General features: G+C 63.8%; 54 protein-coding genes (1 of these 54 running past the window's edge). 26 read left to right on the top strand and 28 right to left on the bottom strand.

Features of this window, described 5'->3' with window-relative positions:
• Together V6657_RS00270 and V6657_RS00265 are read right to left on the bottom strand one after the other, a co-directional pair.
• Positions 1–83, bottom strand: the beginning of a protein-coding gene (locus tag V6657_RS00270) for a dihydroneopterin aldolase (protein WP_048934466.1). Its footprint begins 310 nt before the window's first position; only the first 83 of its 393 coding nucleotides appear in the window; it begins with the start codon at positions 81–83; the stop codon falls past the left edge of the window.
• A 21-nt stretch (positions 84–104) separates the two neighbouring features.
• The gene (locus tag V6657_RS00265; protein ID WP_048934465.1) at positions 105–920 is read right to left on the bottom strand and encodes an SDR family oxidoreductase; all 816 of its coding nucleotides are present in this window, start codon (positions 918–920) and stop codon (positions 105–107) included.
• A gap of 16 nt (positions 921–936) precedes the next feature.
• Here V6657_RS00265 and V6657_RS00260 point away from each other — a divergent pair, with 16 nt between their 5' ends.
• On the top strand, positions 937–2,130 hold the full coding sequence (locus V6657_RS00260; RefSeq protein WP_048934464.1) for a class I SAM-dependent methyltransferase: 1,194 nt from the start codon (positions 937–939) through the stop codon (positions 2,128–2,130).
• Positions 2,131–2,134: 4 nt separating this feature from the next.
• Here V6657_RS00260 and V6657_RS00255 read toward each other — a convergent pair whose 3' ends face one another.
• Positions 2,135–3,424 (bottom strand): muropeptide transporter, encoded by a 1,290-nt coding sequence (locus V6657_RS00255; RefSeq protein ID WP_048934463.1) that lies wholly within the window; start codon positions 3,422–3,424, stop codon positions 2,135–2,137.
• Between the two features lie 92 nt (positions 3,425–3,516).
• Between V6657_RS00255 and V6657_RS00250 the strand changes: the two genes are divergently transcribed.
• Entirely contained in the window at positions 3,517–4,461 is a 945-nt protein-coding gene (locus V6657_RS00250; protein WP_048934462.1) for a M48 family metallopeptidase, read from the top strand.
• A 320-nt stretch (positions 4,462–4,781) separates the two neighbouring features.
• Positions 4,782–5,801 carry a hypothetical protein gene (locus tag V6657_RS00245; RefSeq protein WP_048934461.1) on the top strand — a complete coding sequence of 340 codons (1,020 nt, stop codon included), beginning with the start codon at positions 4,782–4,784 and terminating at the stop codon, positions 5,799–5,801.
• Between the two features lie 15 nt (positions 5,802–5,816).
• On the opposite strand, the gene V6657_RS00240 is transcribed toward V6657_RS00245, so the two are convergent.
• Positions 5,817–6,734: an EamA family transporter gene (locus V6657_RS00240; protein WP_048934460.1), complete on the bottom strand. Its 918-nt coding sequence runs from the start codon at positions 6,732–6,734 to the stop codon at positions 5,817–5,819.
• A 52-nt stretch (positions 6,735–6,786) separates the two neighbouring features.
• Entirely contained in the window at positions 6,787–7,374 is a 588-nt protein-coding gene (locus V6657_RS00235; protein ID WP_048934459.1) for a nitroreductase family protein, read from the bottom strand.
• 121 nt (positions 7,375–7,495) lie between these two features.
• Here V6657_RS00235 and V6657_RS00230 point away from each other — a divergent pair, with 121 nt between their 5' ends.
• The 8 genes from V6657_RS00230 to V6657_RS00195 all read left to right on the top strand — a co-directional run bounded on the left by V6657_RS00230 (position 7,496) and on the right by V6657_RS00195 (position 14,596).
• Positions 7,496–8,005: a MarR family transcriptional regulator gene (locus tag V6657_RS00230; RefSeq protein ID WP_048934458.1), complete on the top strand. Its 510-nt coding sequence runs from the start codon at positions 7,496–7,498 to the stop codon at positions 8,003–8,005.
• 147 nt (positions 8,006–8,152) lie between these two features.
• Positions 8,153–8,647 carry a hypothetical protein gene (locus V6657_RS00225; protein WP_048934457.1) on the top strand — a complete coding sequence of 165 codons (495 nt, stop codon included), beginning with the start codon at positions 8,153–8,155 and terminating at the stop codon, positions 8,645–8,647.
• A 76-nt stretch (positions 8,648–8,723) separates the two neighbouring features.
• Positions 8,724–9,464, top strand: coding sequence for a PspA/IM30 family protein (locus V6657_RS00220; RefSeq protein WP_048934456.1), 741 nt, complete (start codon positions 8,724–8,726; stop codon positions 9,462–9,464).
• Positions 9,457–10,113: an OB-fold-containig protein gene (locus tag V6657_RS00215; protein WP_048934455.1), complete on the top strand. Its 657-nt coding sequence runs from the start codon at positions 9,457–9,459 to the stop codon at positions 10,111–10,113. Before V6657_RS00220 ends, V6657_RS00215 begins: the two co-directional genes overlap by 8 nt.
• Before the next feature lie 80 nt (positions 10,114–10,193).
• Complete coding sequence (locus V6657_RS00210; RefSeq protein ID WP_082170226.1) at positions 10,194–11,972, top strand: flotillin family protein; 1,779 nt, start codon at positions 10,194–10,196, stop codon at positions 11,970–11,972.
• A gap of 172 nt (positions 11,973–12,144) precedes the next feature.
• Entirely contained in the window at positions 12,145–12,510 is a 366-nt protein-coding gene (locus V6657_RS00205; RefSeq protein ID WP_048934454.1) for a hypothetical protein, read from the top strand.
• Positions 12,511–12,601: 91 nt separating this feature from the next.
• Positions 12,602–13,369, top strand: coding sequence for a YdcF family protein (locus V6657_RS00200; protein WP_048934453.1), 768 nt, complete (start codon positions 12,602–12,604; stop codon positions 13,367–13,369).
• A gap of 318 nt (positions 13,370–13,687) precedes the next feature.
• The gene (locus V6657_RS00195; RefSeq protein ID WP_048934452.1) at positions 13,688–14,596 is read left to right on the top strand and encodes a prohibitin family protein; all 909 of its coding nucleotides are present in this window, start codon (positions 13,688–13,690) and stop codon (positions 14,594–14,596) included.
• A gap of 61 nt (positions 14,597–14,657) precedes the next feature.
• Here the strand turns inward: V6657_RS00195 and argC are convergent, their stop codons facing one another.
• The gene (argC, locus tag V6657_RS00190) at positions 14,658–15,671 is read right to left on the bottom strand and encodes an N-acetyl-gamma-glutamyl-phosphate reductase (RefSeq protein WP_048934451.1); all 1,014 of its coding nucleotides are present in this window, start codon (positions 15,669–15,671) and stop codon (positions 14,658–14,660) included.
• Positions 15,672–15,782: 111 nt separating this feature from the next.
• The gene (locus tag V6657_RS00185) at positions 15,783–16,568 is read right to left on the bottom strand and encodes an exodeoxyribonuclease III (protein WP_048934450.1); all 786 of its coding nucleotides are present in this window, start codon (positions 16,566–16,568) and stop codon (positions 15,783–15,785) included.
• 32 nt (positions 16,569–16,600) lie between these two features.
• On the opposite strand from V6657_RS00185, the gene pyrE reads away from it, so the two are divergent.
• On the top strand, positions 16,601–17,278 hold the full coding sequence (pyrE, locus tag V6657_RS00180; RefSeq protein WP_048934449.1) for an orotate phosphoribosyltransferase: 678 nt from the start codon (positions 16,601–16,603) through the stop codon (positions 17,276–17,278).
• A 65-nt stretch (positions 17,279–17,343) separates the two neighbouring features.
• Here the strand turns inward: pyrE and V6657_RS00175 are convergent, their stop codons facing one another.
• The 4 genes from V6657_RS00175 to V6657_RS00160 all read right to left on the bottom strand — a co-directional run bounded on the left by V6657_RS00175 (position 17,344) and on the right by V6657_RS00160 (position 20,940).
• Positions 17,344–18,171, bottom strand: coding sequence for a polyphosphate kinase 2 family protein (locus V6657_RS00175; RefSeq protein ID WP_048934448.1), 828 nt, complete (start codon positions 18,169–18,171; stop codon positions 17,344–17,346).
• Between the two features lie 41 nt (positions 18,172–18,212).
• Entirely contained in the window at positions 18,213–19,091 is an 879-nt protein-coding gene (dapF, locus tag V6657_RS00170) for a diaminopimelate epimerase (RefSeq protein WP_048934447.1), read from the bottom strand.
• Positions 19,092–19,180: 89 nt separating this feature from the next.
• A complete protein-coding gene (locus V6657_RS00165; RefSeq protein ID WP_048934446.1) occupies positions 19,181–20,074 on the bottom strand; it encodes a lipid A biosynthesis lauroyl acyltransferase in 894 nt (297 codons plus the stop codon).
• A gap of 17 nt (positions 20,075–20,091) precedes the next feature.
• On the bottom strand, positions 20,092–20,940 hold the full coding sequence (locus V6657_RS00160; RefSeq protein WP_048934445.1) for a lysophospholipid acyltransferase family protein: 849 nt from the start codon (positions 20,938–20,940) through the stop codon (positions 20,092–20,094).
• 247 nt (positions 20,941–21,187) lie between these two features.
• Between V6657_RS00160 and metK the strand changes: the two genes are divergently transcribed.
• Complete coding sequence (metK, locus tag V6657_RS00155) at positions 21,188–22,378, top strand: methionine adenosyltransferase (RefSeq protein ID WP_048934487.1); 1,191 nt, start codon at positions 21,188–21,190, stop codon at positions 22,376–22,378.
• Between the two features lie 70 nt (positions 22,379–22,448).
• On the opposite strand, the gene V6657_RS00150 is transcribed toward metK, so the two are convergent.
• Entirely contained in the window at positions 22,449–22,742 is a 294-nt protein-coding gene (locus V6657_RS00150; protein ID WP_048934444.1) for a GYD domain-containing protein, read from the bottom strand.
• Positions 22,743–23,059: 317 nt separating this feature from the next.
• On the opposite strand from V6657_RS00150, the gene V6657_RS00145 reads away from it, so the two are divergent.
• Positions 23,060–23,899, top strand: a complete 840-nt coding sequence (locus V6657_RS00145) for an AraC family transcriptional regulator (protein WP_082170228.1) — start codon at positions 23,060–23,062, stop codon at positions 23,897–23,899.
• Between the two features lie 4 nt (positions 23,900–23,903).
• Here V6657_RS00145 and V6657_RS00140 read toward each other — a convergent pair whose 3' ends face one another.
• Positions 23,904–25,889 carry a phosphatase PAP2 family protein gene (locus V6657_RS00140; RefSeq protein ID WP_048934442.1) on the bottom strand — a complete coding sequence of 662 codons (1,986 nt, stop codon included), beginning with the start codon at positions 25,887–25,889 and terminating at the stop codon, positions 23,904–23,906.
• Positions 25,890–26,138: 249 nt separating this feature from the next.
• Between V6657_RS00140 and V6657_RS00135 the strand changes: the two genes are divergently transcribed.
• Positions 26,139–27,290: an HPP family protein gene (locus tag V6657_RS00135; RefSeq protein WP_048934441.1), complete on the top strand. Its 1,152-nt coding sequence runs from the start codon at positions 26,139–26,141 to the stop codon at positions 27,288–27,290.
• Between the two features lie 25 nt (positions 27,291–27,315).
• Here the strand turns inward: V6657_RS00135 and V6657_RS00130 are convergent, their stop codons facing one another.
• Entirely contained in the window at positions 27,316–27,930 is a 615-nt protein-coding gene (locus V6657_RS00130) for a glutathione S-transferase (RefSeq protein WP_048934440.1), read from the bottom strand.
• Between the two features lie 146 nt (positions 27,931–28,076).
• On the opposite strand from V6657_RS00130, the gene V6657_RS00125 reads away from it, so the two are divergent.
• The 3 genes from V6657_RS00125 to V6657_RS00115 all read left to right on the top strand — a co-directional run bounded on the left by V6657_RS00125 (position 28,077) and on the right by V6657_RS00115 (position 30,120).
• Positions 28,077–28,547 (top strand): Lrp/AsnC family transcriptional regulator, encoded by a 471-nt coding sequence (locus V6657_RS00125; protein WP_048934439.1) that lies wholly within the window; start codon positions 28,077–28,079, stop codon positions 28,545–28,547.
• A 71-nt stretch (positions 28,548–28,618) separates the two neighbouring features.
• Positions 28,619–29,524, top strand: a complete 906-nt coding sequence (locus V6657_RS00120; RefSeq protein ID WP_048934438.1) for an RNA polymerase sigma-70 factor — start codon at positions 28,619–28,621, stop codon at positions 29,522–29,524.
• 125 nt (positions 29,525–29,649) lie between these two features.
• Entirely contained in the window at positions 29,650–30,120 is a 471-nt protein-coding gene (locus V6657_RS00115; RefSeq protein ID WP_048934437.1) for a carboxymuconolactone decarboxylase family protein, read from the top strand.
• A 51-nt stretch (positions 30,121–30,171) separates the two neighbouring features.
• Here V6657_RS00115 and V6657_RS00110 read toward each other — a convergent pair whose 3' ends face one another.
• Positions 30,172–30,693: a GNAT family N-acetyltransferase gene (locus V6657_RS00110; protein WP_048934436.1), complete on the bottom strand. Its 522-nt coding sequence runs from the start codon at positions 30,691–30,693 to the stop codon at positions 30,172–30,174.
• A gap of 196 nt (positions 30,694–30,889) precedes the next feature.
• Here V6657_RS00110 and V6657_RS00105 point away from each other — a divergent pair, with 196 nt between their 5' ends.
• Positions 30,890–32,449 carry a beta-propeller fold lactonase family protein gene (locus tag V6657_RS00105; protein WP_048934435.1) on the top strand — a complete coding sequence of 520 codons (1,560 nt, stop codon included), beginning with the start codon at positions 30,890–30,892 and terminating at the stop codon, positions 32,447–32,449.
• Between the two features lie 76 nt (positions 32,450–32,525).
• Here the strand turns inward: V6657_RS00105 and V6657_RS00100 are convergent, their stop codons facing one another.
• Entirely contained in the window at positions 32,526–34,160 is a 1,635-nt protein-coding gene (locus V6657_RS00100; RefSeq protein WP_048934434.1) for an acyl-CoA synthetase, read from the bottom strand.
• A 182-nt stretch (positions 34,161–34,342) separates the two neighbouring features.
• Here V6657_RS00100 and V6657_RS00095 point away from each other — a divergent pair, with 182 nt between their 5' ends.
• Positions 34,343–35,041, top strand: coding sequence for a Crp/Fnr family transcriptional regulator (locus V6657_RS00095; protein ID WP_048934433.1), 699 nt, complete (start codon positions 34,343–34,345; stop codon positions 35,039–35,041).
• 130 nt (positions 35,042–35,171) lie between these two features.
• Positions 35,172–35,843, top strand: coding sequence for a hypothetical protein (locus V6657_RS00090; RefSeq protein WP_048934432.1), 672 nt, complete (start codon positions 35,172–35,174; stop codon positions 35,841–35,843).
• A gap of 33 nt (positions 35,844–35,876) precedes the next feature.
• On the opposite strand, the gene V6657_RS00085 is transcribed toward V6657_RS00090, so the two are convergent.
• The 7 genes from V6657_RS00085 to V6657_RS00055 all read right to left on the bottom strand — a co-directional run bounded on the left by V6657_RS00085 (position 35,877) and on the right by V6657_RS00055 (position 42,327).
• Complete coding sequence (locus V6657_RS00085) at positions 35,877–36,845, bottom strand: bestrophin family ion channel (RefSeq protein ID WP_048934431.1); 969 nt, start codon at positions 36,843–36,845, stop codon at positions 35,877–35,879.
• A gap of 168 nt (positions 36,846–37,013) precedes the next feature.
• Complete coding sequence (locus V6657_RS00080) at positions 37,014–37,751, bottom strand: amino acid ABC transporter ATP-binding protein (RefSeq protein ID WP_048934430.1); 738 nt, start codon at positions 37,749–37,751, stop codon at positions 37,014–37,016.
• A complete protein-coding gene (locus V6657_RS00075) occupies positions 37,738–38,391 on the bottom strand; it encodes an amino acid ABC transporter permease (protein WP_048934429.1) in 654 nt (217 codons plus the stop codon). Before V6657_RS00075 ends, V6657_RS00080 begins: the two co-directional genes overlap by 14 nt.
• Positions 38,388–39,113, bottom strand: coding sequence for an amino acid ABC transporter permease (locus tag V6657_RS00070; RefSeq protein ID WP_048934428.1), 726 nt, complete (start codon positions 39,111–39,113; stop codon positions 38,388–38,390). Before V6657_RS00070 ends, V6657_RS00075 begins: the two co-directional genes overlap by 4 nt.
• 84 nt (positions 39,114–39,197) lie before the next feature.
• On the bottom strand, positions 39,198–40,025 hold the full coding sequence (locus V6657_RS00065; protein ID WP_048934427.1) for a transporter substrate-binding domain-containing protein: 828 nt from the start codon (positions 40,023–40,025) through the stop codon (positions 39,198–39,200).
• Positions 40,022–40,798 carry an FCD domain-containing protein gene (locus tag V6657_RS00060; protein WP_048934426.1) on the bottom strand — a complete coding sequence of 259 codons (777 nt, stop codon included), beginning with the start codon at positions 40,796–40,798 and terminating at the stop codon, positions 40,022–40,024. Before V6657_RS00060 ends, V6657_RS00065 begins: the two co-directional genes overlap by 4 nt.
• 329 nt (positions 40,799–41,127) lie before the next feature.
• Entirely contained in the window at positions 41,128–42,327 is a 1,200-nt protein-coding gene (locus V6657_RS00055; protein WP_048934425.1) for a DUF2252 family protein, read from the bottom strand.
• Positions 42,328–42,612: 285 nt separating this feature from the next.
• On the opposite strand from V6657_RS00055, the gene V6657_RS00050 reads away from it, so the two are divergent.
• On the top strand, positions 42,613–42,981 hold the full coding sequence (locus tag V6657_RS00050) for a 5-carboxymethyl-2-hydroxymuconate Delta-isomerase (RefSeq protein WP_048934486.1): 369 nt from the start codon (positions 42,613–42,615) through the stop codon (positions 42,979–42,981).
• 43 nt (positions 42,982–43,024) lie between these two features.
• On the opposite strand, the gene V6657_RS00045 is transcribed toward V6657_RS00050, so the two are convergent.
• Entirely contained in the window at positions 43,025–43,300 is a 276-nt protein-coding gene (locus V6657_RS00045) for a hypothetical protein (protein ID WP_048934424.1), read from the bottom strand.
• Positions 43,301–44,146: 846 nt separating this feature from the next.
• Here V6657_RS00045 and V6657_RS00040 point away from each other — a divergent pair.
• The 4 genes from V6657_RS00040 to V6657_RS00025 all read left to right on the top strand — a co-directional run bounded on the left by V6657_RS00040 (position 44,147) and on the right by V6657_RS00025 (position 49,512).
• On the top strand, positions 44,147–45,265 hold the full coding sequence (locus V6657_RS00040; RefSeq protein WP_048934423.1) for a DNA cytosine methyltransferase: 1,119 nt from the start codon (positions 44,147–44,149) through the stop codon (positions 45,263–45,265).
• A gap of 117 nt (positions 45,266–45,382) precedes the next feature.
• Positions 45,383–47,014: an ATP-binding protein gene (locus V6657_RS00035; RefSeq protein WP_082170224.1), complete on the top strand. Its 1,632-nt coding sequence runs from the start codon at positions 45,383–45,385 to the stop codon at positions 47,012–47,014.
• Entirely contained in the window at positions 47,011–49,092 is a 2,082-nt protein-coding gene (locus tag V6657_RS00030; RefSeq protein WP_048934421.1) for a hypothetical protein, read from the top strand. The genes V6657_RS00035 and V6657_RS00030 overlap by 4 nt, the downstream gene beginning before the upstream one ends.
• 12 nt (positions 49,093–49,104) lie before the next feature.
• Positions 49,105–49,512 (top strand): very short patch repair endonuclease, encoded by a 408-nt coding sequence (locus V6657_RS00025; RefSeq protein ID WP_048934420.1) that lies wholly within the window; start codon positions 49,105–49,107, stop codon positions 49,510–49,512.
• 261 nt (positions 49,513–49,773) lie between these two features.
• Here V6657_RS00025 and V6657_RS00020 read toward each other — a convergent pair whose 3' ends face one another.
• The 4 genes from V6657_RS00020 to dnaA form a co-directional block, all read right to left on the bottom strand.
• Positions 49,774–50,655 (bottom strand): DUF3800 domain-containing protein, encoded by an 882-nt coding sequence (locus V6657_RS00020; RefSeq protein ID WP_338754740.1) that lies wholly within the window; start codon positions 50,653–50,655, stop codon positions 49,774–49,776.
• A gap of 8 nt (positions 50,656–50,663) precedes the next feature.
• Entirely contained in the window at positions 50,664–53,201 is a 2,538-nt protein-coding gene (gyrB, locus tag V6657_RS00015; protein ID WP_048934418.1) for a DNA topoisomerase (ATP-hydrolyzing) subunit B, read from the bottom strand.
• Between the two features lie 149 nt (positions 53,202–53,350).
• Complete coding sequence (gene dnaN, locus V6657_RS00010; protein ID WP_048934417.1) at positions 53,351–54,466, bottom strand: DNA polymerase III subunit beta; 1,116 nt, start codon at positions 54,464–54,466, stop codon at positions 53,351–53,353.
• 286 nt (positions 54,467–54,752) lie between these two features.
• On the bottom strand, positions 54,753–56,354 hold the full coding sequence (gene dnaA, locus V6657_RS00005) for a chromosomal replication initiator protein DnaA (protein ID WP_048934416.1): 1,602 nt from the start codon (positions 56,352–56,354) through the stop codon (positions 54,753–54,755).
• Positions 56,355–56,384: the final 30 nt, after the last annotated feature.

Here is a 56,384-nt window from a genome sequence, read left to right as displayed (position 1 = left end):
CCAATGTTGATCTGCACCTCGTAGTTGCGCAAAAACATGCGGCGGCAGTTCGACAGGCGCGGGTGGGATAGCAGGGAAAGCATGAGAGGCGTCCGGGGGAAAAATTATTCAGTGAGGAACATCACGTCGCGGGCCAGCGGCATCAGGTGCTGGCCTCCGTCGACGAACAGCGTGGTGCCGGTCACGGCACGTGCGGTGGCGAGGTAGCACACCGCCTCGGCAATGTCTTCCGGCGTGGACGACTGGCCCAGCGGCGTCATCTGATGCGCGCGCGCAAACCCACCTTGCGATTGGTCGCCCGACACCATGGTGATGCCGGGGGCCACGCCCACCACGCGCAGCGCGGGGGCCAGCGCTTGCGCCAACTGCATCGTCGCGGTGGACAACGCCGCCTTCGATAGCGTGTACGACAGGAAATCCGGGTTCAGATTGTCGAGCTTCTGATCGAGCAGGTTGATGACCACGCCACGCACGGCGGTGCTGTCGGGCTGCTCGGCAACCAGCGCCCGATGCAACTCGCGCGACAGCAGCAGCGGCGCTGCCACATTGGTGCGCATGTGCGTATCGAGCGATGCGTAGCTGAAGCTGGTCGCCACGTCGTACTGGAACAGCGACGCGTTGTTGACCAGGCACGTGGGCGTACCCAGTGCAGCGATGCAGTCGCCAATCAGGCGGCCGGCAGCGACCTCATCCGACAGGTCGGCCTGCAGCACGGCGGCACGGCGGCCCATGGCGGTGATCTCGGCGGCCACGGCATCGGCCTCGGCGCGCGAGCGGTGGCAATGCACAGCCACATCCCAGCCGTGGCGGGCCAGGGCCAGGGCAATCACGCGGCCCACGCGGCGGGCGGCGCCCGTCACCAGCGCAATGCGGGCTGGTGCGGTTGATGCGGCATTCGATTGAGTCGGCGTCTGCGCCATTGTTTACAATCCGGCAATGAGCAAAACCATGAGTTTACCGCTTCCCAACGAGGCGGCGCAGGCGCAATCCGCGCACCTGTTCGCCCTGATCGCCGACGCCATTGCGGCCGCCGGCGGCTGGCTGGCATTCGATCGCTACATGGAACTGGCGCTCTACGCGCCGGGCCTGGGCTACTACAGCGGCGGCGCGGCCAAGTTCGGCCGCCGCGTGGAAGACGGCGGAGACTTCATCACCGCGCCCGAACTGACGCCGTTCTTCGGCCGCACTGTCGCACATCAGATCGCACAGGTGCTCGAAACGCTGCCCGAGGGCCAGCGCCACGTGCTGGAATTTGGTGCCGGCACCGGCAAGCTGGCCGCCGACATCCTCACCGAACTCGATGCGCTGGGTATGCGCCCCGACAGCTACGGCATCGTCGAACTGTCCGGCGAGTTGCGCCAGCGCCAGCAGGAACGGCTGGCCGCGTTGGGGCCGGAACTGGGCGCCCTCGCGCAGTGGCACGACACGCTGCCCGCGCCGTTTACCGGCGCGATGGTCGGCAACGAAGTGCTCGATGCGATGCCCGTGTCGCTGTGGGCGCGGCGTAGTGGCGTGTGGCACCAGCGCGGTGTGGTGCTCGACGCCGAAAACGGCCTGCAGTGGGAAGACCGTCTCGCCGATCCGTCTGAGGTGCCCGCCAAGCTCGCCGCCCTGCCCGGCACGGACGACGTCATCACCGAATCGCACGAAGCCGCCGAGGGCTTCATCCGCAGCACGGGCACGGCGCTCGCGCGCGGCTTGCTGCTGCTGATCGACTACGGCTTCCCCGCAGCCGAGTACTACCACGCACATCGCGCCAACGGCACGCTCATGTGCCACTACCGTCAGCACGCACACGACGACCCATTCTGGTTGCCGGGCCTGCAGGACATTACTGCGCACGTCGATTTTTCGGGGATTGCCCAAGCGGGGCACGAGGCTGGGCTGGAACTGCTCGGCTACACGAGCCAGGCGCGCTTCCTGTTGAGCGCGGGTGTGGGGGAGCTGTTGATGACGCTCGACCCATCCGATCCGATGCAATTTCTGCCGGCCGCAAATGCCGTGCAGAAGCTGCTCTCGGAAGCGGAGATGGGCGAGCTGTTCAAGGCCATCGCGCTGGGCAAGGGCATCGATGCGGCGCTGCCGCTGGCCGGCTTTGCGGATGCCGACCGCTCGAACCGCCTAGGCTAGCCAATCAGGCGGACGCTGCCTTGGCGGCCTTGGCTTCCAACGCGCGTTCGTTCTGCTCGGCCTCGTAGCGGCCGATCGTGCCGCGCATCCACCACAGCAGCGCCACGCCTGGAAAGGCCAGCGCCACCGACATCAGATAGAAGGTCGGCCAGCCGTAGGCTGCCACGAGGTAGCCTGCGGTTGGCCCGACGTACACACGGCCGATGGAGGCCAGCGCCGACAGCAACGCGTACTGCGTCGCCGAGAACGACCGGTTACACAGCGCCATCAGCAGCGCCACAAACGCCGCCGTGCCCATGCCGCCGCAGAGGTTTTCAATGCCGACGGCCAGCGCCATGCTCCACAGGTGCTTGGGGCTGACCGACAGCGCCCAGTAGGCAAGGTTGGACACCCCTTGCAGCACGCCGAACAGCAGCAGCGACCTCACCAGCCCAAGGCGCACCATGAGCGTGCCGCCGTAGAGCGCGCCGACAATGGTGGCCGCCAGCCCCAGCGTCTTGTTCACGATACCGACCTCGCCGGCCGAAAAACCGACGGCGCGAATCAGGAAGGTCGTCGACAGGCTGAGCGCAAATGCATCGCCCAGCTTATAGAGCACGATCAGCGCCAGCAGCGCCCAGGCGCCACGGCGCGAGAAGAAATCCCTCAGCGGGCCGAGCACCGCTTCCTGCAGGCTGCGCGGCGGGCGCGCCGACACCTCCGGCTCGGGCGACCACAGCGTGGTGAAGATGCCCAGCGCCATCAGCCCGGCCATCAGCAAATACATGTTGCTCCAGCCCATCACACGATCAGCCAGATACAGCGCCAGGCCGCCTGACACGAGCATCGCCAGCCGGTAACCGAGCACCTTCACGGCCGCGCCGACACCGCGCTCGCTGGCATGCAGCACATCGGTGCTGTACGCGTCGAAGACGATGTCCTGCGACGCCGACAGGAACGCCACCAGCACCGCCAGCCCGGCCAGCGCCCACAGCGCGGCATGCGGCGGGGTGAAGGCCATGGCGGCAATCGACACCACCAGCCCGGCTTGCGTGAGCACCAGCCAGCCGCGCCGCCGGCCCATGAGCGGCGGCGTGAAGCGATCCATCAGCGGCGCCCACAGAAACTTGAAGATGTACGCCTGCCCCACCAGCGAGAACAGCCCGATGGTGCGGATATCCAGCCCCTCCACCGTCATCCACGCCTGCAGCGTGCCCGAGGTGAGCGCCAGCGGCAGGCCGGAAGCAAAGCCCAGCATCAGCATCGCGCCGATGCGGCGGTTGCGGAAAATGTCGAGGTAATCGTGGAAGGTCATGCGGCGGGCGGAGATGCGATGCGGGTTGCCACGTAGCGTGGGCGGGTGCGTTGGCCGATATTATGTCTCAGTCGATTCCGCTCACTGCTTCCATGCCACGTGTCTCACGCGCCCTGCTGACAATCGCCGGCTTCACCCTGGCCACATGGGCCACCGCCATGGACGGCCCGTTGCCGGTGCCTGCCGACGGCGTGAAGCTGGAAGCGCCGACCACCACCTCGCCCAACGTCCGCCTCGTCATTCCGGCCGAGGAAATCGAGAAACGTGCGCAGGCCGAATACAAGGGCATCATCGGCAACGCTGCGCACGAAGGGGCGCTTGCCCCAGACAACGTGCCGGACCTGATCCGCATCCGCGCCATCGTCAAGCGGCTCACGCCGCAGGCACCGCGCTGGAACCCCGACGCTGCCCACTGGCAGTGGGAGGTCAACCTGATCGGCGCCTCCCAGGTGAATGCGTTCTGCATGCCGGGCGGCAAGATCGCCGTGTTCTCCGGGCTGGTGGAACAGTTCAAGCTGACCGATGACGAACTCGCCATGGCGCTCGGGCACGAGATCGCCCATGCGCTGCGCGAACACGCCCGCGCCCGCGCTGGCCAGCGCGAGATCACCAACCTGGGCGCCAATGTCATCTCGCAGCTCTTCGGCTTCGGCAACCGCGGCGACACGGACCTGGGCGAAGGCGCCAAGATGCACCTGCTGGCGTTCTCACGCGCAGAAGAAACCGAGGCCGACCTGGTTGGCATGGACATCGCCTCGCGCGCCGGCTACGACCCACGTGCCGCGCTCACGCTGTGGCAGAAGATGGGCTCGATCGGCGGGGCGGAGCAGAAGCAGTTTCTTTCCACGCACCCGTCGGGGCGCACGCGCATGGTGGTGCTCTCGCGCCATCTACCGGAAACGCTGCCGCTGTTTGCCGACGCCATGCAAATGCCGATGGCCAAGCTGTCGGCCTATCGGTCGAACATGCAGTATCTGGGGGCGGCACCTGTTGATAATGGGGATGAGGCGCCGATGCGGCCGATGGTGCGGCCTTAGATAATCAAACGTTAATCAATGCGTGTCCGTTTTCCGAGACGCTTTGCTTTATCCAATCCCGCGTCAAAATCGCGACGACGATCCAGCGCGCCGGCTCGCCAAAACCCAGCAACCCCGCCAACCGAATGGTTTCGCGGGGTTTTTATTTGGCACGATCACGCTGCTGACGCTCGGCTGCAGAAAACCCGCGTAGCCCACCAGCTAGTAGGGATCGCCATTTCCATAAGGAAATCCTAAGAAAACAATAATGCCCGCCTTGTACGCTGCGCCCCGCAGCTTTACTGCACACAAATCTCCACAAAAATCAGGGATAAGAAGAAATGAATACTTGGGGCAAGGGATTCACGGGAATCGTGCTGGCGTGCGCGCTGGCCGCTTGTGGCGGCGGCGGTGATGGTGGCAGCAGCAACGGCGGCTTTGCCGATCCGAATGGCTTCACGATGAGTGCCACCGTCGGCGGCACGAAGGTGCAATCGTTCAGCGCGGGTAGCGGCCAGACCACCGCGCTGACGGTCAAGTCGGGCCAAGACTTGCGTCTGGACACGACCGGCGACGTCAACTGGACATCAGGCAACGCGACCAGCAATACCGTGGTCTCAGTCAAGGGTGCCAGCACACAAAGCTGGACGGCCGGCCTGATGAGCCCGCCGGGTGGCACGTTCACGATCACCGCGACGTCGGCCAAGGATGCGAGCAAGTCGGCCAAGCTGACGGTGACGGTGACGCCGCATGAGTACACCTCCGGCGCGCCGCAAACCGCTGGCCGTGTCACAACCTGGACGGAAACGACCGCACGCCTGAGCGGTGGCGCGCCAGAAGTCCACGAGCGCGTGAACACGACGACTAACGTCGACAGCACGACGGGCTATGCCACGATGCCCTCAACCGTCGACGGCGTGGCCGACGAAACCTACACGCAAGATGCTGACGGCAACCGCATCAAGCGCAAGCGTACGGACGGCAGCATCTGCACGTACACCCCGAAGCGCACGCTGGTGAGCTTCCCCCTGTCGGTCAACAAATCATGGACGTCGGCATGGACGTACAGCTGCGACACCGGCTATCAGGAAACCGTCAACGCCACCTCGACCGTGGAAGCCTATGAGCCGGTGACGATCGCTTCCGGCACGTTCAACGCGCTGCGCATCCACCACGTGCAATCGATTACGAAGTCCACAGATGGCAATCTGCCAAGTGGTACGTACGGCATCGATATGCGCTGCTGGTGGGACGTCGCTGGCCAACGCACCGTCAAGTGCGACCAGAACTACACCTACAAGGACACCGCTCCGGCGAACTACGTGAAGACGTTCTCGCAAGACCTGAAGTCGGTCAAATAAGCACTGCGCACAGCATCACCGCACTATCGGCCCCGCAGGCTCTCCTGGCCTTGCGGGGCTTTCTATTTGTGCGCTCGCCTTTGCGCGGCGCGACAACGCCATCCCCGCCACCGTCGCCCCCAGAATCAGCACTGCGCCACCCGCCTGCACCGGGCTGAACCACTCGCCCAGCACCAGCGCACCCAGCACAGTCGCTGTCAGCGGGCTCAGCAGCGAGAGAAACGTCACGTCCGCGCCCAGCACACCGATACCGCGAATCCACAGCCAGTAGCCCAGCGCCGTGCCGATCACGATCAGGTACGCAAAGCCAACAGCATTGCGCGCCGTGAGCACAGGCGGCAGCCCCTCCACGAACAACGCGACCGGCAGCAGCACCAACCCACCCAGCGCGAGTTGCCAGGCGGCCACGGCCAGCGGCGTGCCGATGCGGCCCCAGCGCTCGATGAGCACCGTACCCATTGCCATCGACAGCGCAGCGGCCAGCGCCGCCGCCACGCCAATCGCATCCAGCTTGGCCGCCGGCCCGAGAATCAGCAGCCCCACCCCCAGCGACCCCGCCAGCGCCACCACCAGTTGCACCGGACGCGGCTTACGTGCGAGCAGCGGCCACGCCAGCAACGCCACCACCAGGGGCTGCGCAGACATGATCGTTGCCGCCACGCCCCCCGGCAGGCGCTGCGCCGCTACGAACAGCAGCGCGAAGAACACCCCGATGTTGGCCAGCCCGAGAAACAGCAGTGGCAGCAGCTTGTTGCGCGGCGGCAAGCCGGGGCCGAGCAGCATCAGCAACACACCAGCGGGCAGCGCACGCAGTGCGCCCACCAGCAGCGGGTGGTCGACCGGCAGCGTCTGCGTGAAGACGAGATAGGTCGTACCCCACAACATGGGCGCCACGGCGGTGGCCAGCATTGCGGTCAGGCGGTTGAACGGCATGATGAATCTCCACGTCACGTAATTTGATATCGAATTAAATAGATAAGAGAAATCAGCCTGGAAAACGCCCGCTGAACGCCAGTTCGCTGATCGGCTTGCGCGGCGTGGGGCCTTCCACCGATTGCAGCGGTGCCGGCAACGACGCCACATAGCCGCGGCGGCCTACAGCCACAGCAATCTCGATGCGGAAGCGTTCCGGCACGTGCAGCACGGCACGCGCCCGCTCGTAGTCCACGCCCGCCATGCCGCGCGCGTGGTAGCCGAGGCTGACCGCCTGCAGCCCCAGTTGCGCCCATGCGGCACCAGCATCGAAGCTGTGCGTCTGCGACGGCACTGCGCTGGCTGGGTCATCGCGGTGAATACGCGTGTCAGACAGCACGAAGATCAGCGCCGAGGCGTGTTGCGCCCAATCACGGTTCATGGGTACGAGCAGGCTGACGAATTCGGTCCAGTGCGCATCGTTGCGGCGGGCGTAAAGAAAGCGCCATGGCTGGTAGTTGTAGGCCGAAGGCGCCCAGCGTGCCGCCTCCAGAATGCGCAGCAGATCGGCCTCGGGCATGGGCTGGCCGTCGTAGGCGCGCGGCGACCAGCGTGCCAGGAACAGCGGATCGATCGGGTGATCGGCAAGTCGTTCAGTCATGATGGCTCTCATGTAAAAGTGCGGCGGGATGCCCGATTGCTTCGTACCGGCAAACCCGATACGCTTCCAAGAATCTTGATATCAAATAGTTTGATGTCGAAATATTAGGACGAGGTTTTCGATGGGTCAAGGTGATCCCACACCCACACAAGGGGGACCGATGGACGGCATCCTCGCGCAATGGCGGCGCGAGCGCCCGGACGTCGACGCCAGCCCGATGGCCGTCTGCGGCGAGGTCTGGCGCGCAGGTGAACGCCTACGCCAGGGCGTGATTGCCAATATCGCCAGCGCCGACCTGGACATGGCCGGCTTTGACGTGCTGCTCACGCTGCGCCGCAATGGCCGGGAGCAGGCGCTGTCGCCCTCCGCGCTGGCCAAAGACATGTTGCTGTCCACCTCCGCCATGACCAACCGGCTCGACCGGTTGGAAAAGCGCGGCCTGATCGCCCGCAAGACCGATCCGGATGACCGGCGCGGGCTGCAGATCGTGCTCACCGACGACGGTTTCGCCTTGGTCGACGGCTTGGTCGTCTCGCATGTGGAGACGGAGGAACGGATGCTCGCGGCGCTGAGCCAGGCCGAGCGGGCGATGTTGCGGGAGTTGCTCGGGAAGATTGGCGGGGCCGATTGACACGCCACCCGAACCAGCGGAATCAGCAAAGCGCGCCTATTCTTAGGACGCGCTTTTTTTGTATCTCAAGAGGCAATTGCATTCGTATACGTTTGTATGCGTTTGTACTATATTGGTTTGCAAGCGAGCTTGAGAGTGGGTCCTGTCATGCAAACCGTATCCGTACGCATTCCTGAAGACGACCTCGCGTGGTTGTCGAATCTTCAACTGGCCGGCGCCTCCAGCCCGAGCGACAAGATTCGCGCGCTGCTGTCCGAGGCCAAACGGCGCGCTGGCGGAGAGAACGATTTCGCAAGCTGCGTCGCGCTGCTGCGCGAACAGGTCCGCCCACTGCAAGACGCCGTCCAGACCCACGAACACACCTCGCACAGCCATTCCGAGATCGTGTCGCTGCTGGCCGCGCAGTTGCCGGAACTCATGGCGACCCTGATCACGTCGGCACCGGAAGGCAAGCGGCTGGCCGAGACGGCGGTAGAGCTCGAAGCACGGTTGACCGCCAAGGCCATGCGCATCCTGCTGGGCCTGCTGCGCCTGGCCGTCACCCAGCGCCCACCGGTGTATCAGAGCACGGTACTCAACCCCTACGTGGCCGAGGTTCAGGAACTGGCGCAGATCATTCAGCCTGCGCGCGAGCCCTCCTGAGCGAAGGCCCGTCATTCCTACGCATTTCCACATCGCCCCGCCCCCGCTGTTCTTGCCTGGAAAGGAGCCAAGCACCATGACAACCGATCGCCTGGGAACCCGCGTCAAGCGGCTGCTGAGCGCCAACGTGCACGCACTTGTCAGCTCGCTGGAAAGCCGCGCCCCACAAGCGGTGGCCGAGCAATACCTGCGCGAGTTCGACGAGGTCATCGCACAGGCCCGCAACGAACTGGGCAAGCACGAGGCTGCGCGCTACCAGGCCGGCAAGGCCATCACGCGCATCAACAACGAAATCGAGCGGCTGACCGAATTGACCGCCACCGCGCTGGCCAAGGGCGACGATGCCGCTGCCCGCGCCGGTGCAGAACGGCAGATCGACCTGGAAGACCAGTTCGGCGCGCTGTACCAGACACTGCAGGAATCCAATGAGCGTGCCCAGACCGCCGAGTCGGACCTGCTCGGCCTGCGTGCCAAGCGTGCCGAAATGGAGGCCGCGCTCAACGAGATGATTGCGGCCCGCGCGGCGGTGCAAGGCATGTCGCAGACGGAATCGGCCGCGGGCTCCACGGTCGGCACCCGCGCCGAACAACTGGAGAGCGGCTTCAACCGCACCATGGCCGGCGCGACCGGTGCACTGGGGCTCGGCACCGGCAAATCCTCTGCCGATCCGCTCCTGCTCAAGCGGCTGGAAGCCATTCACAAGGCCGAGCGCGTAAGCGAGAGGCTTGCCCGCCTGAAGAATGCTCGCACTGGCCAGGCCGATGCCGCCGCGCCGTCGTCACTGGTTCAACTTGGAGCCATCGACAGCCATGAGTGATCTGCTGCTGCCCGGCAACGCACCCTTCGTCGTTGCCATTGGGTTGATGGTGGTGATTGGCGCGCTGGAGAGCCTCTCGTTGCTGCTGGGGCTGAGCCTGACCGAGCACGCCGGCAATCTGCTGGTCACGCACTTCGGTCTGGACCACGGTGACACAGGCGCCGAACCGGGCGCGGTCGGCCAGTTCCTCGGCTGGTTGCATGTCGGCCGCATTCCGTTGCTGATGGTGCTGATCCTGTTCCTGCTCGGCTTTGCGGTGGTGGGGCTGTCGCTGCAGCAGGTGCTGCGCGTCCTCACTGGTTGGATGGCGCCGCCGGGCTTTGCAGCCATCCTGGCAGCTGCCGGCGCGTTGCCGTTCGTGCGCCAGATGGGCGGACTGATCTGCCGCTACCTGCCGCAGAACGAAACGACGGCGGTGTCGGAAGAGGCCTTCATCGGCCGCACTGCGCAGATCGTCACCGGCACCGCATCGGAAGGGGTACCCGCCGAGGCCAAGCTCGTCGACGAATTCGGCCAGCCGCACTACGTGCGCGTTGAACCTGACGAGCCCGAGCAGTCGTTTGCACGCGGGACCACCGTCCTGCTGGTCTCGCGCGTATCGGGCTCGCATTACCGTGTCATCGCCAACCCGCATCCTGATCTGCTGTAACCCGCATCACCTCGCCTCGATGGCGAAGCAAGCCTGAGACGCGCCGCTGTTCCTTTCTTCAAGGGAGTCAAAAAATCAATATGGACGCCATCATCTACTGGGGAGCCCTGGGGCTCGCCGTCATCATCGCGTTGTGTGTCATCGGCCTGATCTTTGCGCGGCTCTATGTGCGGGCCTCCGCCGAGCGCGCGTTCGTGCGCACGGGCCTTGGCGGGCAGAAGGTCATCATGAGCGGGGGTGCCATCGTGCTACCGGTGTTTCATGAAGTGATTCCGATCAACATGAACACGCTCAAGCTCGAAGTCAGCCGCGCCTCGCGTGACAGCCTGATCACCAAGGACCGCATGCGCGTTGACGTCGTGGTGGCGTTCTTCGTGCGCGTCAAGCCGACGGCGGAAGGTGTCTCGACAGCAGCGCAAACGCTCGGCCAGCGCACGCTGTCGCCCGAGAACCTGCGCGCGCTGGTTGACGACAAGTTTGTCGACGCGCTGCGCTCGACTGCTGCACAGATGACCATGCAAGACCTGCAGGACGCGCGCGAAAAGTTCGTGCAGGGCGTGCAGAACACCGTGTCCGAAGATCTGACGAAGAACGGCCTGGAGCTGGAAAGCGTCTCGCTCACCAACTTCAACCAGACGTCCAAGGAGTTCTTCGACCCGAACAACGCATTCGACGCCGAAGGCCTGACCAAGCTCACGCAAGAGACCGAACGCCGCCGCCGCGAGCGCAACGAGGTCGAGCAGGATACGGAAGTGTCGGTGCGTGAGAAGAACCGCGATGCGCTCTCCAAGAAGCTCGAGATCGAGCAGCAGGAAGCGTTCATGAAGCTGGAGCAGGAGCAGCAGGTGAAGACGCGAGCCGCCGAGCAAGGCGCGCGGATTGCCGTGTTCGAAGCCCAGCGCCATCAGGAAGCCGAGCAAAGCCGCATTGCGGCCGAGCGCCAGGTGCAGGAGTCCGAGATCCAGCGCGAGCAGGCCGTGCGCACGCGCAAGGTCGAAGCCGAGCGTGAGGTGCGCGTGAAGGAGATCGAGCAGACCAAGGTCACGCAAATGGCCGCCATCGAGCAGGCCAAGGTGACGGAGATCGCGCAACAGGACAAGGCGATCGTCATTGCCGAGAAGTCGGAAGCGCAATCGCAGGCACAGGCACGCGCCAACGAATCGCTGGCTGAAGCCGTCAAGGCCGAGCAGCTGGTCGAGACCACGCGCCGCACCGCAGAAGCAGACCGCTCGAAACAGGTGGCGCTGATCGAAGCCGCGCAGGAAGCCGAAACGAAGGCCGTGCACATTACGACACAAGCGCGTGCCGAGAAGGAAGCCGCACAACTGCAGGCGACTGCCATCGTGGAACTGGCCGAAGCCGCCCGCAAAAAGGGCTTGGCCGAAGCCGAAGCCCAACGCGCGCTGAACGACGCCATCAACGCGCTGTCGTCAGACCAGACCAGCCTGAAGTTCAAGCTCGCGCTACTGCAGGCACTGCCGGCAGTGATCCAGCAGACCGTCGAGCCGATGAAGGCGATCGACGGCATCAAGATCATTCAGGTGGACGGGCTCAACCGCACGGGCGGCAGCGGCGCCGATGGTGCCGGCCCCGCACATACGGGCAGCAACCTGGCCGAGCAGGCGATGTCTGCCGCGCTGTCGTATCGGGCCCACGCGCCGCTGATCGACTCGCTGCTCAATGAGATCGGCTTGAGCGGCGGGTCGTTGCAAGGGCTGGTGCCGGGCGTCGCTGGTCAGGAAAAGGCGGCAGCAGCCGATGCGGCGAAGATCGGCGTCTCGCCGCAACCGCACGCGGCACACAAGGTCGATGGCGCGCCCGTCCGTAATGGGCAGGACACCAGCAATCCGTCGGCCTGAAGCGGCGTCAAAAATGCACTCAGGAAGAACGCGCCTTCGGGCGCGTTTTTTGTAGCGCGAATACCGCGCGGTCACCGTCCCCTGGCGGTAATTTCCCGCAACACAAACCTCAAATTCCCCACCCGCAAGCAGCGCGACAATCGATCTCATCAAGCTCGATTGCGAGTCGCCCATGCTCCGCACCACCCTCTTCCCCCTGGCCTGCGCCGCCGCCCTTGTTGCGGCACTGCCACCCCCGGCCGTTGCCCAAACAACCTCCGCACCGGCTGAAGACAACGAAGCCCTGCACAACATCCAGAGCAACTTCGCCCACATGGCGCCGCCGCCACGCTCGGTGGAGTCGATCAACAATGACCTGCAGCAAGCCAAGGCCGCACCGGTCAACCGCCAGGGCCGTGGACGCGGTGGACGGGGCAAACGCCAGCAGCAGCAACAGCAGCAGGACAACACCAGCCCCGACACCAAACAGGCGACGCAAGACGTGCCTGCACCGTCAGCCAATCCGCAGCCTTCTGCCACGCCGGCAACAACCCCGTAAGAAGACGGGTCGCGCGGCTGGCCATTCCTCTTTACGATGGCACCTCATGCACGCGCGTGGCGTGCCCTGATGTGCTGGATGGGAGAAACCTGTGAGCCTGGCCGTGCTGTGTGTGCTGGTGATCGTGGCGATGGTGTGCGCGGCGCGTGCACGGCGCCGGGCTGCGCGCACGCTGACGGCGCTCTGCGTGGTGCTGGTGGTGGCCATCGGCTGCGGACCGGTGCCGGCGTGGCTACTCGACTCCCTGGAAAAACCCTTCGAGAACGCGCCGCAGATCAGTTGGGGCGCGCGCAACGCCATCGTGCTGCTGGGTGCGGGCACCTTCCGCATTGGCAAGACGGTGGAGCCGGGCGTCTTCTCGTACGCACGCATTGTCGAGGCCGTGCAGTTGTACCAGTCCTGCAAGAGGGCCAGCGGCGGAACCGCCGGTGACTGCAAGATCCTCGTGAGCGGTGGCGACGCACGCCACCATGGCGAAGCCGAAGCGACGGTCTATCGGCGCGAGATCGTCGCACTCGGTGTCAACAGCGACGACGTGCTCATGGAACCCAAGAGCATGAACACGTGGCAGAACGCCCAGTTCTCGCGCGCAGCGCTGGCCGACTACGCGCCAGATCGCACGCTGCTGGTGTCTTCCGCCATCCACCTGCGACGCAGCCTGCTGTATTTCGCGCACTTCGGCATGATGCCGATTCCCGTGCGCGCCGATGATCTGCAGGCCACCGCATCGCCGCTGCCGATGGCATACAACTTTGCGCTGACGGACTACGCGCTGCACGAGTGGATCGGCATTGCGCGCTATCACGTGTACAACGCGCTCGGCTGGAATCCGGAACGCGTCCATCCGGGCCAAGCCTGACCCCACTGCACCATTCGTGCAGTTGAAGCACGGCTCTAGTGCTTCCGTAGGGCAGCAAAAATCCGGCGCCGACCTATACTTTGTGCATCGCAACATCCGAGTCTTGCAATGCGCCACCTCGGTCGTATTGACGCTCACCGCCTCATCACCATTGGCAAGCTCGCTTGCCAGCACCCGCCCACCGGGCGCGGCCATCCCTGACGGGAATCGCTGACGATTCCTGCGCCAGCAAGCGGGCCGCTGCGTAAAGCAAATAACGCAGCGCCCGCCCCGCCAGCCAACACCTCAGAAGCAAACCTATAAGCAAGGGGAACCCTCATGCCTCAAGTCACGGCAAGCAAACTGCCGGTCAAACTGCTCGCGTTCGTCTTTGGCGCCATTGCGGCGCTGGTGATCGCGCGGACTTTCCTGCTGAACTGGCAGATCATTCCGCCCGGCTATACGGGTATCAAGATCAACCGGCTGGTCGATCGCGGTATCTCGCGCGAGAACGTGGTCACCGGGTTCGTGTTCTACAACCCGGTACAGACGGTCATCATCCAGTACCCCACGTTCGTGCAGCGCGTGGTGTGGACGCAAGACCTGAACGAAGGCCGGCCAATGAACGAAGAACTGACCTTCAACACCAAGGACGCCGTGCCCGTCAACGTGGACGTGGCCGTCTCATACCAGCTCGACCGCGACAAGGTGCCGGCGTTCTACACCAACTTCCGCGCCGACCATATTGAGAGCTTCACGCACGGCTATCTGCGCGACACCGCACGCAACGTGATCGTCGCCATCGGTTCGGAATACAACTTCGACGACGTGAACGGCGCGAAGAAGGAGGAGTTTGTCGCACGCCTGACCAGCGAACTCGATGCGCGCCTCACACCGCTGGGCGTGTCGATCAAGCAGTTCGGGATCGTCGGTTCGCTGCGCCCGCCGCGTACATTGCTTGACGCGGTGAGCGCCAAGACCAAGGCCATCCAAGACGCCATCCGCACCGAGAACGAAGTGCGCTCCGCCCAGGCCGAGGCCAAGAAGAAAGTGGCGATTGCCGAAGGCGAAGCCGCAGCCAACCGCGCGCTGGCTTCGTCGCTGGATGATCGGCTGCTCGCATGGGAACGCCTGAAGCTCGAGCGTGCCGCCATCGAGAAGTGGAACGGCGTGACGCCGAATGTGATGGCGGGCGGCAATGGCGGCGGGATGTTGTTCAACATTCCGGCCGGGGCGCAGAGCAAGTAAGTCGCGCCACCAAAGAAAAACGCGCCCGAAGGCGCGTTTTTCGTTTCAGCTCAAGCCGCGATCAGCTCGCGAAACCCGGCGCAGCTTCGCGCACGGCATGTTCGGCGCCGGCCGCGGGAATCTGCGCTTCCACCTGCAGACTGGTCGCTTCGTCCACACCCAGGTGAACGTTCATGCATTGCACCGCTGCGCCGGCTGCACCCTTGCCCAGGTTGTCTAGGCGGGCAGTCACGACCATGCGCTCGTCCGAGCCGAACACGAACAGGTCAGCACGGTTGGTGTCGTTGGCGCCCTGCACGTCGAAGAAGCCGTTGTCGAGCGTCGCGACGTTATCGGCCGGGGCCACGCGGATGAACTGCTCGCCCTGGTAGTAATCGGCGAAGACCTTGGCGATGTCCGCCGGGCTGACCTTGCGTGCCAGGTGCTGCGGGTGCAGGCCGATCGTCACGGCCAGACCCTTGAGGAAGTTGCCGACCACCGGCGTGAAGATCGGCGGCAGGCTCAGCTTGCTCTGCACGCGCATCTCCGGCAGGTGCTTGTGCGCCAGCGCCAGCGCGTACGGGCGCGGGCTGTCGAGCTTCGGGTTATTGGCGGCCAGGTAGTCGGCAATCATCTGCTTGCCACCACCGCTGTAGCCGGTGAGCGAGAACGCGGTGACCGGGTAGTCGGCCGGCACGATGCCCGCCTCCACCAGCGGACGAATCAGCAGCACGAAGGCGCTGGCGTGGCAGCCCGGCACGGCGATGCGCTTGGTGTTGCGCAGGCGCTCGCGCTGGCCCTTGTTCAGCTCGGGCAGGCCGTAGACCCAGTTGTCATCCGTACGGAACGCGGTGCTGGCGTCGATGATGCAGGTGTTCGGGTTGTTGACCAGCGAGACGGCCTCGCGCGAGGCAACGTCCGGCAGGCACAGGAATGCGACATCGGCGGCATTCAGGAATTTGGCGCGCTCGGCCGAATCCTTGCGCTTGTCTTCGGCGATGCGCAGGAGCTCGATATCGTCGCGTTGCGACAGATAGTCGAGCAAGCGAAGGCCGGTGGTGCCTTCCTGACCGTCGACGAAAACCTTGAATGCCATGGCGATCTCGCTAAAAAAACTGGAGCAGAAAAAACGCCGGCACTCGCCGGCACGTGAGTTTTGCATTGTAGCGGCTGCCGAAGAAATTTCTGCGGCAGCGCAATAAAGTGCTTACCAGTGCACCTTGGTGTCGTAATCGATCGTCAGCGGTGCGTGATCGCTGAACTTGATGTCCTTGAAGATCGACGTGCGGCGCGCGGTGGCGGCAATGCCCGGCGTGGCGATCTGGTAATCGATCCGCCACCCGACGTTCTTTGCGTAGGCTTGGCCGCGATTGCTCCACCACGTGTACTGCTCGGGGCGCTGGTCCAGTGTGCGGAACACGTCCACATAGCCGACCTCGTCGAACAGCTGGGTCAGCCACGCGCGCTCTTCGGGCAGGCAGCCGGAGTTCTTCTGGTTGCCCTTCCAGTTCTTGATGTCGATTTCCTTGTGGACGATGTTGACGTCACCGCACAAGACGACCTCGCGGCCCTTTTCGTGGCGCAGGTCTTTCAGGTGCGCCATGAACAGATCCATGAAGCGGAATTTGGCCTGCTGGCGCTCTTCGCCGCTGGAACCCGACGGCACGTAGACCGAGATGATCGACAGCTTGCCGTAGCGCGCTTCAACGTAACGGCCTTCGGCGTCGAACTCACCGTTATCGAAGCCGATGATGACTTCGTCCGGCTTGTGACGCGTGTAGATGCCCGCGCCGCTGTAGCCCTTCTTCACCGCGTGCTGGAACACGCCGTGGTAACCGTGCGGCGCCAGGAATTCGGGCGTCATGTCGTCTTGCGCGCATTTCAGTTCCTGCACGCAGACGAAATCGGCATCCTGCTTGCCCATCCAATCGAAAAAGCCTTTGCTGGAGGCGGAGCGAACGCCGTTGAGGTTGGCGGAAATGATGCGTAACATGGCGGGACTTTTTTGCAGACCAGAGAAAAAAGATGAGCCAAAACAGCGAGTTGCGCCAATCCTTCATCCGCTTTGCGGTGGAAGCCGGCGTGCTGTCGTTCGGGGAATTCGTGACCAAGGCGGGGCGGACGTCGCCCTATTTCTTCAACGCCGGCAAGTTCGCAGACGGCGCCCTACTGGGCCAAGTCGCGCAATTCTATGCGAAAACCCTGCTGGACTCGGGCGTGGAGTTCGACATGCTGTTCGGGCCGGCCTACAAGGGCATCACGCTGGCATCGGCCACGGCGGTTGCGCTGGCGGGCATGGGGCGCAATGTCGGCTTTGCGTACAACCGCAAGGAAGCCAAGGACCACGGCGAAGGCGGCAGCCTCGTCGGCGCCAAGCTGCAGGGGCGCGTGATCATCGTCGATGACGTGATCTCGGCCGGCACCTCGGTGCGCGAGTCGGTGGAGTTGATTCGTGCGGCGGGTGCCACGCCGGCCGCCGTGCTGATCCTGATGGATCGGATGGAACGCAGCGGAAATGCTGTCGACATCGGCGAGCGCTCGGCGGTGCAGGATGTGCAGGCTCAATACGGCATGCCGGTTGTGTCGATTGCCAACCTGGATGATTTGCTCGGGTATCTGGATGGCGCTGGGGACCCGGCGCTGGCGGGGTACCGTGAGAAGGCAGCGGCCTACCGCGATAAGTACGGCGTGAGCGCGATCTGATTCTGCGTGCGCAGCGATAAAAAAACCCGGTGAAGGATCTCACCGGGTTTTTTCTTTCCAACCCGCTATTCGATCGTCAACCCCGCAACCTCGGGATTCCCCGCCGGATACTTCGGCTTCATCGCCTCCAGCGTCTGCAGCAGAATCTCCGCCACCATCAGGTTCCGGTGGGTCTTGGAGTTGGCGGGAATCACGTACCACGGCGCATGGGGCGTGGCGGTGGCGTTGATGGCGTCTTCATACGCGCTCTGGTAATCGTCCCAGAGTTCGCGCTCCGAAATATCGGACGGGTCGAACTTCCAGTGCTTGTCGGGGTTATCGACGCGCCCCTGCAACCGCGCCCGCTGCTCGTCTTTCGAGATGTGCAGGAAGCATTTGATGATCGTCGTGCCGGTGTCGGTCAGCATCTGTTCGAACGCGTTGATGTGGTCGTAGCGGCGCTTGCACTCGGCAGCGTTGATCATGCCGTGCACGCGCGTGATGAGCACATCCTCGTAGTGGCTGCGGTTGAAGATGACGATCTCACCGCTCCCGGGCGTTTGCGCGTGCACACGCCAAAGATAATCGTGCGCCAGCTCCTGCGGCGTCGGCGCCTTGAAGCCGACCACGCGCAGGCCGAGCGGATCCATCTCGCGAAACACGCTGCGCACGGTGCCGTCCTTGCCGGAGGTATCCATGCCCTGCAGGATCACCAGCACCTTGCGGCGGTGCTCGGCGTAGAGAACGTCCTGCAGCGTGTCGAGCCGGGGCCCAATCTCGGCGAGCCGCTCCAGGTCGCCAGCCTTGCTGCCGGTGGAAAACGGCTTAACGGCGGCATCCGACTTGGCAATCTTGAACTTGCTGCTGCCGTCGTACCGCCAGTCGTCGATCAGGGTCTTGCCGTTCGATGCCATGGAGTCTCCTTATTGTTCTCGTGGATGCGTGTGTATGCCGCTCAATGCGCAGCGGTGAGCTTCAGTGCGTCCAGATCCAGCGTGCCTTCAAAGACAGTCGTGGCGGGGCCCGTCATCATCACCGGCTGATCGACACCGGCCCAAGCGATGGTGAGATCGCCACCATGCGTGGCCACCTTCACGGGCGAATCGAGCAGGCCGCGCCGGATGCCCGCCACCACGGCTGCGCAGGCGCCAGTGCCGCAAGCCAGCGTCTCGCCCGCGCCGCGCTCGTACACGCGCAGGCGCACGGAATGACGATCGACGATCTGCATGAAGCCCGCATTCACGCGGCGCGGAAACACGGCGTGCGATTCGATCAGCGGGCCGTCTTCCAGCACGGGGAAGGCCTCGGTGTCGTCCACCACCTGCACCGCGTGCGGGTTGCCCATCGACACAGTGGACAGCCACTCGGTACGGCCGTTGATCTGCAGGGCGTGGAGCGTGTCGTCGCCTTCGGTGCGCGTGAGCAAACCTTCCGGCAGGAATGGCAGACGCGCGGCTTCGAAGACGGGCGCGCCCATGTCAACGGTGACCTGGCCGTCGTCCTGCATCGTCAGCGTGGCGATGCCGCTCATGACTTCCACGCGCACGGTGCGCTTGTCGGTCAAACCCCGGTCTGTGACGAACTTGACGAAGCAGCGCGCGCCGTTGCCGCAGTGCTCCACCTCGCCGCCGTCGTGGTTGAAGATGCGATAGCGGAAATCGACGTCGGGCCGCGTCGAGCGCTCGACCAGCAGGAGCTGGTCTGCCCCCACGCCAAAGTGGCGGTCCGCAATGGCCGCCCATTGCTCGGGCGTGAAGTCGATCGGGGTCTGGATGCCGTCGAGCACGACAAAGTCGTTGCCCGCGCCGTGCATCTTGGTGAAGTGCAGTTTCACGATGGTAGGCCGCCCAAGGTAACCCAGGCGGCGGTGAGCGTTCGGAAAGCGCCCATTCTAAAGCGAGCCGGGCCGGCCCGCCCCGGGCGTCAATAAATGCCGGGCACGCCTTCCGGGCGGTGCTTGAAGCGCTTGTGCACCCAGTAGTACTCGGTAATGCGCGGGCGGATGGCGTCTTCAAAGAAGGCGTTCATGCGACGCGTGTCGGCGGTCAGGTCGCCGGTGGGGTAGTTCTCCCACGCAGGCAGGATGCGCAGCGCGTAGCCCTGGTAGTTCGGCAGGATCTCCGTGTACATCGGCACGACCTTGGCGCCGGTCATCGACGCCATGCGCGGGATGGCGTTGAGCGTGAGCGCGGGCACCCCAAAGAACGGTACGAACTCCGAGTCGCGCTCGCCGAAGTCCATGTCGGAGATCAGCTGCAGTGCCTCGCCACGCTTGATGGTGCGCATGATCTGGCGGATGTTCTCGTTACGCGAGACCATGGTCGCGCCAAAGCGGCTGCGCAGCGCCTTCACCGCATCGTCGAGCGCGGGGTTGGCCATGCGCGTGTAGAGCGAGCAGCCTGCGTTGCCGGTGTTCGTGCGCAGATACTCCGTCAGCGCCAGCGCGCCGATCTCCACGCCCGACAGGTGCAGCGTGACGAGAATATGCGGCTGACCATGCAGCGCCGGCAGGTTGGCCTGATCGTCGATCTTCACCACGCGCATCAGGCGCTTCTCTGATGCGAACCACGCGAACGAGCGTTCGGCAAAGCTGCGGAAGACCTTGCGGAAGACCTCGTGCGCCATCGCCTCGCGCTCAGCGTCGGATTTCTCAGGGAAGCACGCCTTGAGGTTGGCCAGCACCACACGGCGCCGGCCATTGGGAATGCGATACAGCAGCCCACCCAGCCCCTCGCCAAAGCGGGCGACGAAGCTGTAGGGCAGGAAGGACAGCAGCCATAGAAAACCGAGTCCGAGTTTGGCAGTGAAACGTTCCATAAAGTGCAGCAGTCTCGTCAGGCAGCGGGCGGAGCGTCCGCGCCCTTGGGGTGCTTGTAGCGGTTATAGCCCCACAGATATTGCGTCGGCGCCACGGCAATCAACTGCTCGATGGCGGCATTGATGCGGGTGGCAGCTTGCGTTGCGTCTTCAGGCAAATCGCCGATGTCGTGCACGTGCAGGCGATAGCCGCCGCCGCGCGGCAGGCGCTCGGCAAACAAGGCGACGACGTGCGCACCTGTCAGCCGATGCAGGCGGTGCACCAGCGTCATCGTGTAGGCGGGCTTGCCGAAGAACGGGGCCCACACGCCTTCGCCGCCGGTCGGCGTCTGGTCGGGCAGGATGCCGATGGCCTCGCCACGCTTGAGTGCGCGCACCAGCATGCGCACACCACGTGGGTCAGCCGGCGCCATGGACATGTTCGGTCCGGCGCGCATGGTCTCGATCCAGCCGCGCAGGCTTTCCTTGCGCGGCGGCTTGAACAGCGAGGTGACGGGATGCTCACGCGCGTAGGCCTGCGGCAGCACTTCAAAGCAGCCCAGGTGCGGCGTCAGGAAGATCAGGCCGCGTCCGTCGGCGAGCGCACGCTCAATGGTCGCGCGGCAGACATCGAACAGGTCGGGCGCGACCGTCGCCCCGTTCTTGCGCACCCAGAAATACGGCATCTCGAAGACCATGCGGCCGGCAGATCGCCCGGCCTCCTTGAGCATGGCGGGCGTGGCGTCCGGATAGGCGTGGCGGAAGTTGGCGATGAGCCGGTCGTGATAGCGGCCGGGCACCTTGGCCGCCAGCGCCCCCAGCCAGCCGCCCAGCGCCTGCAGCGCGGATAGGGGCAAGCGTGAAAACAGCCAGAACAGGAAGGTCATGCGTGCGGTCGCAGCAATGTGTTGGTCGCAGTCGACAGAGGAGCAGGGTCTTGGGCAGCCCGTGCTGCGGCCCCAAAAAGTGCCGCGTATAATAGCGCGATTCGCCGAGTTAACTGACAACTTGCGGGGCGAATCCTTGTCGGGCCACAAACCCGGGCAAGGTTACTAAATACCGCTAAAGCGTCGCCGGCCGTGGCTCAAACGGATGGCGCGTAATAGCAAGTTCGCCATTCTGGAGCTTACAACCGTGTCAAACGACTTCCTCTTCACCTCGGAATCCGTTTCCGAGGGCCATCCCGACAAGGTCGCCGACCAGATTTCCGACGCCATCCTGGACGCTATCCTCGCCCAGGACAAATATGCGCGCGTCGCCGCAGAAACGCTGTGCAACACCGGTCTGGTGGTGCTCGCGGGTGAAATCACCACGACGGCCAATGTGGATTACATCCACGTCGCGCGCGAAACCATCAAGCGCATCGGCTACGACAACACCGAGTACGGCATCGACTACAAGGGCTGTGCCGTGCTCGTCGCTTACGACAAGCAATCGCCGGATATCGCCCAGGGCGTCGACCGTGCATCGGACGACTACCTGAACCAGGGCGCCGGCGACCAGGGCCTGATGTTCGGCTACGCGTGCGATGAAACGCCCGAGCTGATGCCCTTCCCGATCTACTACGCACACCGCCTGGTCGAGCGCCAGTCGCAACTGCGCCGCGACGGCCGCCTGCCCTGGCTGCGCCCGGACGCCAAGTCGCAGGTGACGGTGCGTTATGTGGACGGCAAGCCGCACAGCGTGGACACCGTCGTGCTGTCGACCCAGCACGCACCGGAAATGTCGCAAGAGGCCATCCGCGAAGCCGTGATCGAAGAGATCATCAAGCCGGTGCTGCCCTCGCACATGCTGGCCGAGACCAAGTACCTGGTGAACCCGACCGGTCGCTTCGTCATCGGCGGCCCGCAAGGTGACTGCGGCCTGACCGGCCGCAAGATCATCGTCGATACATACGGCGGTGCAGCCCCGCACGGCGGCGGCGCATTCTCGGGCAAGGACCCGTCGAAGGTGGACCGCTCGGCTGCGTACGCCGCGCGCTATGTCGCCAAGAACGTGGTGGCTGCCGGTCTGGCGCGCCAGTGCCAGGTGCAGGTGAGCTACGCGATTGGCGTGGCGCGTCCGATCAACATCACCGTGTACACGGAAGGCACCGGCGTGATTCCGGACGACCAGATCGCCAAGCTCGTGCATGAGCACTTCGACCTGCGTCCGAAGGGCATCGTTCAGATGCTCGACCTGCTGCGCCCGGTCTACGAAAAAACTGCCGCGTACGGCCACTTCGGCCGCGAAGAGCCGGAGTTCAGCTGGGAAGCCACCGACAAGGCCCTGCTGCTGCGCGAAGCGGCTGGCCTGGCAGGTGAGCCGGCCAAGGCATTCGCCTGAGCCAGCATTGCTGCAAAAACGAAACCGCCCCTCGGGGCGGTTTTTTATTGCGTGTGCAACGACGCCACGCTTACGGGATTTTGCTGAGAATGCCGTTCATCTCATCGGCGGAAAACGCCCGCAGCGTCTGGGAACGGACATTGCCCGCCGAAGCGAGTGCCAGCCCGAACGCCGTCATTGCGGCGTCGTCCGGCCCTTCGCAAATCACCACGAGATCGTACTGGCCCAGCGTCCAGTAGGTTTCCCTCATGTTGATGCCGGCCGACTTGGCCAGCTCACGGGCCGCGGCGGCCCGTTTGGTGGTGTCCTTGATGGTGCGGATGCCCTGGTCGGTGAAATTCAGCAGGGCCAGAAAAGTTGCCATGGTGCGTCTCCTGATCGGCGGGAGTCCGGGGGTGCAGCATCGCGTGCCGCCGAAACGCGCGGAAGGAAATACGCTGCAATGAGCGCGCCATCCCTGAAGGCGCGTGCCATGCGTGCGGGTGAGGCCCCTGCCGGGCGGCAAATGCAGCCACAATTCGGTCGAAATTGTTTCAGTTGCGATACACCGGTCACCGCCCTGGCGAGTCAGCAATTTCGGTCAGGCGCACCAGCCACCCACGCGCTACCGTAGCGCCACCCAGGAGCCTTTCCCCGTTGACCACCACTGCCACCGACCGCTACCTCGCCCGCTTCCGCGCCGTGCTCGTCCATATCGACGCGCATCTGGAGGACGCGCTGGACGTGGACGGGCTGGCCGAAGTGGCGACGTTCTCGAAGTACCACTTCCACCGCCAGTTCACGCTGCTGTTCGGCATGAACGTCGGGCGCTACGTGCAGTTGCTGCGGCTCAAGCGTGCCGCGCACCAGCTCGCCTATCGCGATGCGGCGCGCATCACCGACATCGCGCTGGTATGCGGATACGAGGCGCCGGAAGCCTTTGCGCGCGCGTTCCGCAAGCAAACAGAGCAATCGCCGACGGATTTTCGGGCCACGCCGCAATGGGGCACCTGGGCTGCCGATCTACAGGCGCTGCGCGCCCTCAGGAGCGAACACATGCCCGCACAACCGCAACCCCATTCCGTCGAGATCGTTGAACGCAACACCGTACCCGTTGCTGCAATCGAGCACCGAGGTGACCCCGCGCGCCTGGGCGAGACCATCCGCACGTTCATCGCCTGGCGCCGCGCGCACCGGCTGCCCCCGTCCGTCTCGGCCACCTACAACATCGTCTACAACAACCCCGACGACGTGCCGCCCGACGCGTTCCGCATGGACATTTGCGCGGCGACACGCGATGTGATTGCGCCGAATGCAGCGGGCGTGGTGCCGAAGACGCTGGCCGGCGGGCGCTACGCCGTGCTGCGCCACACGGGCTCCGACGACACGCTCGACCAGAGCGTCGCCTACCTCTACGCCGAGTGGCTACCCGCCAGCGGCCAGGAATTGCGAGACGCGCCGCTGCTGTTCCAGCGCGTGCGCTTCTACCCCGACGTGCCCGAGCACGAGGCCGTGACGGACGTGCTGCTGCCGCTCAAGTAAGTGATCAGGCGTCCAGATGGATCTGGATGCCGGTGGCCGTGTAGATGGCCGTGGCCTTGAAGCCGTCCACCACCACGGAAGAGAACTGGCGGTTGCTGCCCGCGCCATCCACGACGGCAATCGTGTCGCCCACCTTCGGCGTGTAGCCGTTTGCGAACGACACGTGCAACGTGCCGCCGGCAATGGTGGTGAGACCTGCCACGCTGAGCTTGCCCTGGCCGTTCGGGCCGATGACGAGGTTCAGCGTCGTGCCCTGCAGTTGCGTGAACTTGCCGGCAATGGCCACCGCTGCCGGTGCGTTGACCGCCAGCGTGCCGGCACCCAGGTACACATCGCCCGTACCAAATGCGTTGGCGGAATCGGCTTCCAACACGCCCCCGGCGATTTGCGTGCCGCCGGTGTAGGTGTTGGCGCCCGCCAGACGCAGCGTGCCCGTGCCTTGCAGCGTGAGCTTGCCCGCGCCCGAGATGGCATTGCGCCACGTGTCCGCCGCATTGAAGCCACCTTGGCTGGCGTCCATCGACACGATCACGTTACCGTTGAAGGCGCCATAACCATCGGCTGCGGCAAACAGGTTCAGGCGGCCCCAGCCTTCCGCATCGTCAAGCACGGGGTAGCCGGAGGCCAGCTCGGTGGTCTTGAGCACCACGCGGCGCTGGTCGGCACTCAGATACGGGAAGCGCGTTTCGAGCAGCACCTCGGCGCCCTTGGGCACCACGGGCGCCAGGGCGCCGCTGTTGATCTGCGTGAAGCCGAACGTCATGCGGCGCGTGAAGTTGCCCTGGTTGGTGGCGTAGTCGGCAAAGCGGTCGGTGGCTGTCGTGCCGGATTGCGCGAGCGCCGGGAAGCTGGTGGCGTCGGTGCCCGTCTGCGCCATCAGCGCGGTGTGCGCTTGTGTAAAGGCGGTGGCCTTGAGCGTGGCGTTGGCCGGGTCGTTCAGGTTGGCGGCCACGGCGGCAATGCCGAGCATGCGCCCGGACATCACATCCAACGGTGAATGCATGCCGGCCAGGATGCGGTTCTCGCCCAACTCCGTGCCGCGCGTGAGCATCTGCTGGAAGCGCTCGGGCACCAGGTACGCCATCGCCACGGCATCGCGCATGGCTTCGGCGGAGTGGCCGCTGATGAAGCCGCCGTCGGTGCCGGGGGTCGTGCTTTCGGCCGGCACGAGTGCCGGCACCACGACCACGCTGCTGCTCCAACGGTACGGGCGCGCATATTTGTAGAAGCGCTTGGCCGGCTCGGTGGAGGCGTTGTTGCCCATCGTGTTGATCAGGTCGACCACCTTGCCGAAGGTGGCGTTGCCGCCCGAGGTGCCCACGCCCGTGTTGTTGCCGCTGTCGTTGTACAGCACGGTGGTGGCATCGGCCGGCACGGTGGTGATGCTGGTGGTCTGCTGCGTGAGTGTGCGCCACGCGGTGGTGAGCGGGCCCATGCCGTCGGTCACGCTGTAGCCCTTGCCGCGGCGGTCATCAAAATAGGCCGCATCGGCCTGGGCCGGCGTGCGGTTGGTGGTGGCATTCACCACGTATTGAATGTTGGCGTTCAACACGGGCAGATTGAGCTGCGTGCCGCCCGCCGTGCCGTCATTGGGCAGGCCCGTCCAGGTGGAGGCGACCACGGCCGGGAACGACCCATTGGCCGGCGCCGGCGCACCCGCATCGACGATTTCCGTCAGCGGCTGCCAGAGGTCGAGAAACCGCGTGAACAGGCGCACACCGGCATTGGTGCCGAGCGTGGCGTAACGCGCATCGCCGCGTTGGTTGGTGGCGCTGTTGTCGACGAACGCCGGCACGCCGCTGGCCACCGCCGCCGTGTCGACAAAGCCCGGATCCGTCGGCGGCGCGGGAATGGCCTGCGTGGTGGCGACCGGTGCGGTGGAGGTGTCATCACCGCCGCCGCACGCGGTCAGGGCAAGCGCGCCAAACAGGGCGACGAGACTGGCGCAAACGCGCGGGCGGGCAAGCATGGGACGGGCAAAAGCAGACATGAGCAAGCGGGCCGAAGCCCGTAGAGGCGCTGGAAAAGCCCCGCAGTCTCGGCCTGCGCCATGAAATTCGCGTGACGATTGCGTTACAAAATGCAAACGATTGCGCCCCACATTTGGGCACGTCGAGCAGGCGTGTCGTGGGCAGTGCCGCGCCCTGCCGTTATGTCACAGCGTGATAGAATTCACGCCACAATTTTTGACTCTGGTGAAGCCTCAGCCGTGTTCGCGGGCCATCGCCGTCCGTCGACCATGTCTGCCTCACCGCTCCAACGCTCCGCCCTGCGTCGCTGGCTCCATAGCTTTGTCCCGGCCCCTGTCACGGTTCGCTGGGGCGAGCGCCTGCGCTCTGCCGTGGGCGCGCTTGTCGGCATTCTGCTGACCGGCACGATGATGAAGCTGGTGCCGGGCGCGTCCACGCTGATCCCGCTGCTGGTGGCGCCCATGGGCGCCTCGGCCGTGCTGCTGTTTGCAGTGCCGGCCAGCCCGCTGGCGCAGCCGTGGTCGATCATCGGCGGCAACCTGGTGGCCGCCACGGTGGGCGTGACGTGTGCGCTGCTGGTGCCGGATCCGGTGCTGGCCTCTGCACTGGCGGTGTCGATTGCCATTGCCGGCATGTTTGCGCTGCGCTGTGTGCACCCGCCCTCAGGCGCAGTGGCGTTGACCGCCGTGATTGGTGGGCCGGCCGTGCACGCGCTGGGGTACACATTCGTGCTGGAGCCAATCCTGATCCAGTCGGCGCTGCTGCTGGTGGGCGCGCTGGTGTACCACGCCGCCACGGGCCACCGGTATCCGCACGCGCAACGCTTGCCCGCCGCTGAACGAGCCCCCACCGCTGGGGGCTTCACCCGCGCCGACATCGTCGCCGCGCTGCGCCGCCAGAGCGAGCTGCTCGACATCGACCCCGAAGACATCGAAGCCGTGCTGCGCGAGATGCAGCTCCAGGTTTACACACGCACCTTCCAGACGCTCACCTGCGCGGACATCATGTCGCAGCCGGTCATTGCCGCGACGCCGGCCACGTCGATCCCGCGGGCGCTGCAACTGCTGCGTCAGCACAGCATCAAGGCGCTGCCGGTGGTGGATGCGGGGCGGCGCGTCATCGGCATCGTCACGCGTGCGGATTTGCTCGGCCTGAACCCGCGTGACTTCCGCCAGACGCTGCGCCACTGGTTCAGCATCGGCGCGCTCACCCCGCCGCGCGTGGCCGACCACATGAAGACGCATGTGCAGACCATTGCCGCCACCGCGCCCATGTCAGACCTGGTGCCGCTGTTTGCCAGCGCGGGGCACCACCACATTCCTGTGATTGACGCCCATGGCCAGTTGGCCGGCATCATCACGGAATCGGACCTGGTGGGCGGGCTGTACCGTCAGGCGACGATCCAGCCGCAGGCCGCCTGAGCGGCCCGCTGATTCACGCGATCCGTCACTCCGCGTCGATCGGCCACGCGCGAAACACCTCCAACTGCTCCGCCGCGGCCGACAACGCCGCCACGCGCGGGTAGCTCGCCGCCGGCACGCGGTCCGGCAGCATCAACTGGATAAAGCCCCAGGCCACGGCGGTCGTCACGCCGGCTTGCGTCAGCGCACTCGCATCCGCAGGCAGCGGCGCACCCTTCCACTCCGCTTCCAGCGCATCCAATGCGGCGTGCAACTGACCGTGCACGCGGTCCACCCACGGCGCATGCACCTTCTCGGTCGGGCGCAGGTTGTGTTCGTAGACGATCTGCATCGCCTTCTCGCACGCGGCCAATGCCAGACCGATGACACGCAACGCGTGCTGGCGCGCAGGCAGTGCGGCAGGCATCAGGCTGCGGCCGGCCAGCGTCTCGGCATAGTCGATGATGAGCGTGGAATCGATCAGCACGGTGCCGTCATCGCACACCAGCGTGGGCGCCTTCACCACCGGGTTGATCTCATGAAACCGGTCGAAATGTCGAAACACCGACACCGACGCATGCTCGAACGACAGGCCAAGCAGCTTGAGCGAAATGGCGGTACGGCGGACGTAGGGCGAGTCGAGCATGCCGATCAGCTTCATGGGGTCTCCTGGGGTGGTTGGGCTGGGTGGATGATGGAACGTCCATGATAAGCAGCGGCGCTGGCACGTCTAAGCGGTTTCCATCCAAAATCAGGGTTCCTTGCCGATGATTCATCGGTCACATCCCCCCGCCACCCAGACCCGCCATGCCCCTGGACAAGAAAGACTGGCTGATCCTCGAAGCCCTGCAGGCCGACGCCCGCCAGAGCCTGGCCGCGCTGGGCAAGCGCATCGGCCTGTCGCAGCCGGCCATGAGCGAGCGCGTGCGCAAGCTGGAAGACGCCGGCGTGATCGAAGGCTACGGCGCACGCGTCAACCTGCGCAGCATCGGCATCGGGCTCCAGGCCTACATCCACATCGAGACCACCCACGCGCACATCCGCAAGTACCTCAAGCTGTTTGAAGAGATGCCGGAGGTGCTGGAAGCCAGCCGCGTGACAGGGCAGCACTGCTTTATCGTGCGCTGCGCGATTGCCGAGCCTGGGGATTTGGAGCGCGTGGTCGACAGCCTGGCCGTGCATGGTTCGGTGACGACCTCGCTGGTGCTGTCCAACCCGGTGGCCAAGGCGGTGACGATTCACGCAGCCAGAAAACCGGGCGACACCGAGGCCGCATGACGATCGCCTGTCACAAACGCTGCCCCGCATCCGTCTAGGGAATACGATCCCTAGACGACACCGCCCAGACCATGACGACCTCCAAGCGCACCCAGATCGGCACCGACAGCGAAGACACCGCCTTCACCGCGGCCCGCCCGCGCCTGTTTGCCATCGCCTACCGAATGCTCGGCACGCGCGCCGATGCCGAAGACGTGCTGCAGGACGCGTGGATGCGCTGGCACCAGGCAGACCAATCCGCATTGCAATCGGCCGAGGCGTGGCTCGTCACGGTCGTCACGCGCCTCTCGATCGACCGCCTGCGCGCCGCCAAGGCCGAGCGCGAGGCCTACGTGGGCTGGTGGCTGCCCGAGCCGCTGGTGGAGGCGGAATCCAATGCCCCCACGCCCGAAACCGCCGTGGAGCTGGCGGGCGACCTGTCGGTAGCGCTACTGTGGGTGCTGGAGCGCCTTTCGCCCGAAGAACGCGCGGCCTTCCTGATGCGCCAGGTGTTCGACCAGGACTATGCGGAGATTGCCGCCCTGCTGGGCAAGAGCGAAGCCGCCTGCCGGCAGATGGTGCATCGCGCATCTGACCGCGTGCAGCAGGATCGCCCGCGCTTTGACGTATCTGCCGACACGCACCGCGACTTGCTGGAGCGCTTTGCCGAAGCCTCGCGCAGCGGCCAGCGTGACGCCATCCGCGCGCTGCTGGCCGATGACGCGCACCTGGTGGGCGACGGCGGCGGCAAGGTGCCTTCGTTCACGCGCATCATTCAAGACGCCGAGCAGATCACCAAGATCTACTGCGAGCTCGTGCGCGCGATGGGCAACGTCCGCTACCAGCATGCCCGCGTCAATGGCGAGCCGGGCCTGCTGCGCTATGTGGATGAGAAGCTGGAATCGGCGCAGTCGTTCGTCATCGAGAACGGCCGCATCGTCGCTATCTACGTGGTGCGCAATCCCGACAAGCTGGCGCACATCGGCACCGGCGCATAAAGAGCAAAAAATGTCGGCCGGGCCTGTCACAACCCGGCCGCGTGAGGCGTCTTAAGGGTATGGAGCCACGCAAAACACCCGTGCGCGAACGCTCCAGGTATCCAACCCAACCCCAGGAGCCTCTCATGTCGCAAGCACCCCGCATTGCCTACTACCAACTCGCACCGAAGTCCTTCAACGCGCTGCTGAACCTGTCCAACGGCCTGCGCCGCGATTTGCTGGGCGCCAAGCTGGTTGACCTCGTGCTGCTGCGCGTGTCGCAGATCAACGGGTGCGCCTTCTGCATCGACATGCACTGGAGCGACCTCATCAAGATGGGCGAAGACCCGCGCCACCTGAACGCCGTGGCCGGCTGGCGCGAAGCCCCGTTCTTTACCGAGCGCGAACGTGCCGCGCTGCGCTGGGCCGAGCTGGTGTCGCAGATTCCGGCCACCGACCCGAGCGATGAAGAATTCGCCAAGCTGCGCGCGCACTTCAGCGATGAAGAGATCGCCGCGCTGAGCTTTGTGATCGTCACCATCACCAGCTGGAACCTGTTGAACGTGAGCCTGCGCAACCCGGTGCCCGCCAAACCCTATGCAGCGGAAGCCGCGTAAATTGGCAAACGAACGCCAGGCCGTGCCTACCTGTTCACGTAGGCACGGCGCTTACTCCCGCAGGAAGCGCACCATCAGTATTTCATCCGCGTAACCACCGGCCGACTTGAGCGCACGTGGCTCGATGCCATAGGTTTCAAAACCGCAACGCTCGTACAGCGCCAGCGCCGCTGCGTTGCCTTGCACCACCGACAGCGTGAGCTGCTCGACCACGCCCGTGGCCGCGGCCACGATGCCATCCACCAGCGCCGCACCCACCCCGCGCCCACGCACCTCGGGCGACACGTAGAAGCCCCACACAAACCCCTTGTGCGCCAGCTTGGCAATGGTCTGCTGCTTGAAGCCGACCATGCCCGCGATGCGCACGCCGTCGTACGCCCCCAGCACCGTTGTCGTCGCAAGCCGGTCGGCAAAAGCCGCCTGCGAAAGCCCTGCCTCGGCTTCATACGTTGAACCGAAGGCTTCGGGCGAATCCTTGAGCGCGGCCAGGCGGATGGCGCGGTAGTCAGCGACGTCGGCAGCATCAGACGGCGAGAGTTGGCGAAGGGTGATGGTGTTGGCGTTGGTGGACATGACGGTGACTGACCGGGCAAACAACGAGCGGATCCCAGTATCGCGCCAAACGCTTGCAGGGGCGTGTAACGCATGTCCCCATCCATGCAGCGGAGGGCGTTGTCGGTCAACTGGCCTATGTCGGCGTGTGGCCCCGAGTTTCTATGCTTCGGGAAAACACAAGACCACACACTGCGCGTCAAGAACGGGGGGAGCCATGGCCGAGCTATCAATCGCCCAAGCGGAGGGCATCAACAGCGCAGCAGCGCAACCGCTGCCGGCGCCAATCCCACCAGCCCACCTCCGATACCCGCATGGCGTGCATGGCGCGGCCTTGGTGATGGCCGCCGCGCTATCGCTCGGGCTCACTGGTTGCGGTGGCGGCGGCGACGATGCCAGCTCCAGCACGACACCGCCGACGAACAACGTCACACCCGCGCCAACACCGGCCCCCACTCCGACCCCATCGCCCGCGCCAGCACCAAAGCCGGCCCCCGCACCAGCACCAGCACCAGCGCCGGCACCCACCTACTCAGTAGGCGGCACGGTGAGCGGCCTGAGCGCAGGCAAGACGGTCACGCTGCTGGACAACGGCGGTGATGCCGTCATCGTCAATGCCAACGGCAACTTCCAGTTCCCCACCAAGCTCGCACAGGGCAAGCCATACGCTGCTACGGTGGGCACACGGCCCTCGGGTGAGAACTGCACCGTCACCAACGGCAGCGGCACGGTGGGCACGGCCAACGTGACCAACATTGCCGTGGCCTGCACACTGCGCCCGCTGTTCGGCTACGCGGTCAACTCGAACGACGGCACGATCTCTGCCTTCACGCTGGATCCGACGACCGGTATGCCCACGGCCATCGGTTCATCGGTGCCGGTGGGGCAAGGGCCGCTATCGCTCATCATCGACCCGGCGGGCAAGTTCGTCTACGTGGCCAACGCCAACGACAACACCATCACCACGCTGTCCATCGACCCGAGTACCGGGCTGCTGACCGTGGTGGGCTCACCCACGGCCACCGGTACGCAGCCGTACAGCATCGCGCGCACGCCCAACGGCAAGTTTGCGTACACGGCCAACTACGGGGCCAACACGCTCAGCGCGTACTCGGTCAACACGGGCACGGGGGCACTCACTGCGCTATCGGCCATCACGGCCGGCGCCAACCCGTACACCATCACCATCAACAGCGCGGGCACGTACGCGTATGTCGTGAACGCCAACAGCGGCGGCACCACCGGCACGGCCATGGCGTTTGCCATCAACACCAGCACGGGTGCCTTCACGCCGGCAGGCACCGCAGTCAACACCGGCAACACACCGCAGTTCATTGCCGTCACCCCTGCGGGCAGCTACGCGTATGTCGCCAACTCGGCAGACAACACCATCGGCATCTACAGCATCGGCAACACGGGGGCGCTTACCGCGTCGGGCACGCCTGTGACGGCCGGCACCAACCCGTTCTACATCGCGATATCGCCATCGGGCGGCTTCATGTACGTGGCCAACGTGCTCAGCAACAACGTGAGTGTGTTCTCGATCAACCCGGCCAACGGTGCGCTCACCCTGGTGGACACCACCGCCACCGGCAACGCCCCCGTGACGGTGCTGGTGAACCCGGCAGGCACCTTCGCCTACGTGGTGAGCGGCATCGACAACACCGTCACCGCATACAGCATTAATGGCACCACCGGCAAGCTGACGGCTGTCACCAATGGATCGGCTGGCACCGGCAACATCCCACGCGGTATGGCGATTGTGGCAGTGCCCTGAGACCGGCCAGGTTGGTCAGGCGCGCGCCCGGAGCCCCTTGCTTGTGCAAGGGGCTTCGTTTTTGAGCGGGCACGCCTCACACATCGATTGCCGCAGTCGACTTCACCTTGCGGCGCAGTTCGTACTTCTGGATCTTGCCTGTCGATGTCTTGGGCAGCGGGCCAAAGAACACCGCCTTGGGCACCTTGAAGTTGGCGAGCAGCGTCTTGCAGTGCGCGATCAACTCTTCCGCCGTGGCGGTGGCGCCGTCCTTGAGCTCGACAAACGCGCACGGCGTTTCGCCCCACTTCGCATCAGGCTGGGCAACCACGGCGGCGGCCAGCACGGCGGGGTGGCGATACAACGCGTCTTCCACCTCCACGCTGGAGATGTTCTCGCCGCCCGAGATGATGATGTCCTTGCTGCGGTCTTTGATCTTGATATAGCCGTCGGGCATGCAGACGCCCAGATCACCGGTGTGGAACCAGCCGCCCGCAAACGCCTCACGCGTGGCCCGCTCGTTCTTCAGGTAGCCCTTCATGCAGATGTTGCCGCGGAACATGATCTCGCCAATGGTTTCGCCATCGGCAGGCACGGGCTGCAGGGAGTCCGGATCCAGCACCGCCACCTGCGACTGCAGGTGATAACGCACGCCCTGGCGCGCCTTCATGGTGGCGCGGTCGTGCTCGGGCAGCGTGCGCCATTCGTCTTGTTCTGCGCAGACGGCGGCGGGGCCGTACACCTCGGTCAGGCCGTAGACGTGCGTGAGCTCAAACCCCATCGCCTCCATCTGCGCCAGCACAGCGGCGGGCGGCGGCGCACCGGCCACCATGCCGCGCACGGGCCCGCGCAGGCCTTCTCGCCATGACGGCGGCGCATTCACCAGCGCGGTGTGCACGATGGGCGCGGCGCAGTAGTGCGTCACGCCTTCATCGCGCATGAGGTCGAACACCACCTTGGGCTCGAACTTGCGCAGGCAGACGTTGACCCCCGCGCGCGCCGCGATCGTCCACGGGAAGCACCAGCCGTTGCAGTGGAACATCGGCAGCGTCCACAGATAGACCGGGTGCTTGGGCAGATCCCACTCCAGGATGTTCGACACCGCGTTGATGGCTGCGCCGCGATGGTGGTAGACCACGCCTTTCGGGTCGCCCGTGGTACCCGACGTGTAGTTGAGCGCAATGGCATCCCACTCGTCTACCGGCCCTTGCCACGCGTAGTGCGGATCGCCCGAGGCGAGAAACGACTCGTAATCGGTCTCGCCAAACGGCTCGGCCTGCGGGCCCAGCGCGTCGTGCACAGCGATCACCTTCAGGCCGGGAATCTCCAGCGCCATCTGCCGCGCCAGGTCGGCAAACTCGGTGTCGGCCAGCAGCACGCGCGCCTCGCCATGGCGCAGCATGAAGACCAGGTTGGCCGCATCCAGGCGGATGTTGAGCGCGTTGAGCACCGCACCCGCCATCGGCACGCCAAAGTGCGCCTCCACCATGGCAGGCGTATTGGGCAGCAGGGCTGCAACGGTATCACCGCGCCCCACGCCCGCCAGTGACAGCGCGCTGGCCAGACGACGTGCCCGCGCGCAAGTGTCGCGCCAGTTCTGGCGCACCGGGCCATGCACGATGGCCAAGCGGTCGCCATACACGTCGGCTGCGCGGGCCAGGAACTCGATGGGGGTGAGCGGTACAAAGTTGGCCGCGTTGCGGGCCAGACCTGTGTCAAAGTCAGTGGGCATTGCTGTGTCTCCGGTGCGTCGGGCGCTATGGCTTTTTGTTTGGCAACGCTATCATCGTGCAGCTCCCGCACTCTGTCATCCGGATGACAAACCACCCGGAAACCCAAGCCAGACAAAGGCTGACAGGATTCTTACAAAGCGAAGGCGGAGCCCCACGCGCCCTCACCCAACCCGCCTTTGCCATGACCGCACCCGACACCCTGTCGCCCGCCACGCAATTGCAAACGCACGCATGGTTCACCGCGCTGGCGCCCGAACACCAGGCACTGGCCGCGCGCGAGACCCTGCTCCAGCAGTTCGAACCCGGCGCCTTCATCGCCCGCCGCGGCGAGCCCTCGCGCTACTGGATCGGTGTGGACAGCGGCCTCATCAAGCTGGCCGTGTACACCGCCGACGGGCGCGGCTGCACGTTCTCCGGCGTGCCCGAGGGCGGCTGGTGCGGAGAAGGCAGCGTCATCAAGCGCGAAGACCGCCGCTATGACGTGATCGCCATCCGCACCTCGCACGTGCTGCTGGTGCCCGAGCCCGTGTTCAACACGCTGCTCGCGCAGAGCCTGCCGTTTGCCAGCTTCGTCGTCCGCCAGCTCAACGAACGCATGGGGCAGTTCATCGCCACCGTGCAGAACGACCGGCTGCTGAGTGCCGATGCGCGCGTGGCGCAAGCGATTGCGCAGCTCTTCCACCCCGCCCTGTACCCACGCACGAGCACCGTGCTGGAGCTGTCGCAGGAAGAGATCGGGCTGCTGACGGGGCTGTCGCGCCAGCGCGTGAACCAGGCGCTGCGGCGGCTGGCCGAAGCCGGCATGATCACGCTCTCGTACCAGACGATCCGCGTGACCGATCTGCCGGGATTGCGCCTCTTCGGTCTCTCAGAGTTGTAACGGGCCAGAACACGCTCGCCCGAGTGTCACCGGAACGACATTGCCAGGGTTGCGCGCAGGCCTAGAATCCTGCGACAGTGGCGGGCCGTTGGTTTGCCCGCTGTTCTCTGCCGTTTCCTGCCGCGCCCCCATGCCGCTCATCAGCCGTGCCCACGTTCGCATCTCGCGCCTGCGCTTTCCCTTTGCGGTGCGCGTGCAGGCCGAGCAGGGCACCGCCTGCCTGCGCGATGCCAATGGCCGGCGCGAGGTGCGCCCGGGTGACCCGTTTGTGGTGCCCGCCTTCGCGCATTTCGGCTGCGAGCTGCCGGGCACGCTGTGGCAGCCCAGCGCCATCTCGCTGGTGGCCGTGCCCGATGCCGGTTGCCCACGCATGGCGGCCATCCACCACGACAAGCCCTGGTCACGCACGCTGGCCAACCTGGTGTTCGACCACCCCGCACAGGCGTGGAACGCGGCATTGCTGAGCGAGTGCTGGCAGATCGGACCGCGACAGGTGCGCGCCCGCCTGTTTGCTGAAGGCGAAGCGCTGCTTGCACTGGTACGCGAGCAGCGGGCCGCGCGGGCGCTCTACGCACTGGCCGCGCTGGAAGGGAACATCGCCTGCCCCACCGAGGCGCTGGAACAGCTTGCCCGGCGAACCGGCCTGCGATCTGCCCGCACCTTGCAGGACACTTGCGCCAGCCTGTTCGGGGTTGCACTCAGCCAGCTGATGGCCGCCACCGCTGAAGACACGCACACCGCCACGCCCATCGGCCCGACCGCCTGGACAAGCTGGCACGCGCCTGCGGCGCTGACGGCGTAATACCGGCGCCCAGCCCAGCACGCCGGCGCTTTCTCAATCGAAGATGACGCGCTGCCCCGCGCTGCCGCTGGGCAGGCTCGGCTCGCCCATCAGGTCACGCACGGCGTCTTCAATCACGATGGACATGGCGTTGAGCGCAAGGTCGTTGTCTTCGGTGCCGAAGGGCTCTTCGATTTGCGAGGCGATGGCCTCGTGCGCCATGAAGGTGTACGCCACAAACACCGCAAACACCGGCGTGAAATTGCCGATGCTCTGCACCAGCCCAAACGGCAGCGCCGCGCAGAAGAAGTACACCGTGCGGTGGATCATGACCGAGTACGCAAACGGCAGCGGCGTTGAAACAATGCGCTCGCACCCGCCGATGGCGTTGGTCAGCTCGGTCAGGCTGCGATCAAACGCCAGCGCGGCATAGGCATCCAACGCACCGGCCTGGCCGTTGTGCTGCGGGTCGCGTTGCGGGTTGCGTTGCGTCCGGCGTTGCACCCACTCGCCCAGCCACAGCGTGAGCATGGCGGGCCGGTAGCGCGCGGCCATCACGCGATCGAGCAGCGGCGCGGGCAGACGGGTGGCCAGGTCTTCACGTGGGTCAGTACGGCGCAACTGGTGGCGCAGCGCATGCGGCACCGCGCTCAGCACCTGCGTGAACTCGCGCACATCGTCGGCAGACACCGCACCCTGCGGCAACTGCGACGGCAACGTCAGCGCCTGACGCGTGAGCGCACGCGCGCAATTGAGCAACTGGCCCCAGAGCTTGCGCGCCTCCCAATAGCGGTCATAACTGGCGTTGTTGCGAAAGCCCAGGAACACCGCCAGCGCAATGCCGACGAGCGAGAACGGCGTGGTGCTCAGGTTGACGGAGATGGGCAGCCAATGCGCATGCACCGCTATGGCCACCAGCGAGATACCGAAGATCAGAAACAGGCGCGGCAGAAGCTGCGGCAGAACGGAACCGCGCCATGCAAGCAGCATGCGGAACCAGTGCAGGTGGGGGCGGACAACCATGGTGGGGAAGCAGAGGCGGGAGGGCGGGATTATCGCAGATGGCCTATCGCGCACGGGCTCGACGCCGAGGGCGTGGCATGGCACCCGTTGGGTGATATCCCCACCCCGCAACGGGCACCGACTTGCTGTGGTGCTGTGAGGGCTAGTGTGGACGCATGGCGCGCAGGCTCACTGCACCGCCCCAATGAACGCCGCCAGCTCCGCCGTCTTCGGGTTGGCAAACACGTCCTTGGCGGGGCCGCTTTCATGGATGCGCCCCTGGTGCATGAACACGAGCTGATCGCCCACATCCCGCGCGAAGCGCATCTCGTGCGTGACCATGATCAGCGTCATGCCCTCGGCGGCAAGCTGCTTCACCACGGCCAGCACCTCGTTGACGAGCTCCGGGTCCAGCGCGGAGGTGATCTCGTCGCACAGCAGCACCTTCGGCTGCATGGCGAGCGCGCGCGCAATGGCCACGCGCTGCTGCTGCCCGCCGCTGAGCTGATCGGGGTACGCATCAAACTTATCCGCCAGGCCCACCTTGGCCAGCATCTGGCGTGCGAGGTCATTGGCCTCGGCCTTCTTCATGCCCTTGACCACCACCGGCGACAGCGCCACGTTCTCACCCGCCGTGAGGTGCGGAAACAGGTTGAACTGCTGAAACACCATGCCCACGTTCAGGCGCAGCGCGCGCAACCGCGCGGGCGTGGCCTGCGAGCCCTGGAGCACCGCGTTGTCCACGACGATCTGGCCGTCGTCGATGGTTTCCAGCCCGTTGATGGACCGCAGCAGCGTGCTCTTGCCCGAGCCGCTACGCCCGATGATGGCGACCACCTGGCCGCTTTCGACGCGCAGGTCCACGCCCTTGAGCACATGGTTGTTGCCGTAATGCTTGTGTACGGCGCACAGATCAACGAGCGGCATAGAGCTTCTTTTCCAGATGAGAGGCACAGAGCGACAGCGGCCAGCACAGCGCGAAATACGCCAGCGCCACCAGCCCATAGATGAGGAACGGCTGGAACGTGGCATTGGCCAGCACCGAGCCCAGCTTGGACAGATCTTCAAACCCGATGATGGACGCCACCGCCGTGCCCTTGACGATCTGCACGGAGAACCCAACCGTGGGCGCAATCGACAGCCGCACGGCCTGCGGCAGCACCACATGCCGCATCTGCTGGAAATAGCCCATCGCCAGGCTGGAAGACGCTTCCCACTGCCCGCGCGGAATGGCTTCCACACAGCCGCGCCACACCTCGGCCAGGTAGGCGCTGGTGTACAGCGTCAGGCCGATGGCGGCGGCTGTCCACGGCGACATCTCAAACCCCGCCATGGACGCCCCGAAGAACACCAGGAACATCTGCATGAGCAGCGGCGTGTTCTGAAAGACCTGGATGTAGACCTTGCTCACGCGCTGCAGCGTGGCGTTGCGCCCCACGCGGGCAAACAGCACCACCAGGCCCGCCGTGCCGCCCAGCACAAAGGCCATGAGCGACAGCATGAGCGTGGCGAGCAGCCCTTCCCCCAGCTTGAGGAGAATCGGCAACAGAGGGATATCGGCGATCATGCTGCGGTCTCCGCAGGGGTGGTGGTGACGGTGCGCGCAGCCACCGGCCCGACCGGCACCCGGCGCACCACGACAAAGCGCTGCCCCACCCACGCCAGCAACTGACGCAGCAGCAACGCCAGCGCAAAGTACAGCGCGGTGACGATCAGGTAGGTTTCAAACGCGCGGAAGTTGCGCGACTGGATGAAGTTGGCGGCAAAGGTCAGATCCTGCGCGGCAATCTGCGAGACCACCGACGTGCCCAGCATGACGATCACGATCTGGCTGCTCAGCGCGGGCCACACCTTCTGCAGCGCGGGCCGCAGCACCACGTGCCGGAAGATCGCCCAGCGGCTCATCGCCAGCGCATTGGCCGCTTCCAACTGGCCGCGCGGTGTTTCTTGAATGCCCGCGCGCACGATCTCGGTGATGTACGCGCCCAGGTTGACCACCACCGTCAGTACGGACGCCTGCCACTCGTTGATCTGCACGCCCAGCGAAGGCAAGCCGAAGAACACGAACATGAGCTGGACGAGGAACGGCGTATTGCGGATGGCCTCCACATACACCTTGAACAGCGCGTTGAAGGGCCGGATGCGCCAAGCGCGGCACACGCCGCCGGCAATGCCGATGGCACCGCCCGCCACCGCGCCCGCCGCCGTGAGCGCGAGCGTAAAGCCCACACCCTGCGCCAGCTGGCCGCTGTAATCGAACACCGCGCCAAAGTCGAATTGATAAGCCATAACGAAACTCCACGCGCCAAGCCATGCCCGGGCTCCGCAGCCTGCGGGCCCGTGCACGCCTGGCGTGCTGACATGCTTACGGTTTTACAGTTGGGCGGGCAGCGGCATCTTGATCCAGCGCTGCGACAGATCGTTCAGGCGCCCGTCTGTCTTCAGCTTGGTGATGGCGGCGTTCACCTTGTCGAGCAGCGCGGGCTCACCCTTGGCCACGCCCACATAGCAGGGCGTGTCTTCCACGGGGAACTTCAGGTCGAGCTGGCGCAGCTTCGTGCGCTCGTTCACCGCGTTGGCCACGATGTTGCCCACCGTCACCAACTGCACCTGGCCGATCAGGTAGCTCTGCGCGGTGGCGTTGTTGTCTTCATAGCGCTTGATGGTGGCCGAGGCCGGCGCCACGGCCGAGAGGGCCAGGTCTTCCGTCGAGCCGCGCGTCACGCCGATGGTCTTGCCGGCCAGGTCCGCCGGCTTCTTGATCGACGCATCCTTCGGGCCGTACACGCTCTTGGGGAACGGCGCATACGCCTGCGTGAAGTCGATCACCTTGGCGCGCTCGGCGTTCTTGCCGAGGCTGGAGATGACGATGTCCACCTTGCCCGTGGTCAGGAACGGAATGCGGTTGGTGCTGGTGACGGGCACCAGCTCGGCCTTGACGCCCAGCTCCTTGGCGACGAGGTTGGCCATGTCGATGTCATAGCCCTGCAGCTTGAGGTCCGGCCCCAGCGAGCCGAACGGCGGAAAGTCATTCGGGATCGCCACGCGGATCACGCCCGCCTTCTGGATGTTGGCCAGCACATCGGCATGCGCCGGGCGGCCCGGCAGCAACGCGACCACGGCGCTGGCCGCCATGACGGCGTGGAGGAAGGTGCGGCGCGAGGTGTGGTGCAAGCGGGAGAAAGCGGCGATGCGGGTCATTCAAGAACTCCTTCAGAAATCGAGACAGGCGAAACAAGGCGAAAGGAAACGGGATCGATCACCGCGCGATCAGACGCGGCCAGATCAATACCGCTGCGGCGTGCGGCTGACAGCAGATGGGCGCGCATGGCCTCTGCGCTGGCGGCGGCATCGCCCGCGGCAATGGCCTGCACGATGGCGTTGTGCTCGTGCGCGGGGTGGTCGTCTGCGCCGTTGCGGGCAAAGGGCAGGCGCAGGCTGTGGCCGATGGCGTGTTCCAACTGGCCCGCCATCGCCATCAGGCCCGGGTTGCCCGACAACTGCGCCAGCAGCATGTGGAAGTGCAAATCCGCCTCGGCCGCGCTCAGCAGGTCATTGCGCGCCAGCGCATGGGCCAACTGCTGCTGCAGCCATTGCAGGTGGCGCAGGCCGGCGGCCTGCATGCGCGCGGCGGCCAGCGCCGTCCAGCCGGGCTCCAGCACCAGGCGCAGCTCAATCAACTGACGCGGCGACAGCGTGCCCAGCGCCGGCGTGGCAAACGGGCGATGCAGGCGATCGGCACTTGCCCGCTCGGCGCCCACCTGCGGGCCGCGCACCACCACGCCCCGGCTGGGCAGGATGTCGACCAGCCCCAATGTCTCCAGCACCGTGAGCGCCTCGCGCAACGACGCGCGGCTCACGCCCAGGCTTTCTGCCAGCTCACGCTGCGGCGGCAGACGGCTGCCGCTGGGGTAAGCGCCGCTCAGGATGCCTTGCTGGAGTGCTTGCGCAACGGAAGAGGGAATGCTGTGCATGGGCCGAAATGGGAGAAAGACCCGGTCGTGGTCTGACCGGTCGCCCACGGCTTATGCGAGTTTTGTGCCATGCAGCAATGCGCGGCGTTTTGTGCGGTACTGCGGCGGGTTGATTGCCTGGGCCGTGCCCTTGCGCGAGGCATGCGCCACGGCTTGGGGCAGCCGTGGCTTGGAGTTGGTGCGTGGCCGCACCGGTTTGGAACACCCCCCGTTTTTGGGGACCCAAGCCCCCACCTCGCATTGCAATGGCAGTGCAGCAGCGCGGCGCTGGTGCCGTCACCAGAAGCGGGACCACACCAGGCACGATAGACAACTTAGGCACATAGCGCCTACCGCGCCCACGCGCGGCAGTGCTCCAGATATTGCCGTTCGTGCAGGCCAATCAAATCGACAATGGACGTCCAGAGCCAGAACGGCGCGTTGATGGATTTGCCGTGCCGGGCTTTCAGATCGCGGCGCCACGCCTGTGCCACATCGCTCGGCATCTGCTGCCCATGGGCCAGGCCCACCACGTGGCCAAGGTTGGTGGCCAGCGATACGGCGTCTCGGGTGTCCAGCGTTTCGACATCGAGCTTGAGGTCTTGCGGCAACAGCTCACGCACGAAGAAGCTCGTGCCAAGCATGCGAACCTGCGCCATGCGGTTGCCCAATTCGGGGCAGACGTGGCGCGCGCCAGTGACCACGCGCTCGCCGTTGTGCCGTGGCATGACTGCCCCCGGTGCGCGCGGTGCGGCGGGCGCCACGGCCTCTTTGAAATCGAGCAGACGGTAGGGACGTTCGGCACACCCCCTTGCCGACAGCAACACGGCGTAGCGCCGCCTGCCGAGCGAACTGCAGCCTTTGACCCAATAGGCCGCGTCAACAATTTCCGCGTCGTCCCGATGACTGCCGTAGAGATGGCCGACCAGCTCCAGCAGCCCGGGCTGCTGCGTCAGTTGCTTCAGCTCGCGCAGCTCTTCGCGCGCCAGCGGCCAGAAGCGCTTGCCCAGCGGGATGGTCGGGGATGCGTCGTCCAGCCGATCACGGGCGAGTTGCTTCCACGTGCGGGCCGTGGCGGCCTTCATGGCGGTGTGCACAGGGGGGGGCCGCTCGGGCAGCGCGATTGCGCCGTCCGGGTTGATGCCGTCGAGGTAGCCCGTCATCAGGCCTTCGACCATGCGCGCGGTGACGATGCCGGGCAGGTCTGAACCACGCGCCGCCGTGGCCAACGAAACGCCCAGCCGGATGAGGTCGTGCGCCGGGTTGCCGATGACCGTCTGGTCAAAATCGCGGATCTGGATGCTCGTGCTGCCCCGCATGTCGCCAATGGGGCCGAGGTTGCCGACATGGCAGTCGCCGCAGATCCAGATATCGGGCCCGTCGGGCAGCAGGTGCGGCTGCACGGTGGCCAGCCATTCATAGAACTTCTCGGTACTGCCGCGCACGTAGGCGTGCACGGACTTGGCCATCTTCGCCTGCCGCAGGCGCATCAGAACGGAGCCGCGGTCTTTGGGCTTGACGGCTTTTTTGGAGAGTTTTTGCCTGGCCATGCCGGCCTCCTGTTTTGAGGGCACAACGGTGCACGTGGGTCTGCCCATGCCCTAGCAGTAAAAGGGCCTGCAAGGTGAGGTGCAAGGGCGACCAGCACCATTGGCACGAAGGCGCCGATGCCATCCAGAAAGCCCGCGCGATATGCCGGTGGGCGCAAAGCGGTGGGCGAGATGGCCGTTTTCTGAATCCCCCACCGTGGCAATTGGCGTTGGCCCTGGGGCCCACGGCTTGCAGCACAATCTGACCGCACTCACCCAACAACCGCCGTGCAGCACGGCCACGCCATGCCCCATCTGACACTGGAATACTCCGCAAACCTCCACGCCTTTGACGCCCAAGCGACCCTGCTGGCCATCAATACGGCCCTTGCCGCCACCGGGCATTTTGTAGAGGCGGACATCAAAAGCCGAAGCCACCGGTGCGACACGTTTGCCGTGGGCACCTCCAGCGAGCCGCGCGCATTCGTACACGCAGACCTCGCGATCTTGAGCGGGCGACCGCTCGAGACCCAGCGCGAACTGTCGGCAAGTGTGTTGGCGGTCTTGCAAGCGCAGTGCAGCGCGCCGGCGGGCGTGCACCTTCAGCTTTCTGTGCAAGTGCTTGAGATTGCGCGCGAGTCGTATGCGAAGGTGAGCATCGCAGCGCACGCTTGATGGATGGGCACCCCGCCCGTCTCGGGGGACCGTGTTGCTGTTGTTATTGGCTTTCGCCAGCCCGCTCTAGGGCGGTAAGCACTTCCCACGTTTCAGGGTTGATCTGACAGCCCTCCAACACCATCGACACGAAGGCGCCGATGCCATCCAGAAAGCCCGCCCGATATTCCGGCGCGTGGATGCTGGTGTGGGCCAGCGCCAAGCGCAGGGTGTCGGGGCGGAGTTCACGATGGATGCGCAGATCGGCTTGCGTGCGGCGGAGGTAGTCGCGCGCGGCCAGGGCGCCGGTTAGGTAGGTTCGGCGTTGGGTGGGGGTCATTGGGTGCCTCCTGAATTGCGAGGACAGGGGCAATACAACGGTGGGGAGGGATACGAAGCAATAGGCATAGAGCCTCCGTGAGTAGGATTGGAGGCCCGCCAATCGTCGCCAAACGAGGTGGCGGGCCCGACGGCAGGGTTGGCGAACCGGTACTCACGGCAACCGGCAGACCCGAGGGTCTCCCCACCCGGCCCGCCATGGGAGGCATTGCGCGAGTGAGCCCGAGCGTATCCGCCAAGCGGACGCTCGTTGTGAGTATGTCGGGTCGCCAAACCCGGCTGCCGTTGGTGCGGCAGCGGGGGAATTATAGCGACTAGGGTTGTGGAGGCTCCTCCATTTCTGACGTCGAGCCAGCGACGCCTCGTTACGGCAGTTGCCGCCTTCCGACCACCCTCTCGAATCAACTTTTAGGAACTGGGATGTGCAGAGATCCAGTGCAGCGTCCCTACCGCCCCGCCAGAAGAGCACGTAGCGCCTGTAGGAGTGTAAGCACGCGAAACCCGGAACTCTCTGTGCGATCCCAAAGACCCAGCGCACACTCAATGATTTCGCGCTCGATATCTGATGCCTGCGGGGGTTTCTGGAGAGATTGAGCTTCCTTTGCATATTTGCATAATTTAAGCGCATTTCCTTGCACGCGCTTAAAATCACCTGCGATAAGGCGACTAATTTGACTCTGGCTAATCCGGGTCGCTCTGTGAATGTCCTCTTGGCGCAGGTTCATATCCCCCAGTTGAGATAGCAGGACCTTTGCCTCATCAAGAGACAAAACTTCTTCTTTGCGGGCATTGCGCTCTTTTCGCATAATGCATAAAATTATATGCAAAAATTGTCATGAGTGCACGCATGCGGAAGTTGAACGTCGTTGAGTTGTACGCAGGAACAGGGCGAGCGTCCGCACCATTTCGTCGCTGGCGACGCGCGAATGTAGGCCTCCTGGTCGATTGGAACGAGCACGCTCGCCTCACGTACCTGCACAACTTCAAACGTGCCAACTACCAGCATGCAGACTTAGGCAACCTGCGACCTGACTCGCTCCGCACGCTTGCCGGCGCTCAAATTGATATTCTGCTTGGGTGCCCGCCATGCCAGGGCTTCAGTGAAAGCGGGGAGCGTGACCAAACTGATCCGCGCAACGATCACGTGGTGCACTTTGCCCAGATGGCCGCGGCACTCCAGCCGCTAGCCATCGGCATGGAAAACGTGCCGCTTGCCGGAATCTCCCCGCACTTCAAAAAGGCAATGGGAATTCTAGAGTGCGCAGGGTACTCGTGGACCGCTGGCGTATTGAATGCTGCCTTGTACGGTAGCGCACAATCGCGACATCGCCTGGTGATGATCGCTCTCCGCAACGATTTAAATGTCGCCCCATCGCTGCCGGAGCCGACACATCTGCCTCGAGGACGCTATTTCGATTACGTATCCCAGTCGCTGCGCGACTACGACGACCTCGATGACGATCTAATCGGAACCACATCAAGCGCGCGCCGCGTAGCCTTGGTGTTACAACCAACCCTCCATAGGGTCGGTAGAACGAGTCCTATCCCAACATTCGAAGATGCAATCGCTGGATTGCCAAGGGAAGGGAGCGCCGAAGCCTCTGCGCTAGGCCATGTGCCCTGGACTCACGGTACAAACATACTGGAAGCGATGAGGGATGTGGAAGAGGGCGGCCGCAGAAGGACGGTAAAAAGCTACTACGGTGCGGCATACGCTCGATTACATCGATACGGCTTAGCGCGGACAATTACGACGTATTTCTCCAATGCCGGCAGCGGACGTTATTGGCATCCAACAGCCAATCGCGCCATTACCCTGCGCGAAGGCGCACGACTGCAGGGATTCCCCGATGACTTCAAATTCCTGGGCGGCGCGCTGCAAAGCAACGCCACCTTGGTTGGCAACGCCCTCGACGCCGAGTTAGCTAACGCCACGTACCGTTCGATTCGCCGAGCGCTGGAATAAGCCCCCCCTCCTAAAGGAGTAAGCAGTTTTACGAATCCCCAGGCGAGCACGCGGACTTGACATCACTAACAACTAACACTAGATTGTTAGTTGTTAGCTCACCCCTTGGGAGTTCCAATGTCATCCGCTACCTCGCTTCCGGAGCTGGTTCCTCACGATTTCCGTGCTGATGCCAATCCGGCGCTACCAAACTCGTTAGTCTTAGTCGGCTCCATCGTCGACTACAACGAAAGCCCATCCTTCAACCGGTTGGCGTGTCAACTGGAGCCAGAGATCGAGGTTAAGCCGGGTCAACTCCTGGCAGTTTGGCATGGCCGTCGCAACAAAAAGATTATGACGATTGCGCAGGTCAGTGACTGTTTTGAGCGCAATCCTAGCGAGGAGCCGGAACTAGCTAACGCACGTAAGCGTCTTGGGCTCGGACAAGGCTACGCCCGAGAAGGCGTTTCCACTCGAGTGTTTCGCATCGCGATATGCGAAACAATGGAAGAATTCGATGTCGAAGAAGACCAAGAGGAGTGGCGTGTAGTTGGTGAGCGCGCGCCCGAGACTCTATGCCGGGCAGGGGATCCAGTAGTTCTTGTCCCAATTGCCCTTTGTCAACGTGCGCTCGGCGCCCTGCCGAACCCGGACGGCGGATTGGATTTGGGCACCCTTTTTGGCCCGCAACCCGCACCGATCACACTCAAAAGCGACATCGCGCAAATGCATGTTGGTGTGTTCGGAAATCCCGGCAAGGGCAAGAGCTACTTCTCGGGCGTGCTCGTAGAGGAATTATCAGCCTGGAATGTCCCAATGCTGATCTTGGATGTCAATGGCGAGACTATTGAGGCTGCGCGCAGCCTTGGCGGCAACTGCATTACCTTGCCAGATAAAAGTCGGTTTGGCCTGCCACTATCCCTTTTGACCCCATCTGAGCTAATTGACATTGCACCGAACGTGCAGCCGGGCACGCAATACGCGGAACTTATTGAGCTTGCACATGACCATTTGCGCGGTCAGTCTAAGCGTTCGGGCAAAGATTTCACTTTCGACGATTTGTGTGCAGAAATGGCGCTGCGCGCAGAATCACTCGACCTCAAGAAACCGACGGTCAACACAGCCATCAGTCGCGTCAAAGCGTTGTCGTCCAACCCTTTGATTGGGGAGCGTTTCGACTTTGTTGAAGAATTAAAAAAGAACCGCCTTATCGTCCTAGACTGCCGCTACTTGACGGTCGAGCAGACGCGCCTAATTGCTGCTGCGGCGGCGCGTACTCTCCAGCGACATGGCAGAACGATGGCGCAGCGCTCATTAAGCGTAGACGCGACCGAGAGCGAAAAGCACTGGTTTGCAGTCCTCTATATAGATGAGGCACATACAGTCGCACCCGCCAATGAGAATGTTGTAAGCACCCAGGTGCTCTACGAGCTTGCTCGCATGGGGCGCCACGTCCGCACAGGACTGATTCTGGCAAGCCAGTCACCGGCAGACCTAGATCGCAGTATTCTGAAACGCTTGCAAACACGCTTTGTGTTTGCGCTGGAGCGCGATCAGCTACAAGCTATCGGAGGCATTTCAGCGGACTTGGGGGACGATTTACTGGCTGCCCTGCCAAAGCTTCCGCGCGGCGTGTGCGCCGTAACGGGGTCCAGCGAAATGATTCGACATGGGTTTATCCTCAAGGTCCGCGAACGCAAGACCCCAGTTGGCGGTTCGACCCCCCCCGTCTTCTCCGGTCGCACCAAGAACAAACGGGAGATGGAATGAGCCTTACACCTAAGGAGCGCCAAGAACTGTTTCTCGAATTGGCTCGTGCGCCGGGGGGCACCACCGCGCAGGACGCTTATCAGGCGGCGCTAGCACGCGGTGACGATGTCTCTGAAGAAGCGTACTTTAATCTTGGTCGTCGACTCACGCATAGCGGTCGACTCAGCGCGGACAAGAGTGGGAGCCGAACGATTTACTGGGCAAAAATCGACGACGATGCCACCTGGTTGGACGAGGAGCATATCGTTGCGATTGTCGACCCGGAATTCCCGTTGTCAGCGCTGACCGCATATCGTGAATCGTCACGACAAATTCGAGATATTCCCGAGCCAGTATGGGTCGAGGCGCGTGAGCGACTCTCTCAAAAAGACGCGCAGGAGCTGTTCGTCGAAGCAATTGCGTCTTACGCGGACAACCTTCTCTGCGAAGTCAAGGATTATGTACGGGAGCGCGCCAGCACGGGAGGCGCACCCCATTTGCCCAACATGCGGCGGTCCGCCGAGGCATGTCATGCGACGCTGATTGCGTTGTGCAAAGACGGCTTGGGACTATCGGGGGAGGCCATCGCTCTGCCGGTCAATATCGACGTGGCCGCAGAGGCGGTATCACAAGGTCGGGCACCAGATGCTTACTACGACATTGAAGTCCTTCGCGAAGAAATTGCTCGCAGAATCGAGCCAGGGATGATGGTTCGTCCGGCGAACATGCCTCCAGCAGACACCTCGTTGCTAATTGCCGGCGTCGACGGATCGACGGTAGGCGGACTGTTATCGCTGGATGGCGCAGGCGGAGACTTCGCATTTGGCCACTCCCCTCAAGTGTCCATCAATACTGCTGCAGGCATACTGAATCGCGATATGCCGATTGGCAATCAGCATAGGCCAGTCTACATGCGCCTACCGGAAAAGCCGGAAGATATGCAGCAAAAGGACAATCGCTATTCCATCATGGCGAAAATGTTCTACCCGGATCTGACCGATTCGGAGTACATGCATTCGACCTGGAACGCAATGGACCTTCTCGAGTGCCGGGCCACTTTGAATGTGATGGGTAGATGGACAATGCTGCCTCACAATGTAGAGGTTCCGCCCGCGGAGGTAGTAATTCGCGATGGCACAATCGTGCCGCACGATCGCGATCCTAGTCACTATGGCCAGCAAAATTCCTATGGGCGTATCGTTCGCGATTTGATTGATGCATCGTGGAGTATCGCGAAGAACTGCCAGATTGACCGACAAACAGTTCTCGGCGTCGTAAAAAACGCGCAGATGCGAGTGTACGGCCCCGTGATCAACTATTTCCTAGGTCAATTAGCATCTAATTCCAAAGCGACACAACTCTCGGCATGGTCACTGACCGAGATGAATCAACTTTTCGATCAAGCGCTTCTATCCAGAATCCTTACAGCCGGTAGAGCACGCGAAGAGGTATGGCTGCGCACAGCACTGGTGCTGCGACCGTTCCACGCAACATCGAACTTGAGTCGAAATTACTCGCGCACGCCAGGAAACTTGCCACATGAGAAGTTGATCCGGAAAGCCGAGCGCGCTCGCGACAAAGATATGCTCGAAGCCACGGAGGAGGATATCTGGTGGCGAACACTTCAACCTCGCAGCGACCCCTATATACAGATGCTGCGCAATGTTTGGTATGCCGGGTTCTACCTCGGCGCCTTCCAACGACTTGACAGCAGCGAAGTTCTATCTCGAATGGAGTTTATTGTTCCTCATTCAACCGAGGAATCAAACGCTTTCCCCGATGCCCTCTGTTCTGAGCACTTGGAGCGTGCTATTTCCGCCCTCAGCACGGTCGGCTTTCAAGTAGACGACGATCATTCAATGTATAACAGAGGGCATATCGACCTTCTTCCTTCGATTCTTGTTAGAAGCCACGAGCTGGTTAAGCGATTCGCAAATGAATTGCGCGACCGAGTCTCGGAGTTCATGGACTGGAACCTCGCAAAATACTTGAATGCGGCGCAAAGGCGCCGACTCAAGATTCGCCCATGGACGCGTGGTGAGCTCAAAGCTTGGGTTGATGCAATGCAGGAAGAGCGTCGCCTGAAGGGTCCCCAATAACAGGCTATCGAGATGGATAAGGTCTCGCGGGAAAAACGCTCAGAAGTCATGCGAGCAGTTAGGTCTCGAGACACGAAGCCCGAACTCGTTGTTCGCCGAACCGCGTACGCCCTCGGCTTTCGCTTTCGAGTAAACGTTAAGGACTTGCCTGGGAGGCCGGATCTCGCTATCAAGTCACGGAAGAAAGCGATTTTCATTCACGGTTGCTTCTGGCATCGTCATCAGAACTGCAAACGGTCGACGCTACCCCGAAGCAACCAAGCATACTGGGCGAAAAAATTTGCCGAAAATATCAAGCGCGATGAGCTAACGATGGCGACCTACCGGTCGATGGGTTGGGAACCACTTGTAATTTGGGAATGCGAACTCGCCGATCGAGAGGCGCTTTCCGAACGCATCAAGCTCTACCTAACCTTCTGAGTGAACGCTGATCGGGGGCTTTTGCGCAACTTGTTAGCAGACACAGCCTCTCGACAAGCATTACGGTTCCGCTCGCAAACCTGCTTGTCCTCGCCGCTCACATGAGCCGGCGACAGAGCCGCCAAGCAAGCAACGCTGGCGGCACTTGACAAGCGATTTTTCTTGTCAAGCAGCAAACCGTTAGTTAAACTCGCGCCCAAGTGGACTGGGAGTTCCCGGTCGGCGTCTAGGCCTCGGTGAGTTTCATCGGGGCCTTTCGCTTTACTGGGGTGGAAAAATCTTCAACCCCCAATTCTCGAAGCCCTCCCCCAAGCGCTCACGTCCGCCACTGCAGAAAAATTTGCGCTTAAGCACTTCAAAGGCTCGGTTTTCCTGATCCGGACGCAGCACATGCATGCCTACCGGGCGCGCCACCAAGTCAGCTAACTGCAGCCCTGGCGAATCCACCTTCTTGTCCGCAAAGACGATGTCGAATGGCAGGGAGATGCCCAGCCGGTTCGCGCCGTCACAGATGCGGCGAAATTCCAACTCTAGCTCGTTGTCTTCCTTCTTGCCCCGGCATTCGACAATCACATGCGTGAGAGCGCCGTCCTGATTCTTCTCCTGCATCAGCTCGTGCAAGGTCTCAAGGCAGAACCCCAACGCTAGATGATATGGGTTGCCATCCGTATTACCCTGATTGCGCAGCTTCATCTTGTCGATCACGCAGCTGATCAGAATGAAGTTGCTGACCTCGATGATGTCCGTCAGCTCAGAGAGGAACCGGTGCTTATGCTGCCGGTTGGTGAACTTGAAGACACCTTTCTCCTTGCGAATCTCATGCTCGTGCAGCACCACCGAATCGTGGCCAAAGTGGTTGAACTTGAGCTTGTGGAGTGCCGGGACGACCTTCTCGCTGTAGTGCCGCTTGTAGAACACACAGAACGCGAGCACGAAAACAGGATAGTTGGGATCCAGGGTCTGCAAACCATGGTCTCCGCTCTCATCCACGTACACCACAAAGTTGCTGAATCGCCCTGCCGGCGACGCCGCCTCTTCGACGGCCTCGACCGCTGCGGGCGGCTCAACGTCAAACAGCGAGAACTGTTGAGGATCAGTGGTGTTGTCGGCTCCCATTGATGCTGCCGCTTTCGTCTCAGTCAACGCAACGCTCAAACATCAATATTCCGCGCCACCAACGCATTGCTCTCAATGAAGTTCCGACGCGGTTCCACGTCATCCCCCATCAGCGTCGTAAAGATCTGGTCCGCCGCAATGGCGTCTTCAATCTGCACGCGCAGCAGGCGGCGCTGGGTGACGTCCATGGTGGTTTCCCACAGCTGCTCGGGGTTCATTTCGCCCAGACCCTTGTAGCGCTGGCGGCTCACGCCGCGCTCGGCCTCACTCAGCAGCCACGTCATGGCGGCGTGGAAGTCGGCAACGTTCTGCTCGCGCACCTTGTCGCCGGTGCCGCGGCGCACCTTGGCGCCTTCGCCAATCAGGCCCTGGAAGGTGGCGGCAGTGCCCGACAGCGCAGCGTAGTCGGCGCCGGCCACGAAGTCGGCGTCGATGTGGCTGAGGCGCTGGTTGCCGTGCTGGCGGCGCACGACCATCACGCGGTACTTCTCGCTCTTCTCGTCGTACTGCATGAAGGCGTCCGCGGTGGCGCCGCCGTTGGCGCTGCTGGCGTTGCCTTGCATTTCCAGCAGGCGGGCCTTGAGCGTGCGGGCGGATGCCTCGGCGGCGGCTTCGCTGCTGAGGTCCAGCACCACGCCTTCGGCAATGGCGCGCAGGGCGTCGGCGTCAATCACGCGGGATAGGCGCTCGATCACGCCGCGGCTCAACTGGTACTGGCGTGCGAGTTCGGCCAGGGCGTCGCCGGCAATCTCGGTGCCGTCGGCACGCACCAGCACGGCGGTGTCCAGCGCCTGGCGCACCAGGTAGGCGGCCATCTCGACGTCGTCTTTGATGTAGCGCTCCTCCTTGCCGTGCTTGATCTTGTAGAGCGGCGGCTGGGCGATGTACACGTGGCCGCGCTCGATGATCTCGGGCATCTGGCGGTAGAAGAACGTGAGCAGCAGCGTGCGGATGTGCGAGCCGTCCACGTCAGCATCGGTCATGATGATGATGCGGTGGTAGCGCAGCTTGTCGAGGTTGTAGTCGTCCTTGCCAATGCCGGTGCCAAGCGCGGTGATGAGCGTGAGCACTTCCTGGCTGGAGAGCATCTTGTCAAAGCGCGCGCGCTCGACGTTCAGGATCTTGCCCTTGAGCGGCAGGATCGCCTGGAACTTGCGGTCGCGGCCCTGCTTGGCAGAGCCGCCTGCGGAGTCACCCTCGACGATGAAGAGTTCAGACAGCGCGGGGTCTTTCTCCTGGCAGTCGGCCAGCTTGCCGGGCAGGCCCATGCCGTCGAGCACGCCCTTGCGGCGCGTCATTTCGCGGGCCTTGCGGGCAGCTTCACGCGCGCGGGCAGCTTCGACGATCTTGCCGCAGATGATCTTGGCGTCCACCGGCGTTTCCAGCAGGAAGTCGGTCAGCGCCTTGGCCACGACCTCTTCCACCGGCAAGCGCACTTCAGACGAGACGAGCTTGTCCTTGGTCTGCGAGCTGAACTTGGGCTCCGGCACCTTGACCGACAGCACGCAGGTCAGGCCTTCGCGCATGTCGTCGCCCGAGGTGTCGACCTTGGCCTTCTTGGCGATCTCGTTGTCGGTGATGTACTTGTTGATGACGCGCGTCATGGCGGCGCGCAGGCCCGTGAGGTGGGTGCCGCCGTCGCGCTGTGGGATGTTGTTGGTGAAGCAGAGCACCTGCTCGTTGTAGGCGTCGTTCCACTGCATCGACACTTCCACGGCCACGCCGTCTTTCTCGCCAGCGGCAAAGAAGATGGTCGGGTGCAGCACGGTCTTGTTCTTGTTGATGTACTCAACAAAGCCCTTCACGCCGCCCGAGAAGGCGAAGTCTTCTTCCTTGCCGGTGCGCTGGTCCGTCAGGCGGATGTGCACGCCGTTGTTCAGGAACGAGAGTTCGCGGATGCGCTTGGAGAGGATCTCGTAGTGGTATTCGACGTTGGTGAAGATTTCTTCGTCGGCCAGGAAGTGCACTTCGGTGCCGCGCTTGTCGGTCGTGCCCGTCACGTGCAGCGGGGAGACCTCCACCATCGTGCCGTCCGGCGCTTGCACCGTTTCGATCAGGCGGTTTTGCGGAATGCCCTGCGCAAACTCGATGTGGTGCACCTTGCCATTCTGGCGGACGGTCACCTTCATCCACTTCGACAGACCGTTCACGCACGACACACCCACGCCGTGCAGGCCACCCGACACCTTGTAGCTGTTCTGGTTGAACTTGCCACCGGCGTGCAGCTCGGTCATGGCGATCTCGGTCGCGCTGCGCTTGGGCTCGTGCTTGTCGTCAAACTTGATGCCGGTCGGGATGCCGCGGCCGTTGTCGATCACGGAGATGGAGTTGTCCGTGTGGATGGTGACCTGGATTTCGGTGCAATGCCCGGCCAGCGCTTCGTCGATGGAGTTGTCCAGCACCTCGAACACGAGGTGGTGCAGACCGGTGCCGTCGGACGTGTCGCCGATGTACATGCCCGGCCGCTTGCGTACCGCCTCCAGGCCTTCCAGGATCTGGATCGAGGCGGCGTCGTAGCTGTTGGAGCTGCTGGCCTCGGCGGGGGTGGATTGCGGTTTCTGCTCTTCGGTCATGTCGTTCTGCTCGCTGCCGTGGGCACGGAAATGGTGGCTTCAGTGCACACAGCGGGGTTGCTTAAAAACGGCGAAGGGGCGGATCTTTTCGATCCAGCCCCTCGTCTTGCTCTCGATGGTTTGTTCGAGCGGCTTTGGGAAAAGCCTCGTCAAATGCGCATCGGCATGACGACGTACTTGAAGGTGTCGTCGTCGGGCAGGGTGATGAGCGCGCTCGAGTTGGAGTCGCCCAGGCTCACCTGCACCTTTTCGGCCTTGAGGTTGGCCAGCACGTCCAGCAGGTAGGTCACGTTGAAGCCGATATCCAGCGCATCGCCCTGGTAGTCGATTTCGAGTTCTTCCTGCGCTTCTTCCTGGTCAGCGTTGGTGGAGCTGATCTTGAGGACGTTGGTGTCGAGCATGCAGCGCACGCCCTTGAACTTGTCGGTGGTCAGGATGGCCGTACGCTGCAGTGCGCTTTGCAGGAACGTGCGGTCAATCGTGAAGCTGTTGCGGTAACCCTTCGGGATCACGCGCTGGAAATCCGGGAACTTGCCTTCGACCAGCTTGGAGATCAGTTCGATATTGCCGAAGGTGAACTTGACCTGGTTCGACGCCAGTTGCACCGAGACGGGATCGTCCACGTCTTCCAGCAGGCGTTGCAGCTCAAGGATGGTCTTGCGCGGGATGATGACTTCGTGGCGGCCGCCGGCGCCTGCCGGTTGTTCGCCCGTTTCCACGCCGCAGTAGGCCAGTCGGTGGCCATCGGTGGCGACGGCCATGACTTGCTTGCCATCCACCACCAGCAGCATGCCGTTGAGGTAGTAGCGGATGTCCTGCTGGGCCATCGCAAAGTGCACCATCGCCAGCAGGTGCTTGAGCGTCTTCTGCGGCAGGGTGATGCGCGCGCCAAAGTCGGTTGCCTCGGCCACGGTCGGGAATTCTTCGGCGGCCAGCGTCTGCAGTGCAAAGCGGCTCTTGCCGGATTGCACCGTCATGCGCTTGTCGTTGAGCGTGAGGGCCACTTCGCCGTCAGGCATGGCACGCAGGATGTCGACCAGCTTTCGGGCGGCCACGGTGGTGGCAATGTCGCCGGCGCCGGCGCCGCAATCGGCGTGCGTGGTGATCTGGATTTCGATGTCGGTGGACAGGAAGGAAACCCGTTCACCCTTCTTGGTGATGAGCAGATTGGCCAGGATGGGCAGCGTGTGACGGCGTTCCACGATGCCGCTCACGATTTGCAGCGGACGCAGCAGGTTGTCTCGCGAGGTTTTGACCAATTGCATGAAGGCGATCCTTGCAGTGTATGCAGTTTGGGGTGACACCGCGCGCGCCCCTCATGGCCTGTGCCTGCAGGAGCATTCGCGATTAACCCCAAAGTTGTTGTAAATCAAGGGGTTAATCACAAATTATACCGCAAAGAAGGGGGCGCTGGATAGCGTCGCGCGCGCGGCAAATATGTCTATTGTGCATGAAAAGACGCCCGCGTTCGAGCGGGCGTTTGCATGCGGCAAATTCTGGGCAGATGGCGCTGCCATGCGCCTTGGTGGCACGCGGCAGCGCGATGCGCCATCAACCCTTGAGCGTTTGCTCCAGCACGTGCAGTTCGTGGTTGAGCTGGGCGTCCTTGGTACGCTCGTCGGCAATCTTGCGCACCGCGTGCAGCACCGTGGTGTGATCGCGTCCGCCGAACAGCTCGCCAATTTCCGGCAGGCTCTTCTGCGTCAGTTCCTTGGCCAGATACATGGCGATCTGGCGCGGGCGCGCGATGTTGGCCGGCCGCTTCTTGGAGTACATGTCCGCGACCTTGATGTTGTAGAAATCCGCGCAGGTCTTCTGGATGTTCTCCACCGAGATCTGGCGGTTCTGCACGGTCAGCAGATCCTTGAGCGCCTCGCGCGTGACCTCGATCGTGATCTCTTTGCCGTGGAAGTTGGAGTACGCCAGGATCTTGCGCAGCGCGCCCTCCAGCTCACGCACGTTCGAACGCAGGTGCTTGGCCACGAAGAAGGCCACCTCTTCCGGCACGGTCACATTCTCGGCCTGCGCCTTCTTCATCAGAATGGCGACGCGCATTTCCAGCTCGGGCGGCTCGATGGCCACCGTCAAACCGGAGTCGAACCGCGAGATCAGGCGGTCATCAATCCCGGTGATCTCTTTCGGATACGTATCGCTGGTGATGATGACCTGCGCGCGGTTGGCGATCAGCGCCTCGAACGCATAGAAGAATTCTTCCTGCGTGCGGTTCTTGCCCGAGAAGAACTGGATGTCATCGATCAGCAGCAGATCGAGCGAGTGGTAGTAGCGCTTGAAGTCATCAAACGCCTTGCGCTGGTAAGCCTTCACTACGTCAGAAACGTACTGTTCTGCGTGAATGTAGCGAATGCGTGCGCGCGGATTCTCCATCAGCATGAAGTTGCCGATGGCATGGATCAAGTGCGTCTTACCGAGGCCCACGCCGCCGTACAGATACAGCGGGTTGTACGACTTGCCCGGGTTGTTGGCGACCTGGATGGCCGCGGCGCGCGCCAGCTGGTTGGCCTTACCGGTGACGAAGTTGTCGAACGTGAGGATCTGGTTCAGGCGCGAGCGCTCGTGCACGGTGTCGTCCACGGGCGCCTGCGGCGGCGTCGCCAGGCCAGTAACCATGGCAGGTGCCTGCGGCGGCATGCGGTACGACTGGGCACTCACCTCGGTGGCGTCCATTACGGGCACGTCGATCTCTGCCACAGCATGGCTGGCCGTGGCGAGCGCATTTTCGCGGTACATCGCGGGGGCCGGGCGCATGGCCGCGGCATCCAGTGCGGCGCTGTTTGCGGCCGGCATGGCGGCGGGCGCCGCCTGCCTCGGCTGAATCGATTGCGCGGCCATCGGCTGCATCGGCGCAGGAGCAAACGCCGGCTGCTGGGCCGCCTGGCGCTGGCCGGCGGCCGGGTCGAGCACGAACTGCACGTCGACCTGCATCTCCCAGTAGTCACACGCGAGCGACTGGATGCGGCCCGAGAACTGGCTCTTGACCCAGTCGAGCTTGAAGCGGTTAGGCGCAGCAATCCGCAGCGTGCACGCCTGTTCGTCAAACGACAGCGGCGTCAGCGGCTTGATCCACGTCTTGAATTGTTGCGGCGTCAGCTCACTCTCAAGTTGAGCGGATGCCGCATGCCAGAAATCCTGCATCGTTATCGTTAGTTGTTTGACCGGCGCCAC

The sequence above is a fragment of the Ralstonia sp. RRA genome (assembly GCF_037023145.1).
Classification (GTDB): domain Bacteria; phylum Pseudomonadota; class Gammaproteobacteria; order Burkholderiales; family Burkholderiaceae; genus Ralstonia.
The sequence above is the reverse complement of the archived record's forward strand: the minus strand, read 5'-3'. Positions and strand labels throughout refer to the sequence as shown.

Excerpts from the sequence above, each read along its gene's own strand:
- V6657_RS00265 (WP_048934465.1), bottom strand. The coding sequence starts at position 920 with ATGGCGCAGACGCCGACTCAATCGAATGCCGCATCAACCGCACCAGCC.
- V6657_RS00260 (WP_048934464.1), top strand. The coding sequence starts at position 937 with ATGAGCAAAACCATGAGTTTACCGCTTCCCAACGAGGCGGCGCAGGCG.
- V6657_RS00255 (WP_048934463.1), bottom strand. The coding sequence starts at position 3,424 with ATGACCTTCCACGATTACCTCGACATTTTCCGCAACCGCCGCATCGGC.
- V6657_RS00250 (WP_048934462.1), top strand. The coding sequence starts at position 3,517 with ATGCCACGTGTCTCACGCGCCCTGCTGACAATCGCCGGCTTCACCCTG.
- V6657_RS00245 (WP_048934461.1), top strand. The coding sequence starts at position 4,782 with ATGAATACTTGGGGCAAGGGATTCACGGGAATCGTGCTGGCGTGCGCG.
- V6657_RS00240 (WP_048934460.1), bottom strand. The coding sequence starts at position 6,734 with ATGCCGTTCAACCGCCTGACCGCAATGCTGGCCACCGCCGTGGCGCCC.
- V6657_RS00235 (WP_048934459.1), bottom strand. The coding sequence starts at position 7,374 with ATGACTGAACGACTTGCCGATCACCCGATCGATCCGCTGTTCCTGGCA.
- V6657_RS00230 (WP_048934458.1), top strand. The coding sequence starts at position 7,496 with ATGGGTCAAGGTGATCCCACACCCACACAAGGGGGACCGATGGACGGC.
- V6657_RS00225 (WP_048934457.1), top strand. The coding sequence starts at position 8,153 with ATGCAAACCGTATCCGTACGCATTCCTGAAGACGACCTCGCGTGGTTG.
- V6657_RS00220 (WP_048934456.1), top strand. The coding sequence starts at position 8,724 with ATGACAACCGATCGCCTGGGAACCCGCGTCAAGCGGCTGCTGAGCGCC.
- V6657_RS00215 (WP_048934455.1), top strand. The coding sequence starts at position 9,457 with ATGAGTGATCTGCTGCTGCCCGGCAACGCACCCTTCGTCGTTGCCATT.
- V6657_RS00210 (WP_082170226.1), top strand. The coding sequence starts at position 10,194 with ATGGACGCCATCATCTACTGGGGAGCCCTGGGGCTCGCCGTCATCATC.
- V6657_RS00205 (WP_048934454.1), top strand. The coding sequence starts at position 12,145 with ATGCTCCGCACCACCCTCTTCCCCCTGGCCTGCGCCGCCGCCCTTGTT.
- V6657_RS00195 (WP_048934452.1), top strand. The coding sequence starts at position 13,688 with ATGCCTCAAGTCACGGCAAGCAAACTGCCGGTCAAACTGCTCGCGTTC.
- argC (WP_048934451.1), bottom strand. The coding sequence starts at position 15,671 with ATGGCATTCAAGGTTTTCGTCGACGGTCAGGAAGGCACCACCGGCCTT.
- V6657_RS00185 (WP_048934450.1), bottom strand. The coding sequence starts at position 16,568 with ATGTTACGCATCATTTCCGCCAACCTCAACGGCGTTCGCTCCGCCTCC.
- pyrE (WP_048934449.1), top strand. The coding sequence starts at position 16,601 with ATGAGCCAAAACAGCGAGTTGCGCCAATCCTTCATCCGCTTTGCGGTG.
- V6657_RS00175 (WP_048934448.1), bottom strand. The coding sequence starts at position 18,171 with ATGGCATCGAACGGCAAGACCCTGATCGACGACTGGCGGTACGACGGC.
- V6657_RS00165 (WP_048934446.1), bottom strand. The coding sequence starts at position 20,074 with ATGGAACGTTTCACTGCCAAACTCGGACTCGGTTTTCTATGGCTGCTG.
- V6657_RS00160 (WP_048934445.1), bottom strand. The coding sequence starts at position 20,940 with ATGACCTTCCTGTTCTGGCTGTTTTCACGCTTGCCCCTATCCGCGCTG.
- V6657_RS00150 (WP_048934444.1), bottom strand. The coding sequence starts at position 22,742 with ATGGCAACTTTTCTGGCCCTGCTGAATTTCACCGACCAGGGCATCCGC.
- V6657_RS00140 (WP_048934442.1), bottom strand. The coding sequence starts at position 25,889 with ATGTCTGCTTTTGCCCGTCCCATGCTTGCCCGCCCGCGCGTTTGCGCC.
- V6657_RS00135 (WP_048934441.1), top strand. The coding sequence starts at position 26,139 with ATGTCTGCCTCACCGCTCCAACGCTCCGCCCTGCGTCGCTGGCTCCAT.
- V6657_RS00130 (WP_048934440.1), bottom strand. The coding sequence starts at position 27,930 with ATGAAGCTGATCGGCATGCTCGACTCGCCCTACGTCCGCCGTACCGCC.
- V6657_RS00125 (WP_048934439.1), top strand. The coding sequence starts at position 28,077 with ATGCCCCTGGACAAGAAAGACTGGCTGATCCTCGAAGCCCTGCAGGCC.
- V6657_RS00120 (WP_048934438.1), top strand. The coding sequence starts at position 28,619 with ATGACGACCTCCAAGCGCACCCAGATCGGCACCGACAGCGAAGACACC.
- V6657_RS00115 (WP_048934437.1), top strand. The coding sequence starts at position 29,650 with ATGTCGCAAGCACCCCGCATTGCCTACTACCAACTCGCACCGAAGTCC.
- V6657_RS00110 (WP_048934436.1), bottom strand. The coding sequence starts at position 30,693 with ATGTCCACCAACGCCAACACCATCACCCTTCGCCAACTCTCGCCGTCT.
- V6657_RS00105 (WP_048934435.1), top strand. The coding sequence starts at position 30,890 with ATGGCCGAGCTATCAATCGCCCAAGCGGAGGGCATCAACAGCGCAGCA.
- V6657_RS00100 (WP_048934434.1), bottom strand. The coding sequence starts at position 34,160 with ATGCCCACTGACTTTGACACAGGTCTGGCCCGCAACGCGGCCAACTTT.
- V6657_RS00095 (WP_048934433.1), top strand. The coding sequence starts at position 34,343 with ATGACCGCACCCGACACCCTGTCGCCCGCCACGCAATTGCAAACGCAC.
- V6657_RS00090 (WP_048934432.1), top strand. The coding sequence starts at position 35,172 with ATGCCGCTCATCAGCCGTGCCCACGTTCGCATCTCGCGCCTGCGCTTT.
- V6657_RS00085 (WP_048934431.1), bottom strand. The coding sequence starts at position 36,845 with ATGGTTGTCCGCCCCCACCTGCACTGGTTCCGCATGCTGCTTGCATGG.
- V6657_RS00080 (WP_048934430.1), bottom strand. The coding sequence starts at position 37,751 with ATGCCGCTCGTTGATCTGTGCGCCGTACACAAGCATTACGGCAACAAC.
- V6657_RS00075 (WP_048934429.1), bottom strand. The coding sequence starts at position 38,391 with ATGATCGCCGATATCCCTCTGTTGCCGATTCTCCTCAAGCTGGGGGAA.
- V6657_RS00070 (WP_048934428.1), bottom strand. The coding sequence starts at position 39,113 with ATGGCTTATCAATTCGACTTTGGCGCGGTGTTCGATTACAGCGGCCAG.
- V6657_RS00065 (WP_048934427.1), bottom strand. The coding sequence starts at position 40,025 with ATGACCCGCATCGCCGCTTTCTCCCGCTTGCACCACACCTCGCGCCGC.
- V6657_RS00060 (WP_048934426.1), bottom strand. The coding sequence starts at position 40,798 with ATGCACAGCATTCCCTCTTCCGTTGCGCAAGCACTCCAGCAAGGCATC.
- V6657_RS00055 (WP_048934425.1), bottom strand. The coding sequence starts at position 42,327 with ATGGCCAGGCAAAAACTCTCCAAAAAAGCCGTCAAGCCCAAAGACCGC.
- V6657_RS00050 (WP_048934486.1), top strand. The coding sequence starts at position 42,613 with ATGCCCCATCTGACACTGGAATACTCCGCAAACCTCCACGCCTTTGAC.
- V6657_RS00045 (WP_048934424.1), bottom strand. The coding sequence starts at position 43,300 with ATGACCCCCACCCAACGCCGAACCTACCTAACCGGCGCCCTGGCCGCG.
- V6657_RS00040 (WP_048934423.1), top strand. The coding sequence starts at position 44,147 with ATGCGGAAGTTGAACGTCGTTGAGTTGTACGCAGGAACAGGGCGAGCG.
- V6657_RS00035 (WP_082170224.1), top strand. The coding sequence starts at position 45,383 with ATGTCATCCGCTACCTCGCTTCCGGAGCTGGTTCCTCACGATTTCCGT.
- V6657_RS00030 (WP_048934421.1), top strand. The coding sequence starts at position 47,011 with ATGAGCCTTACACCTAAGGAGCGCCAAGAACTGTTTCTCGAATTGGCT.
- V6657_RS00025 (WP_048934420.1), top strand. The coding sequence starts at position 49,105 with ATGGATAAGGTCTCGCGGGAAAAACGCTCAGAAGTCATGCGAGCAGTT.
- gyrB (WP_048934418.1), bottom strand. The coding sequence starts at position 53,201 with ATGACCGAAGAGCAGAAACCGCAATCCACCCCCGCCGAGGCCAGCAGC.
- dnaN (WP_048934417.1), bottom strand. The coding sequence starts at position 54,466 with ATGCAATTGGTCAAAACCTCGCGAGACAACCTGCTGCGTCCGCTGCAA.
- dnaA (WP_048934416.1), bottom strand. The coding sequence starts at position 56,354 with ATGCAGGATTTCTGGCATGCGGCATCCGCTCAACTTGAGAGTGAGCTG.